The sequence below is a fragment of the Streptomyces sp. NPDC034670 genome, from assembly GCF_055574875.1.
In genome coordinates, this window is the sequence record NZ_JBVITR010000030.1 from 16596 (window position 1) to 71200 (window position 54605).

Annotated in this window: 55 protein-coding genes (1 of these 55 only partly in view); 34 read left to right on the plus strand and 21 right to left on the minus strand. The window is 75.5% G+C overall.

The features are described 5' to 3' along the window. Nucleotides 1-244: 244 nt before the first annotated feature. The 7 genes from ACZ56B_RS20085 to ACZ56B_RS20115 all read left to right on the plus strand — a co-directional run bounded on the left by ACZ56B_RS20085 (nt 245) and on the right by ACZ56B_RS20115 (nt 8689). Complete coding sequence (locus ACZ56B_RS20085) at nt 245-1135, plus strand: STAS domain-containing protein (protein ID WP_468791908.1); 891 nt, start codon at nt 245-247, stop codon at nt 1133-1135. After that, on the plus strand, nt 1132-1551 hold the full coding sequence (locus ACZ56B_RS20090; protein ID WP_468791911.1) for an STAS domain-containing protein: 420 nt from the start codon (nt 1132-1134) through the stop codon (nt 1549-1551). Before ACZ56B_RS20085 ends, ACZ56B_RS20090 begins: the two co-directional genes overlap by 4 nt. Next, nucleotides 1551-1991: an anti-sigma regulatory factor gene (locus ACZ56B_RS20095; RefSeq protein ID WP_468791914.1), complete on the plus strand. Its 441-nt coding sequence runs from the start codon at nt 1551-1553 to the stop codon at nt 1989-1991. The genes ACZ56B_RS20090 and ACZ56B_RS20095 overlap by 1 nt, the downstream gene beginning before the upstream one ends. Next, the gene (locus tag ACZ56B_RS20100; protein ID WP_468791917.1) at nt 1991-3049 is read left to right on the plus strand and encodes an ATP-binding protein; all 1059 of its coding nucleotides are present in this window, start codon (nt 1991-1993) and stop codon (nt 3047-3049) included. The genes ACZ56B_RS20095 and ACZ56B_RS20100 overlap by 1 nt, the downstream gene beginning before the upstream one ends. Beyond that, the gene (locus tag ACZ56B_RS20105) at nt 3046-4791 is read left to right on the plus strand and encodes a PP2C family protein-serine/threonine phosphatase (protein ID WP_468791920.1); all 1746 of its coding nucleotides are present in this window, start codon (nt 3046-3048) and stop codon (nt 4789-4791) included. The genes ACZ56B_RS20100 and ACZ56B_RS20105 overlap by 4 nt, the downstream gene beginning before the upstream one ends. 189 nt (nt 4792-4980) lie before the next feature. Beyond that, nucleotides 4981-6354, plus strand: coding sequence for an NAD(P)/FAD-dependent oxidoreductase (locus tag ACZ56B_RS20110; protein ID WP_468791923.1), 1374 nt, complete (start codon nt 4981-4983; stop codon nt 6352-6354). A 79-nt stretch (nt 6355-6433) separates the two neighbouring features. After that, nucleotides 6434-8689, plus strand: a complete 2256-nt coding sequence (locus ACZ56B_RS20115; RefSeq protein WP_468791926.1) for an FUSC family protein — start codon at nt 6434-6436, stop codon at nt 8687-8689. A 30-nt stretch (nt 8690-8719) separates the two neighbouring features. Here ACZ56B_RS20115 and ACZ56B_RS20120 read toward each other — a convergent pair whose 3' ends face one another. From ACZ56B_RS20120 to ACZ56B_RS20140, 5 genes are all read right to left on the minus strand, one after another. Then, complete coding sequence (locus ACZ56B_RS20120; protein ID WP_468791929.1) at nt 8720-9148, minus strand: hypothetical protein; 429 nt, start codon at nt 9146-9148, stop codon at nt 8720-8722. Between the two features lie 77 nt (nt 9149-9225). Next, nucleotides 9226-10068 carry a DUF1206 domain-containing protein gene (locus tag ACZ56B_RS20125; RefSeq protein ID WP_468791932.1) on the minus strand — a complete coding sequence of 281 codons (843 nt, stop codon included), beginning with the start codon at nt 10066-10068 and terminating at the stop codon, nt 9226-9228. A gap of 145 nt (nt 10069-10213) precedes the next feature. Next, entirely contained in the window at nt 10214-10510 is a 297-nt protein-coding gene (locus ACZ56B_RS20130; RefSeq protein ID WP_468791935.1) for a DUF5133 domain-containing protein, read from the minus strand. A gap of 32 nt (nt 10511-10542) precedes the next feature. Further along, nucleotides 10543-11406: a SigB/SigF/SigG family RNA polymerase sigma factor gene (locus ACZ56B_RS20135; RefSeq protein WP_468791938.1), complete on the minus strand. Its 864-nt coding sequence runs from the start codon at nt 11404-11406 to the stop codon at nt 10543-10545. A gap of 229 nt (nt 11407-11635) precedes the next feature. Then, on the minus strand, nt 11636-12079 hold the full coding sequence (locus ACZ56B_RS20140; RefSeq protein WP_468791941.1) for an ATP-binding protein: 444 nt from the start codon (nt 12077-12079) through the stop codon (nt 11636-11638). A gap of 256 nt (nt 12080-12335) precedes the next feature. On the opposite strand from ACZ56B_RS20140, the gene ACZ56B_RS20145 reads away from it, so the two are divergent. From ACZ56B_RS20145 to ACZ56B_RS20155, 3 genes are all read left to right on the plus strand, one after another. After that, a complete protein-coding gene (locus ACZ56B_RS20145) occupies nt 12336-12557 on the plus strand; it encodes a hypothetical protein (protein WP_468791944.1) in 222 nt (73 codons plus the stop codon). A 63-nt stretch (nt 12558-12620) separates the two neighbouring features. Beyond that, the gene (locus ACZ56B_RS20150) at nt 12621-14117 is read left to right on the plus strand and encodes an aminotransferase class I/II-fold pyridoxal phosphate-dependent enzyme (RefSeq protein WP_468791947.1); all 1497 of its coding nucleotides are present in this window, start codon (nt 12621-12623) and stop codon (nt 14115-14117) included. A gap of 380 nt (nt 14118-14497) precedes the next feature. After that, entirely contained in the window at nt 14498-14953 is a 456-nt protein-coding gene (locus tag ACZ56B_RS20155) for a cyclic nucleotide-binding domain-containing protein (RefSeq protein WP_468791950.1), read from the plus strand. Nucleotides 14954-15517: 564 nt separating this feature from the next. Here ACZ56B_RS20155 and ACZ56B_RS20160 read toward each other — a convergent pair. Then, entirely contained in the window at nt 15518-16135 is a 618-nt protein-coding gene (locus tag ACZ56B_RS20160) for a LysE/ArgO family amino acid transporter (RefSeq protein WP_468791953.1), read from the minus strand. Nucleotides 16136-16205: 70 nt separating this feature from the next. Here ACZ56B_RS20160 and ACZ56B_RS20165 point away from each other — a divergent pair, with 70 nt between their 5' ends. Beyond that, on the plus strand, nt 16206-17129 hold the full coding sequence (locus ACZ56B_RS20165; protein WP_468791956.1) for a LysR family transcriptional regulator ArgP: 924 nt from the start codon (nt 16206-16208) through the stop codon (nt 17127-17129). A gap of 158 nt (nt 17130-17287) precedes the next feature. Here ACZ56B_RS20165 and ACZ56B_RS20170 read toward each other — a convergent pair whose 3' ends face one another. Then, nucleotides 17288-18040 (minus strand): TetR/AcrR family transcriptional regulator, encoded by a 753-nt coding sequence (locus ACZ56B_RS20170; RefSeq protein WP_468791959.1) that lies wholly within the window; start codon nt 18038-18040, stop codon nt 17288-17290. A 178-nt stretch (nt 18041-18218) separates the two neighbouring features. Here ACZ56B_RS20170 and ACZ56B_RS20175 point away from each other — a divergent pair, with 178 nt between their 5' ends. Together ACZ56B_RS20175 and ACZ56B_RS20180 are read left to right on the plus strand one after the other, a co-directional pair. Continuing rightward, nucleotides 18219-19439: a saccharopine dehydrogenase family protein gene (locus ACZ56B_RS20175; RefSeq protein WP_468791962.1), complete on the plus strand. Its 1221-nt coding sequence runs from the start codon at nt 18219-18221 to the stop codon at nt 19437-19439. A gap of 104 nt (nt 19440-19543) precedes the next feature. After that, nucleotides 19544-19798, plus strand: coding sequence for a WhiB family transcriptional regulator (locus ACZ56B_RS20180; protein ID WP_468791965.1), 255 nt, complete (start codon nt 19544-19546; stop codon nt 19796-19798). Nucleotides 19799-19857: 59 nt separating this feature from the next. Here the strand turns inward: ACZ56B_RS20180 and ACZ56B_RS20185 are convergent, their stop codons facing one another. Further along, the gene (locus ACZ56B_RS20185) at nt 19858-20307 is read right to left on the minus strand and encodes a DUF6098 family protein (RefSeq protein WP_468791968.1); all 450 of its coding nucleotides are present in this window, start codon (nt 20305-20307) and stop codon (nt 19858-19860) included. Between the two features lie 142 nt (nt 20308-20449). Between ACZ56B_RS20185 and ACZ56B_RS20190 the strand changes: the two genes are divergently transcribed. Next, nucleotides 20450-20800, plus strand: coding sequence for a DUF488 domain-containing protein (locus ACZ56B_RS20190; protein ID WP_468791971.1), 351 nt, complete (start codon nt 20450-20452; stop codon nt 20798-20800). Nucleotides 20801-20823: 23 nt separating this feature from the next. On the opposite strand, the gene ACZ56B_RS20195 is transcribed toward ACZ56B_RS20190, so the two are convergent. Continuing rightward, nucleotides 20824-22497 (minus strand): FAD-binding dehydrogenase, encoded by a 1674-nt coding sequence (locus ACZ56B_RS20195; RefSeq protein WP_468791974.1) that lies wholly within the window; start codon nt 22495-22497, stop codon nt 20824-20826. Nucleotides 22498-22514: 17 nt separating this feature from the next. After that, the gene (locus ACZ56B_RS20200) at nt 22515-23147 is read right to left on the minus strand and encodes a TetR/AcrR family transcriptional regulator (RefSeq protein WP_468791977.1); all 633 of its coding nucleotides are present in this window, start codon (nt 23145-23147) and stop codon (nt 22515-22517) included. Between the two features lie 175 nt (nt 23148-23322). On the opposite strand from ACZ56B_RS20200, the gene ACZ56B_RS20205 reads away from it, so the two are divergent. Next, a complete protein-coding gene (locus tag ACZ56B_RS20205) occupies nt 23323-24069 on the plus strand; it encodes an MBL fold metallo-hydrolase (RefSeq protein WP_468791980.1) in 747 nt (248 codons plus the stop codon). Between the two features lie 100 nt (nt 24070-24169). Next, nucleotides 24170-25390: a DUF4032 domain-containing protein gene (locus ACZ56B_RS20210; RefSeq protein WP_468791983.1), complete on the plus strand. Its 1221-nt coding sequence runs from the start codon at nt 24170-24172 to the stop codon at nt 25388-25390. A gap of 13 nt (nt 25391-25403) precedes the next feature. Here the strand turns inward: ACZ56B_RS20210 and ACZ56B_RS20215 are convergent, their stop codons facing one another. After that, nucleotides 25404-26276: a universal stress protein gene (locus tag ACZ56B_RS20215; protein ID WP_468791986.1), complete on the minus strand. Its 873-nt coding sequence runs from the start codon at nt 26274-26276 to the stop codon at nt 25404-25406. 244 nt (nt 26277-26520) lie between these two features. Here ACZ56B_RS20215 and ACZ56B_RS20220 point away from each other — a divergent pair, with 244 nt between their 5' ends. From ACZ56B_RS20220 to ACZ56B_RS20260, 9 genes are all read left to right on the plus strand, one after another. Then, the gene (locus ACZ56B_RS20220) at nt 26521-28197 is read left to right on the plus strand and encodes an NAD(P)/FAD-dependent oxidoreductase (protein ID WP_468791989.1); all 1677 of its coding nucleotides are present in this window, start codon (nt 26521-26523) and stop codon (nt 28195-28197) included. Continuing rightward, nucleotides 28194-29666 (plus strand): ATP-binding protein, encoded by a 1473-nt coding sequence (locus ACZ56B_RS20225; protein ID WP_468791992.1) that lies wholly within the window; start codon nt 28194-28196, stop codon nt 29664-29666. The genes ACZ56B_RS20220 and ACZ56B_RS20225 overlap by 4 nt, the downstream gene beginning before the upstream one ends. After that, a complete protein-coding gene (locus ACZ56B_RS20230) occupies nt 29663-30016 on the plus strand; it encodes a UBP-type zinc finger domain-containing protein (protein WP_468791995.1) in 354 nt (117 codons plus the stop codon). Before ACZ56B_RS20225 ends, ACZ56B_RS20230 begins: the two co-directional genes overlap by 4 nt. A 213-nt stretch (nt 30017-30229) precedes the next feature. Then, nucleotides 30230-31576 (plus strand): CAP domain-containing protein, encoded by a 1347-nt coding sequence (locus tag ACZ56B_RS20235; RefSeq protein ID WP_468791998.1) that lies wholly within the window; start codon nt 30230-30232, stop codon nt 31574-31576. A gap of 114 nt (nt 31577-31690) precedes the next feature. Beyond that, nucleotides 31691-32368 carry an AIM24 family protein gene (locus ACZ56B_RS20240; RefSeq protein ID WP_468792001.1) on the plus strand — a complete coding sequence of 226 codons (678 nt, stop codon included), beginning with the start codon at nt 31691-31693 and terminating at the stop codon, nt 32366-32368. A 242-nt stretch (nt 32369-32610) separates the two neighbouring features. Continuing rightward, the gene (locus ACZ56B_RS20245) at nt 32611-33663 is read left to right on the plus strand and encodes a tetratricopeptide repeat protein (protein ID WP_468792004.1); all 1053 of its coding nucleotides are present in this window, start codon (nt 32611-32613) and stop codon (nt 33661-33663) included. Then, complete coding sequence (locus tag ACZ56B_RS20250) at nt 33660-34685, plus strand: polyprenyl synthetase family protein (RefSeq protein WP_468792007.1); 1026 nt, start codon at nt 33660-33662, stop codon at nt 34683-34685. The genes ACZ56B_RS20245 and ACZ56B_RS20250 overlap by 4 nt, the downstream gene beginning before the upstream one ends. Nucleotides 34686-34784: 99 nt before the next feature. Continuing rightward, the gene (locus ACZ56B_RS20255) at nt 34785-35744 is read left to right on the plus strand and encodes a threonine/serine dehydratase (RefSeq protein WP_468792010.1); all 960 of its coding nucleotides are present in this window, start codon (nt 34785-34787) and stop codon (nt 35742-35744) included. Between the two features lie 212 nt (nt 35745-35956). Beyond that, nucleotides 35957-37522, plus strand: coding sequence for a serine/threonine-protein kinase (locus ACZ56B_RS20260; protein ID WP_468792111.1), 1566 nt, complete (start codon nt 35957-35959; stop codon nt 37520-37522). On the opposite strand, the gene ACZ56B_RS20265 is transcribed toward ACZ56B_RS20260, so the two are convergent. Next, nucleotides 37514-38998: a serine hydrolase domain-containing protein gene (locus tag ACZ56B_RS20265; protein WP_468792013.1), complete on the minus strand. Its 1485-nt coding sequence runs from the start codon at nt 38996-38998 to the stop codon at nt 37514-37516. The genes ACZ56B_RS20260 and ACZ56B_RS20265 overlap by 9 nt on opposite strands. A 71-nt stretch (nt 38999-39069) precedes the next feature. Between ACZ56B_RS20265 and ACZ56B_RS20270 the strand changes: the two genes are divergently transcribed. Both ACZ56B_RS20270 and ACZ56B_RS20275 read left to right on the plus strand, forming a co-directional pair. Next, nucleotides 39070-40047 (plus strand): LLM class F420-dependent oxidoreductase, encoded by a 978-nt coding sequence (locus ACZ56B_RS20270; RefSeq protein ID WP_468792016.1) that lies wholly within the window; start codon nt 39070-39072, stop codon nt 40045-40047. A 130-nt stretch (nt 40048-40177) separates the two neighbouring features. Then, entirely contained in the window at nt 40178-40603 is a 426-nt protein-coding gene (locus ACZ56B_RS20275; RefSeq protein ID WP_468792019.1) for an SsgA family sporulation/cell division regulator, read from the plus strand. A 16-nt stretch (nt 40604-40619) separates the two neighbouring features. Here the strand turns inward: ACZ56B_RS20275 and ACZ56B_RS20280 are convergent, their stop codons facing one another. After that, a complete protein-coding gene (locus ACZ56B_RS20280) occupies nt 40620-41045 on the minus strand; it encodes a DUF6328 family protein (RefSeq protein WP_468792114.1) in 426 nt (141 codons plus the stop codon). 240 nt (nt 41046-41285) lie between these two features. Here ACZ56B_RS20280 and ACZ56B_RS20285 point away from each other — a divergent pair, with 240 nt between their 5' ends. Continuing rightward, on the plus strand, nt 41286-41624 hold the full coding sequence (locus ACZ56B_RS20285) for a hypothetical protein (RefSeq protein WP_468792021.1): 339 nt from the start codon (nt 41286-41288) through the stop codon (nt 41622-41624). 18 nt (nt 41625-41642) lie between these two features. Here the strand turns inward: ACZ56B_RS20285 and ACZ56B_RS20290 are convergent, their stop codons facing one another. After that, nucleotides 41643-42626, minus strand: coding sequence for an aldo/keto reductase (locus tag ACZ56B_RS20290; RefSeq protein WP_468792024.1), 984 nt, complete (start codon nt 42624-42626; stop codon nt 41643-41645). A 134-nt stretch (nt 42627-42760) separates the two neighbouring features. After that, nucleotides 42761-43468 carry a ribonuclease H family protein gene (locus tag ACZ56B_RS20295; RefSeq protein WP_468792027.1) on the minus strand — a complete coding sequence of 236 codons (708 nt, stop codon included), beginning with the start codon at nt 43466-43468 and terminating at the stop codon, nt 42761-42763. Nucleotides 43469-43628: 160 nt separating this feature from the next. Between ACZ56B_RS20295 and ACZ56B_RS20300 the strand changes: the two genes are divergently transcribed. Next, nucleotides 43629-44519, plus strand: coding sequence for an aminoglycoside phosphotransferase family protein (locus ACZ56B_RS20300; RefSeq protein ID WP_468792029.1), 891 nt, complete (start codon nt 43629-43631; stop codon nt 44517-44519). A 62-nt stretch (nt 44520-44581) separates the two neighbouring features. Here ACZ56B_RS20300 and ACZ56B_RS20305 read toward each other — a convergent pair whose 3' ends face one another. After that, nucleotides 44582-45064 carry a VOC family protein gene (locus tag ACZ56B_RS20305; RefSeq protein ID WP_468792032.1) on the minus strand — a complete coding sequence of 161 codons (483 nt, stop codon included), beginning with the start codon at nt 45062-45064 and terminating at the stop codon, nt 44582-44584. Between the two features lie 260 nt (nt 45065-45324). Beyond that, nucleotides 45325-45747: a helix-turn-helix domain-containing protein gene (locus ACZ56B_RS20310; RefSeq protein ID WP_468792035.1), complete on the minus strand. Its 423-nt coding sequence runs from the start codon at nt 45745-45747 to the stop codon at nt 45325-45327. 296 nt (nt 45748-46043) lie between these two features. Between ACZ56B_RS20310 and ACZ56B_RS20315 the strand changes: the two genes are divergently transcribed. Further along, nucleotides 46044-46931 carry an RNA polymerase sigma factor SigF gene (locus ACZ56B_RS20315; RefSeq protein ID WP_468792038.1) on the plus strand — a complete coding sequence of 296 codons (888 nt, stop codon included), beginning with the start codon at nt 46044-46046 and terminating at the stop codon, nt 46929-46931. Nucleotides 46932-47038: 107 nt separating this feature from the next. Here the strand turns inward: ACZ56B_RS20315 and ACZ56B_RS20320 are convergent, their stop codons facing one another. Further along, entirely contained in the window at nt 47039-47494 is a 456-nt protein-coding gene (locus ACZ56B_RS20320) for an ATP-binding protein (protein WP_468792041.1), read from the minus strand. 163 nt (nt 47495-47657) lie between these two features. Here ACZ56B_RS20320 and ACZ56B_RS20325 point away from each other — a divergent pair, with 163 nt between their 5' ends. The 3 genes from ACZ56B_RS20325 to ACZ56B_RS20335 all read left to right on the plus strand — a co-directional run bounded on the left by ACZ56B_RS20325 (nt 47658) and on the right by ACZ56B_RS20335 (nt 50033). Next, nucleotides 47658-48245 carry a PRC-barrel domain-containing protein gene (locus tag ACZ56B_RS20325; RefSeq protein ID WP_468792044.1) on the plus strand — a complete coding sequence of 196 codons (588 nt, stop codon included), beginning with the start codon at nt 47658-47660 and terminating at the stop codon, nt 48243-48245. Continuing rightward, on the plus strand, nt 48242-48670 hold the full coding sequence (locus ACZ56B_RS20330; protein WP_468792047.1) for a PRC-barrel domain-containing protein: 429 nt from the start codon (nt 48242-48244) through the stop codon (nt 48668-48670). Before ACZ56B_RS20325 ends, ACZ56B_RS20330 begins: the two co-directional genes overlap by 4 nt. Before the next feature lie 97 nt (nt 48671-48767). Further along, nucleotides 48768-50033: a streptophobe family protein gene (locus ACZ56B_RS20335; protein WP_468792050.1), complete on the plus strand. Its 1266-nt coding sequence runs from the start codon at nt 48768-48770 to the stop codon at nt 50031-50033. Nucleotides 50034-50139: 106 nt separating this feature from the next. Here the strand turns inward: ACZ56B_RS20335 and ACZ56B_RS20340 are convergent, their stop codons facing one another. The 3 genes from ACZ56B_RS20340 to mgrA form a co-directional block, all read right to left on the minus strand. Then, a complete protein-coding gene (locus tag ACZ56B_RS20340; RefSeq protein WP_468792053.1) occupies nt 50140-52461 on the minus strand; it encodes an ABC transporter ATP-binding protein/permease in 2322 nt (773 codons plus the stop codon). Between the two features lie 51 nt (nt 52462-52512). Further along, complete coding sequence (locus ACZ56B_RS20345; protein ID WP_468792056.1) at nt 52513-52923, minus strand: hypothetical protein; 411 nt, start codon at nt 52921-52923, stop codon at nt 52513-52515. A 324-nt stretch (nt 52924-53247) separates the two neighbouring features. Then, complete coding sequence (gene mgrA / locus ACZ56B_RS20350) at nt 53248-54240, minus strand: L-glyceraldehyde 3-phosphate reductase (RefSeq protein WP_468792117.1); 993 nt, start codon at nt 54238-54240, stop codon at nt 53248-53250. Between the two features lie 127 nt (nt 54241-54367). On the opposite strand from mgrA, the gene ACZ56B_RS20355 reads away from it, so the two are divergent. Then, nucleotides 54368-54605: the start of a LysR family transcriptional regulator gene (locus tag ACZ56B_RS20355; RefSeq protein WP_468792059.1), read on the plus strand. It continues 647 nt past the right edge of the window; 238 of the gene's 885 nt are visible here — the first part of the coding sequence; it begins with the start codon at nt 54368-54370; its stop codon lies off the right edge, out of view.

The window sequence follows — 54605 nt, forward strand, 5'->3', positions numbered from 1 at the left end:
GATAGACGACCCGCGGGGGAGGCCCCCCTCCTCCGTTCTGCTCTGCGGTGTGGGGGGCCCCCCCCCCCCCCCCCACCGGCCGTCGCGCTGTCCGCGCGGGCCCCCGCCCGGGGACCGGCCGGGAGTGCGGGAGGCGGTGCCGTACGAGGTGGGGACGTCGTTAGAGTGGTCGTCGAGCAGGGTCCGATCGCCGCCCTGTCACCTCGGACGGGCTCGACACGCAATGACGATGAGGAGAACACAGGTGCCGGAGCACGCAGCGGACGGAACGCCGACGCTCGAGGTCAGGGACTTCCTGCGCCGCCGGCGGGAGCAGATCGCCCAACGGTGGGCCGACGAGCCCCTGTTCCGCACGGTGTTCACCGTCTCGCGCGACGAGGCGGTGGAGGCGGGCAAGGTGATCGTCGACGCGCTGGCCCAGGTCGCCGACTCGCACCGGGTCGAGGATCCGGACGCCGCGGGCTTCACGGAGGTGCGCGAGCAGCTGGCGCGGATGGGGGCGGCCCGCAGCCGCGCGGGGCTGTCCGCCACCCAGGTGTCGAGCGAGCTGGCCGCGCTGCGGCCCCCCGTCGACAACCTCCTGACCGCCGATCTGGACCAGGCGCCGCCCGAGCTGCTGCGGGAGTGCTCCGTCGCGCTCGGCGTCCTCATGGGCACCCTGCGCCTGGTGGCCATGCAGACGGCGCTGAGCGAGGGACAGGCCCTCATCGACCGGCAGCGCCTGCAGCTGCTGGAGGTGGCCACGCCGGTGATCAAGCTCTGGGACGGCATCGTGGCGGTCCCGCTGATCGGGACGCTCGACAGCGCCCGCAGCCAGGTGGTGATGGAGACGCTGCTGAACGCGGTCGTCGACCAGCACGCCCGGTTCGCGATCCTCGACATCACCGGGGTGCAGACCGTCGACACGCTGGTGGCGCAGCACCTGATGAAGACGGTCGCCGCGGCCCGGCTGATGGGCGCGGAGTGCGTCGTGTCCGGCATCCGCCCGGCGATCGCGCAGACCATCGTGCACCTGGGGCTGGACCTCGGCACCGTGAAGACCCGGGCGACGCTCGCCGACGCGCTCGGGTACTGCCTGCACGAGCTGGGGGCGGGCATCGTGAACACGGCGTCCGACGGTGCGGTCCGCCGGTGAACGGGGAGTCCTCCCGCCCGGTCGCGGGACACGTGCCGGTCCTCAGGCTCGGCGACGTTCTGCTGGTCACCCTCCAGGGGGACCTGTACGACAGCACGGCGCAGCAGCTCCAGCAGGACCTGTCCGAGACCATCGCCCGCAGCCGGGTCACGGGGGTGGTCATCGACATCTCCGGAGTGGAGATGGTCGACTCCTTCCTCGGGCGCGTGCTGGCCGAGATCGCGGCCCAGACCGAGCTGCTGGCCGCGCGGACCGTGCTGGCCGGCATGCGGCCCGCGGTGGCCATCACCCTGGTGGAACTGGGGCTGACGCTGCCGGAGCTGCGGACCGCGCTCACCACCGAGGCGGCGATGGAGCTGCTCGCGCAGCCCATCGTGCCGTCCCGCTCCGACAGCCGGCGCCAGGGGAGTCCGTGATGCACACCGCCGCGGGCGTCGAGGCCCGCCTGCCCATCCGGTCGGACATGGACCTGGTGTGGGTGCGCCAGCACGTGCGGCAGGCCGCCGCCCGGCTCGGCTTCGGCCTGGTGGACCAGACGAAGCTGGTGACCGCCGCCAGTGAGCTGGCGCGCAACACCCTGGTGCACGGCGGGGGCGGTCAGCTGGAGGTGTCGCTCGTCGGCGCCGACGGCGTCAGCGGGCTGCGGCTGACCTTCAGCGACTCGGGACCGGGCATCCCCGACCTGGACCGCGCGCTCAGCGACGGCTACACCTCGGGCGACGGGCTGGGGATGGGGCTGGGCGGCGCACGGCGCCTGGTGCACGACTTCGAGGTGGAGAGCGTCCCCGGGGCGGGGACCACGGTGCGGGTGACGTCCTGGGCGGGCCGGCCGCCGCGCCCGCGCGAGGAGGCGTGATGCCCCGCGTCTGGGACGTGCCGGTGCAGGACTCGACCCGGGTGCGCGACGTCCGGGTCGCGGCGGAGGAGGCCGCGGCCTCGGCCGGACTCGACGAGCGGCGCACCGCCGCCGTGTCGCTGGTGGCGACCGAGCTGGCCACCAACCTCCTCAAGCACGCGCAGGCCGGTGAGGTCCTCATCGACGTCGTGGACCCGCCCGCCCTGCGGGAGGGCCGGCCGGGGCGGGCCGTGCAGATCACCTCGCTCGACCACGGGCCGGGGATCGCCGACGTGGCCGGTGCGCTGCGGGACGGGTTCACCACGACGCGTTCGCTCGGCGCGGGCCTCGGCACCTGCCGCCGTCTCGCCGACGACTTCGCCCTGCACAGCGTGCCCGGCCGGGGCACGGTGGCGGTGGCCCGCGTGGGCACCGGGGCGCCGCACGGCGGCGACCTCCCCGAAGCGCCCGGCGTGCGGGCCGGCGGTGTCAACGTCCCGTTCGCCGGTGCGGACTTCTCCGGGGACGCCTGGGCCTGGGTCAGGTCCGGCGACCGCCTGACGCTGCTGCTGGCGGACGGGCTGGGGCACGGCGGCGAGGCCGCCCGTGCCTCGACCGCCGCGACCGACGCCCTGCGCCGCCGGCCCGGTCTGCCGCCCGCCGAGGTCCTGGCGGAGGTCCACACGGCACTGGTCGGCACCCGGGGCGCGGCCGTCGCCGTGGCCCAGCTGGACACCTGGGCCGGCCGGCTGCGCTTCGCGGGCATCGGCAACGTGGGGGCCCGGCTGCGCGAGGGCGACCGGTGGCGGTCGCTGCTGTCCCGGCCCGGCATCGCCGGCGTGCACCGGCCCCGCACCCTGCGCGAGGACGACGTCGCCTGGTCCGGGGAGAGCCTGCTGATCCTGCACACCGACGGCCTGCCCGGCCGCTGGGTCCCGTCCCCGGACACCGGGGTGCCGGCGGCCGACCCGGCCGTGACGGCCGCCGTGACGATCCGGGACGCCCAGAGCCCCGCGCGCCCGGTGCGGGACGACACCGCCGTGGCCGTGCTGGCCCCCGCCCCGGCGGTCCCCTCATGACACGGACATGGCACATCGGTACCGTCACCGACGCGGCACGCGCCCGTATCGCCGTCGCGCGGCTGGCCGCGGAGTGCGGGGTGCCCACCGTCGAACGCGCCCGGCTGGCCGCGGAGCTCAGCGGCCGGCTGCGGCAGTGCCTCACCAAGGGCGGCACCTGGGTGCTCACCCTGGACCCGGCCGGGTCCCCGTGCGGGGACCCGGCCGGAGAGGGGACGCTGCACGTCGCGCTGACGCCCTCGCCCGGCGCGGGGGCGGCCGACCGGGCGCCGTGGACGACGACCGTCCCCTGCCCCGAGCCGGGCCGGGCGTCCGGCGCCGGCGTGGTGCGGGAGGACCCGGCCGACCTGTCCGAGGCCCTGCTGGGCGCCGACGAGGACACCGCCGCCGTGCTGGACAAGCTCGCCGAGCAGGAGGAACTGGTCGCCTTCCACCGGGAGGAGCTGCACCAGACCAACCAGGGCGTGCTGGCGCTGCACGCCGAGCTGGACGCGGCGGGGCGCGCGCAGCGGGAGGCGTTCGCCGCCGAGCGCCGGGCGCGCAACGAGGCGGAGGAGGCCCGGCGCCGACTGACGTTCCTGGCCGACGCGAGCCCGGTGCTGAACGCCTCCCTGAACCACGACGAGATCGTGCGGCGGCTGCCGGAGCTGCTGGTGCCGCGGTACGCCCGCAGCGCCGACGTGTGGCTGTTCGACGACGAGGACGATCCGCACCGGCCCACGCCCCACCCGGCCAGGGTGCCCCACCCGGCCGCGGCGGTCCGCGCGGCCCGCACCGGGCGGCCGCAGTACGCCGCCGACCACCCCGGCGGCCTGCCCGGCGTCGACGACCAGCCGCCGTCGGCCCTGGATCCCGGCCGCCCCATGCTCTGCATCCCGCTGCTGACCCGCCGGGCGCCCCTGGGCGTGCTGACCCTGTCGCCGCCCGGTGAGCGCTGGGACCCGGACGACGCCGTGATGCTGATCGAGCTCACCCGGCGGGCCGGCATCGCCATCGACAACGCGCGCCGCTTCGAGCACAACCGGGACATCGCCGAGACGCTGCAGCGCGCCCTGCTGACGGACCTCCCGGCCCCGCCGGGGCTGCGCCTGGCCGCGCGCTACCTGCCGGCCACGCACGGACTGAACATCGGCGGCGACTGGTACGACGCGTTCCGCCAGCGCGACGGCGCTCTGATCACCGTGGTCGGCGACGTGACCGGGCACGGGCTGCACGCGGCGGTGATGATGAGCCAGCTGCGCACCGCGCTGCGCGCCTACGCGGTCGACGGCGACAGCCCCGGCCGGCTGCTGACCCGGCTGCACGGGTTCCTGCACCATCTGCAGCCCGACCTGTACGCCACCGCCGTCATCGCCCGGTTCCACCCGGACGAGCCCACGCTGACGTGGGCCGCCGCGGGCCATCCGCCGCCGGTGCTGCGGCTGCCCGACGGACGGGTGCGCACGCTGGACGCCAAACCGGGCGCGATGCTCGGCATACCGCTGAAGCAGGAGATCGCCGACCACACCGAGCGGCTGGCGCCGGGGTCGACGCTCGCGCTCTACACCGACGGGCTGGTGGAACGGCGGGCCCGGGGCATCGACCCGGGCATCGAGCGGCTCGCGACGGCCCTCGGTTCGTTCGGCTCCGCGGAGCTGGACGCGGACCTGGAGGGCTCGGCGGACCGGCTCCTGCGGCCCCTGCTGAGCGACTCCGAGCGCGACGACGACGTCTGCCTGCTGCTGTGCCACCTGCACGGCTGACGCCCGGGCGCCGGCCCGGGCCCCGGGCCGGCCGTGCGCCCGGTGACCGCCGGGCGCACGGCCGGCGGTGACGCCGCCCCGCCCCGTCTCCCGGTGCGGTCCTGCGCGTGTACGGGCATCGTGGTGCTGAAGAGGGGCACGCGGAAGGCCCGGGCGTTCGAGGCAGACCGCCTGGAGCCGTAGAAAGGGATGAACACCGTGACACGACCCAGGATCCTGGTGGTGGGCGCAGGCTTCGCCGGCGTGGAGTGCGTGCGCCGGCTGGAACGCCGGCTCTCCCCCGACGAGGCCGACATCACGCTGGTGACACCGTTCTCCTACCAGCTCTACCTGCCGCTGCTCCCCCAGGTCGCCTCCGGGGTGCTGACGCCGCAGTCGATCGCCCTCTCCCTGCGCCGCAGCAGGAGGTACCGCACCCGGATCGTCCCCGGCGGGGCCATCGGGGTGGACCTGAGGTCCAAGGTCTGCGTCGTCCGCACCATCACCGACGAGATCGTCAACCAGCCCTACGACTACATCGTGCTGAGCCCCGGCAGCGTCACCCGCACCTTCGACATCCCGGGGCTGACGGACCACGCGTTCGGGATGAAGACGCTGGCCGAGGCCGCCTACATCCGCGACCACGTCATCTCCCAGCTCGACATCGCCGACGCCAGCCACGATCCGGCCGAGCGGGCCGCGCGGCTGCAGTTCGTGGTGGTCGGCGGCGGCTACGCGGGCACCGAGACCGCGGCCTGCCTGCAACGGCTCACCCACGCCGCCGTCAAGCGCTACCCGCGGCTGGACCCCGGCCTGATCAAGTGGCACCTGATCGACATCGCCCCGAAGCTCATGCCGGAGCTGGGCGAGCGGCTCGGACGCAGCGCGCAGGAGGTCCTGACGCGCCGCGGCATCGAGATCTCCCTGGGCGTGTCCATCGCGAAGGCGGGTCCCGCGGAGGTCACCTTCACCGACGGCCGGGTGGTCCCCACCCACACCCTGATCTGGACCGCCGGGGTCGTCGCCAGCCCGCTCATCGCCACGCTCGGCGCGGAGACCGTCAAGGGCCGGCTCGCGGTGACCTCGAACATGTGCCTGCCGGGCCACGACGGGGTGTTCGCGCTCGGCGACGCCGCCGCGGTGCCCGACGAGGCCAGGGGCGACGGCGCCGTGTGCCCGCCGACCGCGCAGCACGCCCTGCGGCAGGGCAGGCAGGTGGCCGACAACGTCATCGCGACGCTGCGCGACCAGCCGATGCGGCCCTACCACCACAAGGACCTCGGACTCGTGGTGGACCTCGGCGGCACCGACGCGGTCTCCAAGCCGCTCGGCCTGGAGCTGAGCGGCCTGCCCGCCCAGGCGGTGGCCCGCGGCTACCACCTGGCCTCGCTGCGCACCAACGTCGCCAAGACCCGGGTGGCGACCAACTGGCTGCTGAACGCGGTCGCGGGTGACGACTTCGTGCGCACCGGCTTCCAGGCGCGCCAGCCGGCCAAACTGCACGACTTCGAGTACACGAACGCGTACCTGACGCCGGAGCAGGTCCGGGCGCACGTCGAGGAAGCGGGCCTGGCGGTACGGTGACGCTGTCCTTCGGCGGGCGCGCGCCCCGTGCGGCGCCGGTGTCCGGGCCGGCGCCCGCGGCGGGGGAGAGTGCGGCGGCGTGAGGGCGGCGGGACACTCGGTACGGACACGACTGCAGGACCGCCTCGCGGCGTCCGATCCCGGGCTGCTGCGGCTGACCTCCGGACTGCGCACGGTGGGCGCCGTGGCGCTGACCCTGGCCGTGCTCTCCTCGCTGGGCTTCGAGGTCACCCGCCTGGTGGCGGGGGCCATGGGGGCGCTGGTCGCCACCTACTCCGTCCGGGAGAAGCAGCGCTCCGCCCAGGCCGTCACGCTGGCCCTCGGGCTGCCCGTGGCGCTCGCGTCCGTGTCGCTGGGCGCGGTGCTCGGCGAGCGGGTCCTCGTCGGTGACGCCTTCTTCGTCGTCCTCATCTTCTGCGCGGTCTACGGCCGCCGGTTCGGCGAGCGCGGTACCGCGCTCGGCCTGATCGGCTTCCAGCTCTACTTCGTCTCCCTCTTCGTCGGTGCCTCCGCCGCGGAGCTGCCCGGCCTGTGGGCGGTGCTGACCGTCGCGTTCGCGTGCAGCGCCGTGGTGCGGTTCGCCGTCGTCCCCGTGACGCCCGCCGGTCTGCTCGCGCGGCTGCGCCAGGCCTTCCGGGCCCGGCTGGCCCAGCTCGTCTCCGCGCAGCTGGCGCTGCTCGACGCCGGCCCGGAGGAGCCGGAGAAGGTGGACAGGGCGCTGGAGGACGTGCGCACGGGCACCTCCCGGCTGCACGAGACGGCCCTGATGATCCAGACGCGGCTGGAGGAGGGCACCCCGGACGAGTCGACGGCGCGGCTGGTGCAGCGCCGGATCGCGGACGCGGAGATCGCCGCCGAGCGGCTCGGCCTGCTGCTGCTGTCCGCCCGCAGCGCCGAACGGGCGGACACCCTCACCCTGCACCTGCCCGGCGCGCCCGCCCCGGAGGTCGGCCGGCTGCCCGGCCCGCAGGAGGCCACCGCCGTGCTGCGCCGGGACCTGCTCGCGCTCCGCGCGCTCGTGCTGAGCACCGGGACGCCCGGGACGGCCCTGGCCCACGTGCGCAACCGGCTGCTCGCCTACCGGGACGAGGAGGACCTGCCGCCCGCCACGCCGGCCGTGCGGGACGTGTTCCGGGCCGTCGGCGAGGCCGCCCGCGCCGTCATGGGGCTGCGCATCGCCCTGGACGGCCCGCAGGACGAGTCGGACGACACCCCGGCGACGGCCCGGTCCCGGGAGGAGCTGGACGCCGAGGACGCCGCCATCGACGCGGGCGAGGAGGAGGCCGGGCGGGCCGACCGGCCGAAGGGGCTGCAACGGCCCACCACGCGCGCCGCCGTGCAGGTCTCCGTGGGCTCGACGCTGGCCATCGCCGGCGGGGAGCTGCTGTCCACGGACCGCTGGTACTGGGCGGTGCTCACCTGCTGGATCGTGTTCATCAACACCGCCTCGACCGGCGAGATCCTGGTCAAGGGCTACCGGCGGCTGCTGGGCACGGTGTTCGGCGTCGCCGCCGGCATCGTGCTGGCCGGCCTGGTGGGCGGGCACACCTGGCCGGCGTTCGCCCTGGTGCTGCTGCTGGTCTTCGCGATGTTCTACACGGCGGCGCTGTCCTACACGCTGATGTCGTTCTTCGTGACCGCGATGCTCGGGCTGCTCTACACCCTGCTGCACACCTACAGCTGGGAGGTGCTGGTCCTGCGCCTGGAGGAGACGGCGCTGGGGGCGGCCTGCGGGATCGTCGCGGCGGCGCTGGTCCTGCCGGTGCACACCGACCGGCGGACGAACGAGTTGCTGGTCACCACGCTGGAGCGGCTCGCCGAGGTCACCGAGGCAGCCGTCGGGCAGCTCAGCGGCGGTCCCGCGGCCGACCTGCTGGACCGGGCCCGGGAGCTGGACCAGGCGCTGGGCGACCTGCGGGCCGCCACCCAGCCGCTGACCCACCCGGTCACCCCGCTGCGGGCCCGGCGCGCCACCGCCCGGTACGTCGTGGCGCTGCTGGAGACCTGCGCGTACCACGCGCGCGCGCTGGCGGCGACGGCCGAGCTGCTGCCGACCCACCCCTCGATCGCGGCGGACCCCCGGCTGCGCGCGGCCGCGGGGCGCACCGTGCGCAACATCGGGACGATCGCGGACCGCGTCACGGACGGGGAGGTCACCGCGGCGGTCGAGACGGGGCCGAGCATCGCCTCGCTGCTGGGCGGCTCCGGGGGCGACGGGGGCGCGCGCTACGGCCGGATCACCGGCCGGGTGCTGCGGCACCTGGAGCGGCTGGACGAGGCCGTGGTGGGCCTCGCCCGGCCGCTGGGCGTGCCGGTGGCGGCGCCCGAGCGGTGACCGCCGACGCGTCCGGCGGCCGGCGGCGGGTCAGAAGTCGGTGGGCAGTCCGCTGGCCTCGGCGATGCCGCGCAGTTCCTCGTTCTGCCGGTGCCGGTCCCTGATGTAGTCGGCGATCTCGCCGAGGCGGGACGGGTCGGAGGCGGTGTCCGCGTCGGTGACCACCCTGACCGGCCCGGTCTCGTCGACCTCCAGCTCGACCACCTCGTTGTCCAGCCGCCCGGTGACGGCGGTGGCGATGACCAGGGCGGCCTCGTCGCGGATCTCCTGGGGGAGTTCGTCGTCCCCGTTGTCCAGCGCGAGGTCCAGTCCGGACATGCGGTGCTCCTCGATCGCCTGGAGGACCGGCTCCACCACACGGAGCAGAAGCCGGTAGTCCTCGGTGTCCATCCGGACGCGCAGGAGGTCGAGGTAGACGTCCACGGGCCGGCCTTCCGGGGGGATCTCGGATTCGCTCATCCGCTCCGTGTTCCCCGCACGGGGCCGGCCATACGGGGAGCGCCCGGTATTCCTCCGGAGACCGGGCGGGGCGGCGGTCAGACCCGCCGCCAGCGGGCCAGGGCGAAGCAGAACACCCCGAACAGCACCAGCCCCGCGGAGACGCAGACCAGCAGCCACGGACCGAGCGGGGTGCCGGCGAAGCTGCGGAGGGTGTCGTCCATGCCCTTGGCCCGGTCGGGCTCGTAGGCGACCGCCGCGCGGACGGCGAAGCCGCCGGCCGCGGCGAACACCAGGCCGCGGGCCACACCGCCGCCCACGCCGGTCACGTCGACCAGCCGGCGGGCGCCGGCGCCCAGCTCGCCGAGCTTCAGCTCCCCGTGGTACTTGCGGCGGACCGCCCGCACGCCGCCCCACACGCCGATGCCGACGACGACGGCTCCGGCCAGGCCCACCAGCCACTGCCCGGCGGGCACCTCCATGACCCGGGCGGTGAGGTCCCGGGACCGCCGGTCGCTCGACCCGCTCCCGCTCCCGTTGCCGCGGTCCACGGCGAAGGCCAGCACCGAGGAGGCGACGAACGCGTAGAACACGCAGCGCGCGAGCGCCGTGAGCCGCTTGCGCGCGCTGCGGCCGTCCTTGCCGGCCGAACCGAAGAGCGCCTCGGTGAGCCGCCACAGGGTCATGCCGACGAGTCCGGCGCCCAGCGCCCACAGCAGCGCCGCGCCGAACGGCCGGTCGGCGAGTTCGGCCAGGGCTCCGCCGCTGTCCGCCTGCCGTTCGCCGTCGCCGAGGGCGATGCGCACCGCCAGGACACCGACCAGCAGGTAGATCACCCCCTGGGCGGTGAGTCCCGCCCTCGCGGCGCCCTCCCGGACCGAGCCGTTCGCCGCCCGCCGGGCCCCGGCCCGCCCCCTCCATGCCGTCGTACGCGTGTTCATCCGACCTCCCGGGGCTCCGGATGCCCCGGCTCCGTCCGCGCACACGCGGTCGCGGCGGCGGTCGCCGGGGGCCGCCGCCGCGACACGCGACCGGCCGCCCTCGCCCCGGAGGGCGAGGGCGGCCGGTCGCGCCACCGCGGTGGGCCTACACGGGAGCCGGTGCGCCCGCCGCGGCGGTGTCCCGCCGGGGCAGCCCGGGCGACGGGAGGAGCGGGCCCGTCCCGGAGCGGGGGGCGGGGGCCTGCGCCGGGGCGGCCGCCAGCCAGCGGCGCGCGGTCCTCAGGGCGTCCTCCACGTCACGGGTGCCGGTCGACACGCACAGGGTGTACGCCAGGTCGCTCAGGCGCGGGCCGTCGGCGTCCGGTCCGGGCGCGGTCCCGGCCCGCAGGGCCTCGTACTCCTGGACGAGCCGGCGCAGCACGGTCGGGTGGGGCTTCAGCATGTTTCTCGCTCTCTGGTCCGGGGCGGGCGTGCTCACGCCGTCGCCGAGTGTCCGCCGGTGCCGCGGCGGCCGGTGCGCTGTCCCATCGCCTCGGCCCGCACCCGGGCACAGCTGCGGCTGATGAGACGGGAGACGTGCATCTGGGAGATGCCCAGCCGGTCGGCGATGCGGCTCTGGGTCATGTCCTCGAAGAAACGCATGTAGAGAATGGCGCGCTCGCGCTCCGGCAGGCGGCGCAGGCCCTCCTTGGCGGACTCGCGGTCGACCACGATGTCGTAGGAGGTGTCGGAGGCGCCGAGGGTGTCGGCGAGGCTGTAGCCGTCGTCGTCGGCCGACAGTTCGGCGTCCAGCGACAGGGTGCTGAAGCTCTCCAGCGCCTCCATCCCGGCGCCGACCTCCTCCTCGGTCAGCCCGGTGTGGGCGGCGATGTCGGCCACGGAGGGCTCGGGGCTGCCCGGGTTCTGGGTGAGCTCGCGCCGGGCCACCCGCACCTTGTTGCGCAGTTCCTGCACGCGGCGGGGCACGCGCAGGGCCCACATCCGGTCCCTGAAGTGCCGCTTGACCTCTCCGGTGATGGTGGGGACGGCGTAGCTCTCGAAGGCTCCGCGGTCCGGATCGAACCGGTCGATGGCCTTCACCAGCCCCAGGGCGGCCACCTGGCGCAGGTCCTCGATGGACTCGCCGCGGTCGCGGAAGCGGCCGGCGATGCGGTGGGCCATGGGCAGCCACGCGGTGACGAGCTCGTCGCGCACGGCGTCCCGCTCGGGGCCGTCCTCCAGGGAGGCCAGCCGGGTGAAGAGAGCGGTGGTGTCGGGGGCGTCGTCGTGCCGCCGGCGGGGGGCGGCGTGGGTCGTGCGGGGGGTGTCGGCGTGAGCGGTGGACGTGTCAATGAGCATGCGGTTCGCTCCCGAACGGTGGTTTCAGGGATCTACCGCGGGGCGGTTGCCGCCGGGTCACCTGGAGGTTCCGCGGCAGGACATACCACTCCCGCTGGCGCGCCTCCGGTCCGAAGCACGAACTCCGATTGCCCTGGGCCCGGCGGAACAAACTCCGCTTTCCCGCGCGATCCGCGAGGGGACCGGTCGGCGCCCGGGACGGCCCGGGACGTCGGCGCCCGGGGCGGCCTCAGAACAGGGGCACCACGACGGTGATGCACTTGCCGCCCGCCGGGAGGTCGGACACCCGGACGTCGCGGGACAGCCGGCAGACGATGGGCCAGCCGTGGCCGCCGGGCCGACGGCGCCCCTGCGGGTCGGTCCCCGGCAGGGAGACGGGCAGTTCGTCGCTGCGGTCGCTCACCGACAGGCGCACGGCGGGGCCGCTGACGTCGACCTGGAAGTCGGTGACGCCGCCCCCGTGCAGGATCGCGTTGGTGGTGAGCTCGGAGGCGACGAGCAGCGCGTCCGCGAGGGCGTGGGCGTCACAGGCGGTGCGGGTGGCGCGGCAGCGTTCGGCCACGGCCCGCTCGACGGCCTCCCGCACCTCGGCGGGCCGGCACGGACAGGGCGGTCCGCTCCGGTGCGCGCCGGGCGGCTCGACGACGGGTTCGGTCATGCGTTCCTCGTACATCCTGTGACTCCCTGGTCGGTGACGAGACCGGCTGAGGAAAAGGCCGGCCGACGGACACGGCAGCCGGGTCGGCTGCCCGGTCTCCGGCGGGGCACGCGCGTGGCCCCGTACCCCGTCCGCGGTCGCGGGGAGCGGTCCCCGTCCTCGGACACCGCGGGTCTCCTGTTCCGGCTCACCTGTCCAGATACGGACAAACCTCCCGGCCGTTTTTCCGCGGACCTGCCATCCGGACGGCGCACGGGGGTACCCGGTGCCCATGACCGATGTGGTGGACTCCGGCGAACTGCTGCGGCGCATCCAACGGGCGCGGGCCTGCGCCGCCCAGGAGGAACGGGCCTGGCGGGCCAGGAGCGAGGAGGCCGGACGGACGGATCCGGGAGCGGGGCGCGACGCCGAGGTGCGCAGGACGGCCTACGAGGTCGTGCTGCGGGTGCTGGACGAGATCCTGACGCCCGGCAGGCACCCGGCACGGGACTGACCGGGCGGGCGCGGGACGCCGGCCGGGCCGATTGCCGCGGACCGCACCGGGCACCCGGGACGCATGACAGTCGATCACGGCCGGGCACCGGTCCTGGAAGCTCTGGAGGAATATCACCGCAGGGGGCGGCTGGGGTTCTCCCCGCCGGGGCACAAGCAGGCCCGCGGCGCCGATCCCGCGGTACGCGCGGTGCTCGGGGACTCGGTGTTCCTGGGGGACGTCCTGGCCTCCGGCGGCCTGGACGACCGGCTCACCCGGGGTCAGGTGCTGGAGCGGGCCCAGGAGTTGATGGCCGACGCGGTGCACGCGGACCACACCTTCTTCAGCACCTGCGGCAGTTCGCTGTCGGTCAAGGCGGCGATGCTGGCGGTCGCGGGTCCGCACGAGAAGCTGCTGATCGGGCGGGACGCCCACAAGTCGGTGGTGGCCGGGCTGATCCTGTCCGGGATCGAGCCCGTGTGGGTGGAACCGCGCTGGGACGCGGAGCGGCACCTGGCGCACCCGCCGTCGGCCGAGGACTTCGAGCGGGCCTTCGAGGCCCATCCGGAGGCACGCGGCGCGCTCGTCACCAGTCCGACGCCCTACGGCGCCTGCGCGGATCTGCGGTCGATCGCCGAGGTGTGCCACCGGCGTTCGCGTCCGCTGATCGTGGACGAGGCGTGGGGGGCGCACCTGCCCTTCCACCCCGACCTGCCGTCCTGGGCGATGGACGCGGGCGCCGACCTCTGCGTGACCAGCATCCACAAGATGGGCAGCGGTCTGGAGCAGGGGTCCGTGTTCCACCTGCGGGGCGACCTGGTCACGCCGGAGCTGCTGGGGATCCGCGCGGACCTGCTGGACACCACCAGTCCGTCGGTGCTGATCCGCGCGGGAATGGACGGCTGGCGGCGGCAGATGGTCCTGTACGGCAAGGAGCTGCTGGGCGCCACGCTCGATCTCGCGGCCGACGTCCGGGCGGCCGTCGAGGAGATCGACGGGATGCACGTCCACGACCGTCACGACTTCTGCGGGCCCGGGCTGGCGGACGACTTCGACCCGCTGCCCTGCGTCATCGACCTCGACGGCCTGGGGATCACCGGGTACCAGGCGGCCGACTGGCTGCGCGCGCACCGGGGCATCGACATGCACCTCTCCGACCACCGCCGCGTCGGGGCGCAGATCACCCTCGGCGACGACCGGGAGACCGCCGGCGAACTGCTCCCGGCGCTGCGGGACCTGGCACGGGCCGCCCGGGACCTGCCCGAGGCGCCGCGGGTCGCGGTGCCGTCCCCCGGCGAGCTGCGGATGGAGCAGGCCCTGCTGCCGCGGGACGCGTTCTTCGGGCCGGCCGAGAACGTGCCGGCGGACGAGGCCGCCGGACGGGTCGCGGCGGAGATGATCACACCGTATCCGCCCGGCATCCCGGTCGTCCTGCCGGGCGAGCGGCTCACCGAACCGGTGCTGCGCTACCTGCGCACGGGGCTGGCCGGCGGCATGAACCTGCCGGACCCGACGGACCCCGGGCTGGAGACGTTCCGGGTCGTCGAGGAGGACGCCGAACGGCGTCAGGGAGTCCGGTGACACCGAGAGCGCCGGTGACACCGGGCCGGCCGGGGGCGCCGCGGGCCCGGAGCGGCGCCGGAGTGAAACGGGTCACCCGGCCCGGTTCTGGTGTCACGGAACCCCCGAAAATGGTTTATCGTTCATCCATACGTGGTGGCGGAGTCGACGTCGGGTCCTCCGCGCGCCACCGCTTACGGCCCTGGCTGGTTTCCCCCGTCCAGCCAGGGCTTCTTCATGCCCGTTCCCGGTCGGCGCGCGGCGCGGCCGGGGCCGGCGGGACGGCCGGACCGGATCCGGCGGCGAAACCCTCGTCCGCCGAGGTGCCCCGTACGGCGCAGGCGGCTGAAATGGGCGTAGGGAAAGCACCGGAACCGATGCCCGGCGAGGAGCCCCGTCCCATGACCAAAGCGATCAAACTCCTGACCGTCCTCCCTCCCCCGCAGCGGCAGCGGCTGACGGCGCTCGCCCGGGAGGTGTCGTTCCCCGAGGACGCCCGGATCTTCGAGCCGGGAGGCACCGCCGACCGCTTCTGGGTCATCCGCTCCGGCGCGGTGTCCCTGGACCAGCGGATCAATCCCCTGCGCCGGGTGACGGTGGCCGGCCTCGGCTCGGGCGACCTGCTGGGCTGGTCCTGGCTCTTCCCGCCCTACCAGTGGGACTTCGGCGCCGTGGCCTTCAGCCCGGTGCGCGCCTACGAGTTCGACGCGGCGGCCGTGCTCCGGCTGTGCGAGGAGGATCCGCGGCTCGGGCTGGCCCTGGTGCGGGGGATCGCCGAAATCCTCGCCCACCGGCTGGAGATGACCCGGGGTCAGCTGCTGGAGCAGTACACGCTGCCCCGGCGGAGCGCGCTGTAGTCCCGGCCCGCCGGGCCGGTCCCCTGGCCTGCCTCACACCCGGCGGCGGCACAGCGCGGCGGCCGGGGCGAGCGGGCGGCGCACGGCCCCCACCGTGACGCACGGGGCCGGGGCGTCGACGAGGCACGGCCCGGGCAGCCCGGCGACGGGGACGGGCGCGCCGGCGAGCAGCGGCCCGGCCGGGCTCGCGGTGCCGGCCCGGGCGGAGGAGCCGGTGACGCCGTGGATCCGCGTGGATCCGCCGGGACACGGCGACCGCCGGGCCCCGGCTGCCGACCGCGGTGACGGCGGTGGACGCCCGCAGCCGGCGGTGGGCCGGGCGGCGCAGGGGGCGGGTGCCCCTCGCCCGGCGGCGCCGGCCGCGGCGCGGGGGCTCCCGGGGTGCCGGGTCGTCCGCCCGGGGTTCGCCGCTGCTCTCGCCGGCGTCCACGACCGCCCCGGTCGGTGCGCACATCTCCTTGGCCGGGGCCGGTGTCGCAGCCCCGGGATCTCCCGGACCCCCCGTTCGTCCGTCCCCCCTCTCCCCCTTTCCCGCATCTCCCCGACCCCGGGCGCCGGGCCGGCTCAGCTGCCCGCGATGAGGGTGACGCCGAGGACGATCATGGTGGTGGCGACCAGGGCGTCCAGGACGCGCCAGGCGGCCGGCCGGGCCAGGAAGCGGCTCAGCAGGCGGGCGCCGAACCCGAGCGCGGCGAACCAGCAGACGCTGGCCAGCACCGCGCCGAGGCCGAAGGTCCAGCGCAGCGGGCCGTGGTCGGCGGCGACCGAGCCCAGCAGGAACACCGTGTCGAGGTAGACGTGCGGGTTGAGCCAGGTCATCGCGAGGCAGGTGAGCACGGCCCGGCGGCGCGACCGCGCCGGTTCGCCCGCCGTCTCCAGTCCGGTACCGGCCGGCCGGACGACCCGGCGGGCGGCCAGGGCGCCGTAGCAGAGCAGGAACGCGCCGCCGATCCAGCCGACCGCCGTCAGCGCGCCGGGCCACGCCACGACCACCGCGCCGACCCCGCCGACGCCCAGGGCGATGAGCGCCGCGTCGGACAGCGCGCAGATGCCGACGACGGCGAGCACGGCGTCGCGGCGGACGCCCTGGCGCAGGACGAAGGCGTTCTGGGCGCCGATGGCGACGATGAGGGAGAGGCCGGTGCCGAAACCCGCGGCGGCGGTGGTCAGGGTGCTGGTCATGACGGGGACGCTACGGGCCGACCCCCTGTGCAGTACAGCTGAGGATTCTTACGTACCCTTAGCCCCCGTGATGACGGATCTTCCTCTGGACCAGGTGCGGACCCTGCTCGCGGTGGTGGACGAGGGGACGTTCGACGCGGCGGCCGCCGCCCTCCACGTGACGCCCTCGGCGGTGAGCCAGCGGGTGAAGGCGCTGGAGCAGCGCACGGGGCGGGTGCTGCTGCTGCGCACCAAACCGGTGCGGCCGACCGAGTCGGGCGAGGTGCTGGTGCGGCTGGCCCGCCAGGTGGCCCGGCTGGAACGGGACGCCCACGCCGAGCTGGGGCTGAGCGGGGCCGGGGAGCCGACCCGGGTGTCGGTGGCGGTGAACGCGGACTCGCTGGCGACCTGGTTCCTCGGGGCCCTGACCGGCGTGCCGCCCGAGGCGCGGCTCTGCTTCGAGCTGCGCCGGGAGGACGAGTCCCACACGGCGGCCCTGCTGCGGGAGGGGACGGTGATGGCCGCGGTGACCTCGTCGCCGGACCCGGTGCCGGGCTGCTCCGTGCGGCACCTGGGGCGGATGCGCTACCTCCCCGTGGCGAACCCGGAGTTCGCCGCGCGGCACCTCGCCGGACCGCTGCCGGAGGCGCTGCCGCGGGCGCCCGTGGTGGTGTTCGACCGGCGGGACGACTTCCAGGACGGCTTCGTCCGCCGGCTCACGCGCGGACGCGCCGAGGCGAGCCCGCGACGCCACCACGTACCGACGTCGGAGGGCTTCGTGGAGTCCGTCGCCGCGGGCCTGGGCTGGGGCATGGTTCCGGAGGCCCAGGTGGGCCCGTTCCTGCGCGCCGGCCGCCTCACGGTCTTCGCCCCGGACCGCGCGGTCGACACCTCCCTGTACTGGCAGCAGTGGAAGCTGGACTCCCCCGCCCTGGCGACGGTGGCCGACGCGGTCGCGGCGGCGGCGGCGCGGGCCCTGCGGGACCAGGGTCCGTCCGGTGGATCCCCGGCCTAGGGCCTTTCGTCGGGCTCGGGCCGGATCGGGGAGCGGGGTCCGGTGCCGTGCGTCGCACGGCGGAGGAGGGCGGCGGGGCGGAGTCCTGCCGACCGACGACCACGCGGCGAGGTGCGGCGCCGGGCCCCGCGAGCCCGGCCCGAGCCCGACGGAAGGCCCTAAGGGCCCGGGCGGGGCCGTGGGGGCAGAGGAGGGGGTTCCGGGGTCTTCCCCGGGGACGCGAGCCGGGCCTCGGCGCTGTCCAGGAGCATGTCCAGCGCCGTCGGGTAGGCGCTGGTGACCATGCGGGCGGCCAGGAGCGGCGCCGCTTCGGCGATGCGGGGGTGGGTGGCGGCGGGGAGGCGGGCGTAGGTCGAGTGCCACCTGTCCTCGTCGGCCCGTCGCGCGGCGCCGGGCAGGGCCAGGGACGCGGCGTCGAGGGCGGCGAAGGCCAGCGTGGTGTCGATGAAGGCGTGGTAGACGCGGACCGTCTCCGGCAGGGAGAAGCCCGCGCGGCGGAGCACGTCCAGCACCGCCTCGTCGGCGGCCAGTTCGTTCGCGCGGCCGGAGACCCGGTTCGCGGTGAGGACGGCCGCCTGCGGGTGGGACAGGTAGGCGGCGTGGATGCGCAGCCCGACGTCCCGCAGGTCGGCGCGCCACCGCCCCGTCGGGCGCCAGCCGCGCAGCGCCCGTCCGATGAGCGCGTCGCCGAGGGCGAGGGTCAGCTCGTCCATGCCGCGGAAGTAGCGGTACAGGGTGCTCGGGTCGCAGTCCAGGGCGAGCCCCAGTCGGCGGGCGGTCAGCCCCGCGCCGCCGTGCTCGCGCAGCAGCCGCAGCGCGGTCTCGACGATCAGCGCCTCGGACAGGATCCGGCCGCTCTTCGTCGGCCTGCGGCGCCGCCGCCGCTCCTCGGGGACCACGCGTTTCGGCATCGCCGCCTCCTGTCGTCGGGTCCTTATGCCAACGCCATTGACCTTACGTCGGCGCACGGCGTTGTATCTCCTGCCGGGGCCCCTCACCTTCGCCGTCCATGAGGACGGACCGACGGACACAGCACGGATCCGAGACGGAAACCCGAGACGGAACCCGAGACGAAAGGGAGTGCTCGCCATGCGTGTACTGCTCGTGGGAGCGGGCGGGGTGGGGACCGCGATCACCCGGATCGCGGCCCGGCGGCCGTTCCTCGACCGGATGGTCGTGTCCGACCGCGACCCGGCCCGGGCCGAGGCGGCGGTCGCGGCCCTCGGCCCGGACGGCGCCCGTTTCCGCGCCGAGCGGGTGGACGCCGGTGACCGGGCGCAGGTGGCCGCGCTGCTCGAACGGCACGGCTGCGACGTCCTGCTCAACGCCGCCGACCCCCGGTTCGTGATGCCGCTGTTCCGCGCCGCGCGCGACGCCGGCGCCACCTACGTCGACATGGCGATGTCCCTGTCCCGGCCGCATCCCGAGCGGCCGTACGAGGAGTGCGGGGTGAAGCTCGGCGACGAGCAGTTCGCGCAGGCCGACGAGTGGGCCGGGGCGGGCGCGCTGGCACTGGTCGGCATGGGGGTGGAGCCCGGCCTGTCGGACGTCTTCGCCCGGTACGCCGCCGACGAGCTCTTCGACACCGTCGAGGAGATCGGCGTCCGCGACGGCGCGAACCTCACGGTGGACGGCTACGGCTTCGCGCCGTCCTTCAGCATCTGGACCACCATCGAGGAGTGCCTCAACCCGCCCGTGGTCTACGAGGCGGAGCGCGGCTGGTTCACCACCGAGCCCTTCAGCGAGCCGGAGGTCTTCGACTTCCCGGAGGGCATCGGCCCGGTGGAGTGCGTGAACGTCGAGCACGAGGAGGTGCTGCTCGTCCCGCGCTGGGTCGACGCGCGCCGCGTCACCTTCAAGTACGGCCTGGGCCGGGAGTTCATCGACACCCTCAGGACGCTGCACCGGCTGGGGCTGGACCGCACCGCGCCGGTGACCGTCCCGGGGCCCGGAGGGCCGGTGGAGGTCTCCCCCAGGGACGTGGTCGCCGCCTGCCTGCCCGACCCGGCGGCGCTGGGCGACCGGATGCGGGGCAAGACCTGTGCGGGCACCTGGGTGCGGGGGGTGAAGGACGGGGCGCCGCGGGAGGTGTACCTGTACCACGTGGTCGACAACGAGTGGTCCATGGCGGAGTACGGCTGCCAGGCCGTGGTGTGGCAGACCGCCGTCAACCCGGTCGTGGCCCTCGAACTGCTCGCCACGGGCGTCTGGTCCGGCGCGGGCGTCCTCGGCCCGGAGGCGTTCCCCGCCGGGCCGTTCCTGGACCTGCTGACCGCCTACGGCTCTCCCTGGGGCATGCGCGAGCAGTGACGCCCCGCACCCGGTCCGCTGTTTCGCCGTGCGCCGACAGGTGACCCGAAAAGGAGCAAGGCACCCCAAGGGTGCACATCCACTCCGATCGCAGGTGACTTTCGATGGACAACTGGCGAAACCGCGCGGCCTGCAGGACCGAGGACCCGGACCTCTTCTTCCCGATCGGCACCTCCGGACCGGCCCTGCTGCAGACGGAGCAGGCCAAGGCGGTGTGCCGGCGCTGTCCCGTCCGGGAACAGTGCCTCCAGTGGGCGCTGGACACGGGACAGACCATCGGGGTGTGGGGCGGCACGAGCGAGACGGAACGACAGGCGCTCAAGCGGCGCATCGCCGCCGCGCGGCGCGCTTCCGGCTGACCCCGCCCCCGGCCCCCGAGCGGTCCCCGGCATCCTCCGGGACCGTCCGCGGGGCCCGCTCAACCGCCGGTCCGGCGCAGTGGCCCCCAGGGACTGTCCTGGCGGGCCACTTCCGCCCTCGCCTCGTCGATCACCGAGGAGTCGATCCAGCACAGCGGACGGACGTCCGCGACCAGCGGTTCGTTGTCGGGGCCGCGGCCGTTCTCCCGGCCCCTGAGCACCCAGGGCCGCACGCCGGGGCCCTTGTCCCGCGGCAGGTGCGCGTAGTCGTGCAGCCGCCGGGCCACCCACAGCCCCACCGGCCGGTCCTGCCACCACCGCTCCACGTCGAGCGGGTTCGCGGACAGGCCCGGCATGGAGACGCCGGTGAGTTCGTCGGTGCTCGTCACGGCGGGCAGGTCGGTCGCCGGGCCGCGGGACCAGCGGACGTACAGCCCGCGGTCCCGCTCGACCAGGGCGGCGAGTTCGGCGAGGGTCCTGACGACCGGCAGATCCTCCGCTGTGCTCATGGGTGACCTCCCTCCACGACGCGGTACCCGCCGGACGGGAACGGAATCTCCTCTTCCGCCCCGGGCGTCCGCCCGCGCGCCGCCGGGTACACCGCAGTACGCTCGCGAAACACCACCGGACGCCGCGGGAAGGGAGCCGCTCATGAGCGTGCGGGTGCGCCGGGTCCACGAGCCGCCCGAGCCGGACGACGGGGTCCGCGTCCTGGTCGACCGGTTGTGGCCGCGCGGTCTGACCAAGGAGGCGGCGCGGGTGGACGAGTGGCCCAAGGGGCTGACCCCGTCGACCGGGCTGCGCCGCTGGTACCACGCGGGCGGGGGATCGTACGAGGAGTTCCGCGGGCGCTACGAGGCGGAGCTGGCCGCTCCCGGGGCCGCCGCGCTCCTGGACCGGGTGCGCGCACTCGCCGGGAAGGGCACCGTGACCCTGCTGACCGCGTCCAGGACGCCGGAGCGCAGCCACGCCGGAGTGCTGGCCCGCCTCCTCGAGGACTGAGGGACGGGCCGGCACCGCGCGTCCTACGCCGTCTGCCCCGCCGCCGCCCGTCCCGCCGCGCGGCCCGAGAAGAGGCAGCCGCCGAGGAAGGTGCCCTCGAGGGCGTTGTACCCGTGGACGCCGCCCCCGCCGAAGCCGGCGACCTCGCCGGCCGCGTACAGCCCCTCGACCGGCCGGCCGTCGGCGCCGAGCGCCCGGGAGTCGAGGTCGGTCTGGATCCCGCCGAGGGTCTTGCGGGTGAGGACGTGCAGCCTGACCCCGATCAGCGGGCCGGCCGCCGGATCGAGGAGGCGGTGCGGCGCGGCGACGCGGCCGAGGCGGTCGCCGAGGTAGCGGCGGGCGTTGCGGATGCCCTGCACCTGGGCGTCCTTGCTGTACGCGTGGCCCATCTGCAGGTCCCGGGCCTCGATCTGGCGCCGGACGACCGCCGCGTCGAGCAGGGGCTCGTCCGTGAGTTCGTTCATCCTCTCGACCAGCTGCTCCAGGGTGGGGGCGGTGACGAAGTCCGCGCCGTTGCGCAGGAACGCGTCCACCGGCCCGGGGGCGCCCTTGCCCAGGAGCCGCTCCCGCAGGAAGCCGGCCCGGTCCTTGGCGGTGATGTCGGGGTTCTGCTCGGAGCCCGACAGGGCGAACTCCTTCTCGACGATCCGCCGGGTGAGGACGAACCAGGAGTGGTCGTGCTCGGCGATGTCCTCGGTGGTGCGCAGGTGCTTCAGCGTGCCGAGGGTGTCGTAGCCGGGCAGGCAGGGCTCGGGCAGGCGGCGGCCGAGGGCGTCGAACCACATCGAGGACGGTCCGGGCAGGATGCGGATGCCGTGCCCGGGCCAGACCGGGTCCCAGTTGTGCAGGCCCTCGGTGTAGTGCCACATGCGGTCCCGGTTGACCAGCCGCGCGCCCGCGCGGGCGCTGATGTCGAGCATCCGCCCGTCGACGTGGGCCGGGACGCCCGTGACCATCTTCCGGGGCGGGGTGCCGAGCCGTTCGGGCCAGTGGCGGCGGACCAGGTCGTGGTCGGCGCCGATGCCGCCGCTGGTGACGATCACGGCCTGGGCGGTGAGCTCGAACGCGCCGGTCCCCTCGCGGCTGGAGGGGACACCGCGCGGTGCGTCGTCCTCGGCCAGCACGGTGCCGCGCACCCCGCGCACGGCACCGTCCCCGACGACCAGCTCGTCGACCCGGTGGCGGTGGTGGAAGGTGAGCAGTCCGTCGCGCGCGGCCTGCCGGGCGTACCGGACGAAGGGCTCGACGACCCCGGTCCCGGTGCCCCAGGCGATGTGGAAGCGGGGCACGGTGTTGCCGTGGCCGTCCGCGCGGAGGTCGCCGCGCTCGGCCCAGCCGACCGTGGGCAGGAAGCCGATGCCGTGCCCGTCCAGCCAGGACCGCTTCTCCCCCGCCGCCCACTCGACGTAGGCCCGCGCCCAGCGCACTGCCCAGCTGTCCTCGTCGTCCAGCCGGTCGAAGCCCGCGCTGCCGCGCCAGTCGCTCCAGGCGAGTTCGAAGGAGTCCTTGATCCCCAGGCGCCGCTGCTCCGGGGACCCGACGAGGAACAGCCCGCCGAAGGACCAGAAGGCCTGGCCCCCGAGGTTGGCGGCGTTCTCCTGGTCGACCAGGGCGACCCGGCGGCCCCTGCTGGTCAGTTCGTGGGCCGCGACCAGGCCCGCGAGGCCCGCTCCCACGACGATGACGTCGGCGTCCATGACGAGAAGTCCCTCCCTCATCCGCGCCCGTGCGCGGCCGGCTCGGCGCGGCCGTCGGTGAGCAGCGCGGTCAGCAGTTGCCGCAGCCAGGCGCGGGCGCCCGCGACGTCCCGGTCCAGCAGCAGTCGGGTGGTGACGCCGTCGTACGCGGCGACCACGGCGTGCGCGGCGCCGTCCGCGCCGCCGAGGACGGCGGGCAGCGCGGTGCGGCCGCGGGCCCGGGCCAGCCGGTCCGCGACGGCCCGCCGCAGTCGCGCCCGGTGCTCCAGCAGGCAGCGCGCCACCTCCGGGTCGCGGGCGGCGTGCACCAGGAAGTCCGTCTTGACCAGCAGCCAGTCGCGGTCGAGCAGCAGCACCTCGGTGACCCGGTCCACGGCGGCGGGCACGTCGAGGTCGGGTCCGCCCCGGGCGAGGGCCTGCGCCACCTGCTCGGCGATCAGTTCGGCGCGCTCCGCGTACAGGGCGAAGAACAACTCGTCCAGGCCGGTGAAGTTGGAGTAGAAGGCGCCCCGGGTGTAGCCGGCGGCCCCGCAGACCTCCTCGATGGAGACGTGCCCGAAGCCCTTGGCCGCGAACACGGAGAACGCCGCCCGCAGGAGGTTCGCGCGCGTGCGGGCGCGGCGCCCGCCCGCGGCCGTGCCGTCCGCCACCGCCTCCCCCTCCGCCCGTCGCCCCCGCGTTCGATACGGGAACGTATCCGATGCACCGGTGCATCGAAAGCCCCGGGAGCGGCGGAAGTCCGTCCTCCCGGCCGCTCCGCGCCGCTTCTGCTTTCCTGGTGTCCCCCGGTGGCGGGGAGCGGGACGACGGGAGCGTGGGACGGTCATGCGGGCGGACGTGCGGCACGTGGCGGACGGCACCTACCTGGTGCACGGCACCCACACCAACTGGGTGATCCTCACGGAGGGGGACGCCGTCACGCTGATCGACACCGGCTACCCCGGCGACCGCGAGCGGCTTCTCGACTCACTGGCGCAGGTGGGGAGTTCCCCGGAGGCGGTGGCCGCCGTGCTGGTCACCCACGCCCACACCGACCACCTCGGCTCCGCCGAGCACCTGCGGGCCGCGTACGGCACGCCCGTGTACGCCCACGAGGCCGAAGTGCCGCACGTGCGGCGGGACTTCCTCCACCAGGTGACCGTCGGGCGGATCCTGCGCAACGGCTGGCGCCCGGGTGTGCTGCCCTGGGCGCTGCGCGCCCTGCGCTCCGGCGGGACGGCCGACGTGGCGGTCGCCGCGGCCGGGCCCTTCCCGCGGCCGGGCCCGCTCGATCTGCCCGGCCGGCCCGTCCCCGTGCCCACGCCCGGCCACACCGACGGGCACTGCGCCTTCCACCTCCCCCACGCCGGGGCGGTGGTGTCGGGCGACGCCCTGGTGAGCGGTCACCCCACCGCGCGGACGACGGGACCGCAGCTGCTGCCGGACATGTTCCACCACGCACGCGCCGCCGCCGTGGCCTCGCTGGACGTCCTGGCGGCGCTGGAGGGCGACCTGCTGCTGCCCGGGCACGGCCCGGCGCACGGGGGATCCGTCCGGGACGCGGCCCGGCTGGCCCGCGAGCGGGCGCGCTGAGGGCTGCCCCGTGATCCGCGGCGTCGCGCGCCCGCCGGGGATCACGGGGCAGCCCTTAGGGTGAGGAGAGGATCACCCGCGAGACGAGGACACCCGAGGCATGGCCCTGCAGATCAGCGCGACCACTCCGGAGCACCCCGCGCTCCTGCTGGAACTGCCGTGGCACCTTCCCCTGGAGGAGTGGCCGCAGGAGCACCTGGTGCCGCTGCCGCGCGGCATCTCCCGGCACGTGGTGCGCCACGCCCGCGCCGGTGACGAGGTGATCGCGGTCAAGGAGCTCGCCCGGCGTCCCGCGCTGCGCGAGTACGAGCTGCTGCGCGACCTGGACCGGATCGGCATCCCCGCGGTGGACCCGCTCGCCGTGGTCACCGGCCGCACCGGCCCGGCCGGGGAGCCGCTGGAGAGCGTCCTGGTCACCCGGCACCTCGGCGGTTCGATGCCGTACCGGTCGATGTTCGAGACGACGCTGCGGCCGGCGACCGTGCACCGGCTGATGGACGCGCTCGCGGTGCTCCTGGTGCGGCTGCACCTCGCCGGGTTCGTCTGGGGCGACTGCTCGCTGTCCAACACGCTGTTCCGGCGGGACGCGGGCGCCTACGCCGCCTACCTCGTGGACGCCGAGACCGGCGAGCTGCACCCGGAGCTGAGCGCCGGCCGGCGCGAGTACGACCTCGACCTCGCCCGCGTCAACATCAGCGGGGAGCTGCTGGACCTGGAGGCCTCCGGAGCGCTGCACCCGTCGGTCGACCCGCTCGACTTCGGCGCCGAGATCTGCGCCCGCTACCGGGACCTGTGGACCGAGCTGACCCGCACCTCGGTCTACCCGGCGGGCCGGTACCACCACATCGAGCGCCGCATCCGCCGCCTGAACGAGCTCGGTTTCGACGTGGCCGAGATGCAGATCGAGCGCGCCTCCAACGGCGACACGGTCACCTTCGTGCCCAAGGTCGTCGACGCCGGGCACCACCAGCGCCAGCTGCTGCGCCTGACCGGGCTGGACACCGAGGAGAACCAGGCCCGGCGGCTGCTGAGCGACCTGGAGAGCTGGATGGCCGCCCAGGACGACCACGCCCTGGGCGCCCGTCCGGAGGTCCTCGCCCACCGCTGGGTGCGGGAGGTGTTCCGCCCCACCGTGCGGGCCGTCCCGCCCGGGCCGCGCGGCGCGATGGACCCGGCGGAGATCTACCACGAGCTCCTGGAGCACCGCTGGTACCTCTCCGAGCGGGCCCAGCACGACATCGGCATGGACACGGCGGTCGAGGACTACGTCAGGAACGTCCTGCCGGGAAGGCGGGACGTGCCGCGGTCCCCGGCCGGCTGAGCCGGGGACCGGATCAGACCTGCGGCACCACGGCCACCGGGCAGTCGGCGTGGTGCAGCACTCCGTAGGCCACCGAACCGATCCGGGTGCCGACGGCCGTGCGGCGGGCGCGGCGGCCGACGACCATCAGCTGGGCCGTGCCGGCCACCGAGAGCAGCACCTGGCCGGCGCTGCCCATCTCCACGTGCTCGACCACGCGCACGTCCGGGTAGCGCTCCCGCCACGGCGCGAGTGCCGCCGCGAGGGCCTTCTGCTCGTACGGCTCCAGCCCGCCGGCCTCGTCGAGGAGCTGCAGCGAGGCCGGGCTGTAGGCGAACATCGGCGGCAGCGTCCAGGCGCGCACGGCCCGGACGGTGGCCCCGCGCCGGGCGGCGGTCTCGAAGGCGAAACCGAGCGCGGCGGCGCTGTCCTGCGGGTCGCCGTGCTGGCCGACGACGATCTCGCGCCCGGCGACCTCGCCCGAGGGCTGGTCCCCGGCCCGGACGAACACCACCGGCCGCCGGGCCTCGACGATCACCTGCTGGCCGACCGAGCCGACCAGGAAGCCCATGATCCGTCCGTGTCCGCGCGAGCCGAGCACCAGCATCTCCGCGTCCGCCGCGGCGCCGGTCAGGGTCTCGACGGCGTCGCCCTCGAGGACGTCCGTCGTCACGGCGAGGTCCCGGTGCCGCTCGGTGACGGTGCGGGCCGCCTCCCCCACCCCCTCGCGCACCCACCGCTCCTGGGCGGCGGCGTCCCCCGTGTCCACCGCGTCGTGCGCCTGGAACCGCCAGGCGTGCACCACCCGCAGCGGCAGTTCCCGGCGCACGGCCTCGCGCGCCGCCCAGGCCAGTGCGGCGAGGCTCTCCTCGGTTCCGTCGATGCCTGCCGTGATCGGGCGCGTCATGCGGTTTCCTCCCGGTGTCGTGTCCGCTTCGCGCGGTCCAGTCTTCCCTACGGCGCCGCGACGACTCCCGGGCGGCGGCGGGCCGGGCGGCGGCGGGTTCCGCGCGTCCTCCCCGCGCCGCACCGGGAACTCACGCATACCCGGGCGAACCGGCACGATCGCGCCTACGATGGGCGGGGTCGGCGCGACGGCCGCACCCGGGGCCGTCGGGCCGGGAACCCGCCCGCTCCCGTGTGGGGGACGCATGGCACAGGCCACCGACGCAGCGCGGACCGTCATCATGACCGTGGACGACGATCCGGGCGTCTCCCGCGCCGTGGCCCGGGACCTGCGGCGGCACTACGGGGCGTCGTACCGGATCGTGCGCGCGGAGTCCGGCGGGTCCGCGCTCGACGCGCTGCGCGAGCTGAAGCTGCGCGGGGACCTCGTCGCGGTGATCCTCGCCGACTACCGGATGCCGCAGATGAACGGCATCGAGTTCCTCGAGCAGGCCCTGGACGTGTACCCGGGGGCGCGGCGGGTGCTGCTGACCGCGTACGCGGACACCGGCGCGGCGATCGACGCGATCAACGTCGTCGACCTCGACCACTACCTGCTCAAGCCCTGGGACCCGCCGGAGGAGAAGCTCTACCCGGTCCTGGACGACCTGCTCGAGGCGTGGCGGCGCAGCGACCACCGGCCCGTGCCCAGCACCAAGGTGGTCGGCCACCGCTGGTCGGCGCGCTCCTCGGACGTGCGGGAGTTCCTGGCCCGCAACCAGGTCCCCTACCGCTGGTACCCCTTCGACGGGCCGGAGGGCCGGCGGCTGCTGGCGGCCGCCGGCGCGGACGGGACGCGGCTGCCGGTGGTGGTCACGCCGGACGGGACGGCGCTGGTGGAGCCCGAGCCCGTGGAACTCGCCGCGCACGTGGGGCTGGCGACGACACCGGCGGCCGGCTTCTACGACCTGGTGGTGGTCGGCGGCGGGCCGGCCGGGCTGGGCGCGGCGGTGTACGGGGCCTCGGAGGGGCTGCGGACCGTGCTGGTGGAGCGGTCGGCGACCGGCGGCCAGGCCGGGCAGAGCTCGCGGATCGAGAACTACCTGGGCTTCCCCGACGGGGTGTCCGGGGCCCAGCTCACCGGGCGGGCGCGCCGGCAGGCGGCGCGGTTCGGCGCCGAGATCCTCACCGCGCGCGAGGCCACGGGACTGGAGGTCGGCGGATCCGCCCGCGTCGTGCGGTTCTCCGACGGTTCGGCCGTCGCCGCGCACAGCGTGATCCTGGCGACCGGGGTGTCCTACCGGCGGCTGGCGGCGCCCGGCTGCGACGACCTGACCGGCCGCGGCGTGTACTACGGGTCGGCGCTGACGGAGGCGTCCGCCTGCCAGGGGCAGGACGTGTACGTCGTCGGCGGCGCGAACTCCGCCGGCCAGGCGGCGACGTACCTGGCGCGGGGCGCCGCGTCGGTGACGCTGCTGGTGCGCGGGCCCGACCTGGCGGCGACGATGTCGTACTACCTGATCCGGCAGATCGACGAGGCGCCGAACATCTCGGTGCGGGCCGGCACGGTCGTCGAGGCGGCGCACGGCGACGGTCACCTGGAGCACCTGACCCTGCGCGACGTCCGGACCGGGCGCACCGAACCGGTCGACGCGCAGTGGCTGTTCGTGTTCATCGGCGCGGCGCCGCCGACCGGCTGGCTGGACGGCACGGTGCTGCGGGACGAGCGCGGGTTCGTCCTCGCGGGACCCGATCTCACCGTCGACGGACGGCCGCCGGCGGGCTGGGAGCTGGACCGGCCGCCGTACCACCTGGAGACCAGCGTCCCCGGCGTCTTCGCCGCGGGCGACGTGCGCGCGGAGTCCGCCAAGCGGGTGGCGTCCGCCGTCGGAGAGGGAGCCATGGCCGTGATGCTCGTCCACCGGTACCTGGAGCAGTCGTGAACGGGGGGACGACGCCCTGCAGCCCGCAGGAGATCGGTTCGCTGTTCCTGTTCGAGAAGCTCACCCCGCAGCAGCTCGGGCGGCTGTGCCGCGAGGGCCGGGTGGAGAGGTGCGGGCCCGGACCGGTCTACGCGGAGGGCGACCCGGCCACGTGCTTCTACGTGCTGCTGGAGGGCACCGTGGTGCTGTCCCGCAGGATCGGCGGGGAGGACGTCGAGGTCAGCCGGACGTCCCAGCGCGGGGTGTACGCGGGTGCCATGCAGGCGTACCTCGGGGACCGGGTGCCGCAGGTCTACAACAACTCGATGCGGGTGACCGTGCCGACGCGGTTCTTCGTGCTGCCCGCGGACACGTTCGCGAGCATCGTGCAGGAGTGGTTCCCGATGGCGGTCCACCTCCTGGAGGGGCTGTTCCTCGGGTCGAAGACCACCCAGCGGGCCATCGGGCAGCGGGAACGGCTGCTGGCGCTCGGCTCGTTGTCGGCCGGACTGACGCACGAGCTCAACAACCCGGCCGCGGCGGCCGTACGGGCGACCGCGGCCCTGCGGGAGCGCGTGGCCAGGATGCGGCGCAAACTGCGGGTGATCTCGGCGGGCGCGTACGCGCCCGAGACGCTGGCGGGCCTGATCGAGATCCAGGAGCGCACGGCCGAACGGGTCGCCAAGGCACCCGTGCTCAGCCCCCTGGAGGCGGCGGACCGCGAGGACGCCCTCTCCGACTGGCTCGACGACCACGGCATCGCCGAGGGCTGGCGGGCCGCCCCCGTCTTCGTGCAGGCCGGTCTCGACCTCGACTGGCTGGACCAGGTCGCCGCCGCCGTGGACGGGGAACTCCTCCCCGGCGCGATCGGCTGGCTCAGCTACACGGTCGAGACCGAGCTGCTGATGGACGAGATCCAGGACTCCACGGCCCGCATCTCCCACCTGGTCGACGCCGCCAGGCAGTACGCGCAGCTCGACCGCGCTCCCTATCGATCGGTCGACGTGCACGAACTCCTCGACAGCACCCTGCTGATGCTGTCGGCGAAGACCGGCCAGCGGATCGAGGTCGTCAAGGAGTACGACCGCACGCTGCCGAGGGTCCCGGCGTACCCGGCCGAACTCAACCAGGTGTGGACGAACCTGATCGACAACGCGGTCTCCGCCATCGACGCCGCGGAAGGCGACGGCGGCACCCTGACCGTGCGCACCGCGCGGGAGGACGACCGGCTGCTGGTGGAGTTCCGCGACACCGGGACCGGGATCCCGCCGGAGATCCGCGACCGGGTCTTCGACCCCTTCTTCACCACCAAGCCGGTGGGCGAGGGCACCGGGCTCGGCCTGGACATCTCCTGGCGGATCGTGGTCGACAAGCACCACGGCGGCCTGCGGTTCACGTCCGAGCCGGGCGACACCCGCTTCCAGGTGCTGCTCCCGCTCACCGCGCCGTCCCCCGACGACAGTCCCGAGGAACCCGAGGAGCCGTCATGACCGGTGACCACGCCATCGACCCGAGCGTCCCGCCGAGCGGCGCGGGCTGCGCCGACTGCGAGTCCGCCGGGGGCTGGTGGTTCCACCTGCGGCGCTGCGCGCGGTGCGGCCACGTCGGCTGCTGCGACAGCTCGCCGAGCCGGCACGCCACCGCGCACTACGAGGCGACGGGGCATCCCGTGGTCCGCAGCTACGAGCCCGGCGAGGACTGGTTCTGGAACTACGCCACCGGCGAGCTGTACGCGTCCGGCCCCCGTCTGGCGCCCCCGGTCAGCCACCCGGCGGACCAGCCGGTCCCGGGTCCGGCCGGAAGGGTGCCGGTGAACTGGGCCGAGACGCTGCGGGGCTGAGGCCCGGCACCGGGCACAGCACGCCGCGCGGCCCCCGGCGCCCCGCCGGCCGGCGCCTTCGGCACCCCGGCGGCGACGAGCGCGGGGAGGGCGCCGCCTCGACGAGCTCGGGGAGGGCGCCGCCCCCGGCGGGCCCCGCCGGGAACCCGCGCCGCCGGCCGGCCGTTGTCCGGACACCCCCACCGGTCCGGACGACGACAGCAGGGCGGTGCCATGAGCGAGCTGGTCCCCGGCGGCAACCTGCCCCTCCCGGACGGTGCCCTGACCGTCCGGGTGCCCGGCCCCTTCGACGTGTCCGCGCTGATCACGGACGACGGCGGCACGGTCCGGGACGACGGCGACTTCGTGTTCTACAACCAGCCGTCCGCGCCCGGCGCCCGCCTGTCCGGGGACACGCTCACCGTCGAACCGCACGCGCTGCGCCCCGGCGCCACCCGGGTCACGGTGGCCGTCAGCCCCGCCGAACCCGGCACGCCCCTGAGCGGCTTGCCCTCCCCCGCGCTCCGGGTCACCGACTCCCGCGGACGCCCGCTGGCCCGGTTCGCACCGCCGCGCCCCGGCCGGGAGACGGTCCTGCTCCTCGCGGAGATCTACCGGCGCGGCGAGGGGTGGCGGCTGCGCGCGCTGGGCCAGGGGTACGCCGACGGACTGGCCGGGCTGGCCCGGGACTTCGGCGTGGACGTCGCGGACGACGGACCCGGGGCCGGCGCTCCGGCACCCGTCACGGCCCGGGGACCGGCCGCCCGCGCCCGTCCGGCGGACCCGGGGCCCGGTTCCGCCCCCGACCCGGACGGTTTCCTCGGCCTGGTCAACTCCGCCCGGTCGAGGGCCGGTTCCCCTCCGGTGGTCCTCGACGCCCGCCTGGTGTCCGCGGCGCGGGCGCACGCCGCGGCCATGGCCGCGGGAGGGCGCCTCGGCATCGAGAGCCGGGACGGCGTCTCCGTCTACCAGCGCGTCGTCGCCGCCGGATACCCGTACCTCGCCGTCGGCGAGCACCTGGTCTCGGGGCCGCGCACCCCCGCCGAGTTCGTCTCCTCCTGCCTGCGCCACGCACCGCCCCGCCGGACCCTGCACGACCCCGCCTTCACCCATGCCGGTGTCGCCCGCGCCGAGGACGGCCCGTCCGGCGGCACCTACTGGACGGCCCTGTGGGCCAGTCCGCTCACCCCGGAGGGCCTGGACCGGACGGCCGCCGAGGTCGTCGGCCTCACCAACCGGGAGCGCGCCGGAGCCGGGCTGCCGCCCCTGTCCCGCGATCCCCTGCTGACGGCGGCCGCCCAGGCCCACAGCGCCGACATGGTGGCCCGCGACTTCTACTCCCACACCGCCCCCGACGGCAGCGGCCCCGGGGAGCGGGCCGCGGCGGCGGGCTCCGCGCGGCGGACGATCGGCGAGAACATCGCCTGCGGCCAGCGGTCGGCCGCCGAGGTCGTCAGGGGGTGGATGAACAGTCCCGGCCACCGCGCCAACATCCTCGGGCCGGACTTCACCCACGTCGGCGTCGGCTTCGTCGGCGGCGGCCGGGCGGGCACCTACTGGACCCAGCTCCTCGGCGCCTGACGGCGAACCGGCCCCCCGGCACCCGAACCCGCCCCCGGCACCTGAGGACGCCTCACCGGGCGCGCCGCCGACCGGCGGTGGCGGGGGAACGGGGCAGCGGGTGAGGATACCCCCATGAAGGGTGACCTGTTTTCCAGTCGGCACATGGTGCAGCCCGCCACGGCTGCGGGCATGACGGTCGAGAACGCCAAGTGCCTCAGGTACACGGTGAACGGTGAGATGCTCGCCCGGCAGGGCGCGATGGTCGCCTACCGCGGCAGTCTCCAGTTCGAGCGCAGGGGCCAGGGCGTGGGCGGCATGCTCAAGCGCGCGGTGACCGGCGAGGGCCTGCCGTTGATGGCGGTGCGCGGGCAGGGCGAGGCCTGGTTCGCGCACGAGGCGCAGAACTGCTTCGTCGTCGAGGTCGACCCGGGCGACGAGTTCACCGTCAACGGCCGCAACGTCCTGTGCTTCGACGCCACGCTGTCCTACCGCATCGCGACCGTGAAGGGCGCGGGCATCACCGGTGGCGGCCTGTTCAACAGCGTCTTCACCGGACACGGCCGGCTGGGGCTGGTCTGCGAGGGCGATCCGCTGGTCATCCCGGTCTCGCCGCAGCATCCGGTGTACGTGGACACGGACGCGGTCGTCGGCTGGACCGCGGGCCTGGAGACCTCGCTGCACCGTTCGCAGTCGCTCGGTTCGATGCTGCGCGGCGGCTCGGGCGAGGCCGTGCAGCTGGTGCTGCGGGGCGAGGGCCACGTCGTCGTGCGCCCCAGCGAGGCGACGCCCCAGAAGGTGCAGCAGCGCTGAGGGGTCCTCCCGGCCCGCGGATGCCCGCCCGGGCGGGCATCCGCGGTGATCTGCGCCTCACGGGCAACCCGGCCGCCCCCGCCGTCGTCTTGATCGGCAACAGGTGATGCCCCGGCCCCCGGGCCGGAGCATCCGTCCACCCCCCACGGCACGCCGTGTATGCACACCGTGTATACGCGTCATGTATACACATCGCGCATACCTGCGGTGCGTACCGGCGCGCACCGGACCGGAAGGCTTCGATGTACGGCAAGGCATTCGCCCCGGAGTACCAGGGCCCCCTCACCGCCCTGTCGGTGAACTCCTCACTGACCGACGTACTGGCCGCGGGGACCGCGCAGTTGAGAGCGGCCGAGCGCGAGGGCAGGCCCGGCGAGGCGGCGCGCTCCGGGCTCGCGGTGGCCGAGGCGCACCGCCGGCTGGGGCGGGTCGAGGAGGCCGACCGGGCGTGGAAGGCGAGCTACCGCGCGGCCCGTACGGCCGGGGACACGGCGGCGATGGCCTGGGCGCTGTGGAGCGGCGGCACCCTCGCCCGGCAGCGCGGCGCGTTCCCCCTGGCCCGCCGGCTGCTCCGGCTCGCGGCGGAACTCGGCGAGCTCGGCGGGGACGTCGTCGTACGGGGCTACTCCCTCGCCGGACTGGCGGAGACCGGCCGGATCCAGGGCGACTACGAGGAGGTCGGCCGGCTGCACGAGCAGCTGCTGGCCGAGGCCAGGCGGCGCGGCGAGGCCCGGCACACCGTCTGGGCGCTGGAGGGCATCGCGCAGATGCACCGCAACACCGGCGCCCTCGACACCGCGTACGCCCTGTTCGAGGAGGCCGCGGACATCGCCGCCCGGGCCGAGGACCGGCGCGGTCACGCCTGGGCACTGCGCGGACTCGCCGACGTGGTGTCCGCGCGGGACGGCGACACCGGGCGCGCGCTCGGCCTGCTCTCCGAGGCGGAGGCGTCGTGCCGCGCCATGAAGCTCTCCGGCGCCCTGGCCTACAACCACAAGATGCGCGGCAACGTCCTGTACCGCGCCGGACGTCACGCCGAGGCCCGCACGTGGTACGAGCGGGCGCTGGAGGAGTTCCGCGCCATGGGCGAGCCGCGCGGGGAGGCGCTCTCCCGGCTGGGCCTGGCCAAGTCGCTGGCCCGCCTGGGCCGGGACCGCGGCGAGACGGCCGCCGAACTCGCCGATCTGGCCCGGGTGCTGGAGCGGATCGGCCTCAGGCACGCCCGGGACATGGTGGCGCGGGCCCGGCAGGAGCTCGGCGTGGACGCCGACGCGGCGGCGGGGGCCGCCCGGTGACGGCGCCCGGTTCCGCCGCGCCGGTCCTCGCTCCCCGCGTGCTCGACCGCTGCCGGGCCCTGGTCCGGCCCGCGCTGGCCGAGGCCGTGGGGCGGATGCACCCCTGGGTCGGCGAGATGGCGGCGTACGCGTTCGGCTGGTGCGAGGTGGGCGGCGCCCCGGCCTCGGCCTCCGGCGGCAAGGGCGTGCGGCAGGCGCTGGCCGTGCTCGGCGCCGAGGCGGCGGGCGCGCCCGGAAGGGCCGGGGTGGCCGCCGCGGTCGCCGTGGAGCTGGTGCACACCTTCTCCCTGCTGCACGACGACATCATGGACGGCGACGCGGCCAGGCGCCGCCGCCCGGCCGTGTGGAAGGCCTACGGCACCGGACCCGCGGTCCTGGCGGGCGACGCCCTGTTCGCGCTGGCCGTCGAGACGCTCGCCGCCCGGCCGGGCGGCGCCGCGGCCGTGCGGGCGCTGTCGGCGGCGCTGGGCGACCTGGTGCGCGGGCAGGCGGACGACCTGCTGTTCGCCGTCCGGCCCTGGAGGGGCCCGCAGCGGGTGCGGCCGGACGAGTACCGGGTCATGGCCGAGCGCAAGACGGGGGCGCTGCTGGGGTGCGCGGCGTCCCTGGGCGCCGTGCTCGGCGGCGGTGGCGCGGGGACGTCCGCGGCGCTGGACCGTGCGGGACGGCACCTCGGGGTCGCCTTCCAGATCGTCGACGACGTCCTCGGCGTCTGGGGCGACCCGGCGGTCACGGGCAAACCCGTGCACGGCGACCTGCGCGAGCGGAAGAAGACGTTCCCGGTGCTGGTCGCGCTGGGGACGCCGGCGGCCCCGCGCCTCGCCGCGCTCCTGGAGTCGGGCGCGGATCCCGCGGCGGCGGCCGCGCTGATCGAGGAGGCGGGCGGCCGGTCGGCGGCGCTCGCCGAGGCACGCCGCCACCTCACGGCCGTCGAGGCCGCGCTCACCGCCGTCCCGCTGGAGGCGGGGGCGGTCGCCGAGCTGCGGTCGCTGCTCGACTTCCTGGTCCGGCGGGACCTGTGATCCCGCGGCGGCCCGGCGAACGGTGTTGACCTCGGCGGGTCCCGCGGGTGAGGGTTCGGTACGGCGCGGGTCCCGCCCCCCGCGCCGGAGAGGGGAGTCGTGATCGGGATCGCCGACGTCGAGGCCGCGGCCGAGCGGATCGCCGGGCACGTGGTGCGGACCCCGACCGTGCCGAGCCCCGGGCTGTCGGCGCTGCTCGGGGTTCCGGTCACCGCGAAACTGGAACTGCTGCAGCACACCGGCTCGTTCAAGGCACGGGGCGCGGCGGCGAAGCTGCTGTCGCTCGGCGAGGCCGCGCGGGCGGCCGGGGTCGCGGCGGTGAGCGGCGGCAACCACGGGATCGCCCTCGCGGTCATGGCCCGCGCCCTCGAGGTGAAGGCCACGGTGGTGATGCCGCGTTCGGCGCCCGCCCGGTCGGTGGAGATCGTGGAGTCCACCGGCGCGACGGTGCGGCTCACCGACGACATGGAGAGCGCGTTCGCGCTCCTGCCGCGGCTGAGGCGGGAGGGGCTGACCCCGGTGCACCCCTTCGACGATCCCGTGGTGATCGCCGGACAGGGCACCGTCGGGCTGGAGCTGGCCGCGGACGCCGGCGACCTCACCGACGTGCTGGTGAGCATCGGGGGCGGCGGGCTGATCGCCGGCGTGGCGACGGCGCTGCGGGCGCTGCGGCCCGGGGTGCGGGTCTGGGGCGTGGAGACCGAGGGCGCGCAGGCGATGTCCGCGGCGCTGGCGGCGGGCGGCCCGGTGCCGGTCGCCCTGTCGTCGGTCGTCTCCACGCTCAGCGCCCCGGCCGTGTCGCGGCTGACGTACGAGCATGCCGCGCAGCTGGTCACCGAGGTGCTGGTGGTGCCGGACCGGGAGGCCGTGCTCGGCTCGCTCGCCCTCGCGGAGCACGCCAAGGTGTGGGCGGAGCCCGCCACCGGCTGTCTGCTGCCCGCCGCGCGGCGGGTGCGGGAACGGGTCGGCGAGGGGGCCCGGCTCGGGCTGGTGGTGTGCGGGGGCAACGCCACCATCGATGACGTGATCGCCTGGGCGGACCGCTTCGGGCTGCGCTGAGCGTCCCGGCCCGCGCGGACGCCCCCGCCACCGGCCGGGGCGAGGGGCGGGACCGCCGGAGCGGCCCCTTCCCTCCGCACGGCCGTCCGCCTTCCTGGACGAAGGACGGGAGTCCCGCCGGCCGCGTTCCCCGGACCTTCCTTTGAACGGATCCCGTCCGGTCCTCCGTATCCCTGGGGAAGGGGAACCGGCGGTTTCGAAGAGGGATGGCCATGGGCAGGGCGCACGTCTCCGCACACCCGTCGGTCGGCGGGCGGTACCGGCTGGTCGAGGTCACCCACCGCGAGACCAACAGCGTCTGCTGGTACGCCGACGACCTGCACACGGGCCGCCCGTGCCTGGTCACCCGGATCGGGCTGCCCGGGGAACCGGACGGCGCCGCACGCCGTGTCCCGTCCCGCGTCCTGCGGACCGCCGGGCACGTGTCGCGGCTGTGCCCCGGCCGGACCGCCACCGTCGTCGACGTCGTCGACGCCCGCGACGAGGACGGCGCCCTGTGGACCGTCACCGCCTGGATCGACGGCACGCCGCTCGGCGAGGTCCTCGCCGAGCGGGGCGCCCTCACCCACGCGCGGGCCGCCCGCATCGCGCTGGAACTGCTCGACGTGCTGGACGCCGCGCACGCCGGGGGCGTCACCCACGGGGAGCTCAGCCCCGGCCGGGTGTTCGTGCGGGAGGACGGGCCCGTGGTCGTCACCGGCTACGGACTGGCCGGCGCGACGGCCGCGCCCCGGCTCACCGCCCCGTCGTACGCCGCTCCCGAGCAGGCCCGCGGCGAGCCGGCCGGTCCGGCGGCGGACCTGTGGGCGCTGGGCGCGCTCCTCCACACGATGCTCGAGGGGCGTCCGCCGTTCCGTGACCGGGGCCGGCCCGAGGCCACGCTGAAGGGGGTGGACCGGCTGCCGCCGCGCACGCCGGCGCGGGCCGGTCCGCTCACCCCGGTCGTCCAGGGGCTGCTGCGCAAGGACGCGCGGGAGCGGCCGGCCCGGCAGGCGGTCCGCGAGGCGCTCACCCGCGTGCTCGGCGAGGATTCCGGCGCCGCCCCGGAGGAGGCACGGGCCCCCGGGCCGCGGGGCGGGCGCGCCCCCGCCCCGCGGTACGCCGGCCGGGAGCGGGGCAGACGGACGCTGGTCCTCGGCACCGCCCTGACCGTCCTCACCGTGACGGGGGCCGTCCTCGCCGCGACGCGGGGGCTGCCCGGCACCGGTTCCGCCGCCGACGCGCCGGCGGCCCCGCCGGCCTCGGCGTCCGCGCCGGGCGTCCCCCGGACGCCCGCCGCACCCGTCCCGTCGCCGTCGGACACGGCGGGCCTGCCGCCCGGCTACCGGACCCACCGCGCGCCGGAGGGCTTCTCCGTCGCCCTGCCCGAGGGCTGGGAGCGGCTGGACACCTCGCGCGGCGCCGACCGGGCCTACCGCGTCACCTTCGGCGCGGAGGGGGACCCGCGCACGCTCGCCGTCACCTACAGCAGGCGCGTGGGGTCCGACGCCGTGGCCGTGTGGCGGGACGACGTGGAACCGGGCCTGAAGCGGTCCGGCGCCTACGAGCGGGTCGGTCCGATCCGCCCGACGACGTACCAGGGGCGGGAGGCCGCCGACATGGAGTGGCGTGCCGGGACCGGCGGCAGCCGGGTGCGCACCTTCGGCCGCGGGTTCCTCCTGGGCGGCGGGCGCGGCTTCTCCCTGCGCTGGACGACGCCGGCCGCCGCCTGGGAGGACGGCGCGAACCGGGAGGCGCTGCGGACCTTCCTGCGGACGTTCCGCCCGGCCTCAGGCTGAGCCGCGCGGTGGGGGTCCCCCCGGCGCGGGCGGGGCCGGGAACCCGGGAGCGCGCAGCGCGCGCAGGGGGGGCCGGTGCAGCGGGCGGGTGTGCCAGCGCGCCGTGAAGGTCCGGTCCGCGAGGGAGCACGTGATCCCCAGGCGGTGCGGGGTCTCCAGGAAGACCACGTCCACGGCGAGGGTGCCGCCGTCGGTCCAGCCGCCGCTCACGGCGGTCGGGACGGGCTCCTCGGCGGTCGTCCAGCCCGGCCCGCCGAGCCGCACGGCGAACCGGTGGCCGCCGTCGGTGAGGCACAGCGTCCAGCCGCCCCCGGCGTCCGCCGCGACCTCGGCCGCGGTCAGGGTCGGCTGGTCGGCGCAGGCACCGCCGTGCGGGGCGAACACGGCGGCGGACCAGTCCCGCGCCCGCTCCGGCGGTGCGGGGCGTCCCTCGGCCGGCGGCAGGGCGAGCCGTTCGAGGCGCTCGCGCAGGGCGGTGTCCGCGGCCTCCCGGCCGAGGAGCGGTGCGGGACGGAAGGCGGGCAGGAGGTGCCGCCAGACCAGGTCCAGGTAGTCCTGCATCCGCTCGGTCGCCGTGGTGGCGGCGATCACCGCGTCGTGCCCGGGCAGGACCAGGCAGAACTGCCCGTACGCCCCGTCGCCGCGGTACCCGTGCCGGGACGTCCAGAACTGGTAGCCGTAGCCCCGGTCCCAGTCCGGCCGGCCCGCCCCCATCGCCCCGGCGGTCGGGACGCGCGGGCGCGAGGCGCGGGCGGCCCACCCCGCGGGCAGCAGCCGTCCGCCCTGCCACATCCCGTCGTCCAGGTACAGCAGGCCGAGCCGGGCGACGGCGTCGGTGGCGGCGTGCAGGCCGCTGAAGCCGATCTCGCGGCCGGTGCCGTCCCGTGCCCACGACGTCTCGCCGATGCCCAGCGGGTCCAGCAGCCGCGGCCGCAGGTAGGAGGTGAGGGACTGCCCGGTGACGCGCTGCACGATCGCGGCGAGCGTGTAGGTGTTGGGCTGGTTGTAGGCGAAGACCGTGCCCGGTGCGCGGTCCGGGGGCAGCAGCAGGAACCCGCGCACGGGTTCGGCGGGGTCGGCGCCGTACGCGTCGTCGACGGTCTCGCTCTCGTGGCCGCTGGCCATGGACGCCACGTGCCGCACCCGCATCGCCCGGCTGCGCGGGTGGGTGATGTCGGCCTCGAACTCCGGGAAGTACGACAGCACCGGGGCGTCGAAGTCGATCAGCCCCTCGGTCTCGGCGAGGGCCGCCGCGGTCGCGGTGAAGATCTTGCTGAGCGAGTACAGCAGGTGCGGGCGCCCCGCGGTGTACGGCGCCCACCAGCCGGAGGCCACGAGGTGGCCGTGGCGCAGGATCATCAGACTGTGCGGCTCGATGTCCGGGGCCGCTTCGAGGGCGTCGAGGAAGGCGTGGACGCCGGACGCGTCGACACCCCGGGCGGCCGGAGCGGCGGAGGGGATCGGGTGGGCGGTCATGCGGGGATCCTGCCCGGTCGCCGGCGGGTGATCCACCGTTTTCCCGCTCCGCGACCGGGGACCCGGACACCATGGTGCGAATCGGATACACGATGATGACCGAGCAGGCCGGGCCCCGTGAGCTGGTCGGCCACGTGGTGCGGGCCGAGGAGGCGGGCTTCGACTTCTCGGTGACCTCGGACCACTACTTCCCCTGGCTGCGTACGCAGGGCCACTCGCCGTACGCGTGGAGCGTGCTGGGCGCCGCCGCGCAGGCCACCTCGCGCATTCCGCTGATGACGTACGTGACGTGTCCGACGTTCCGCTACCACCCGGCGGTGGTGGCGCAGAAGGCGGCGACGATGCAGTTGCTGTCCGAGGGCCGGTTCCGGCTGGGGCTCGGCTCGGGCGAGAACCTCAACGAGCACGTGGTGGGCGGCGGCTGGCCGTCCGTGGACGTGCGGCACGAGATGCTCGAGGAGGCGGTGGAGATCATCCGCGCCCTCTTCGGGGGCGGTCACGTCACGCACCACGGCACCCACTTCGACGTCGAGTCGGCCCGGCTGTGGGACCTTCCGGACCAGCCGCCGCCGATCGGCGTCGCGGTCTCCGGGAAGCGGTCCTGCGCCCTCGCGGGCCGGCTCGCCGACCTGGTGATCGCCACGGAGCCGGAGGCGGAGCTGCTCGACGCCTTCGACCGGCACGGCGGGGAGGGGAAACCGCGGGTGGGGCAGTTGCCGGTGTGCTACGACCCCGACCGGGACGCGGCCGTCGAGCGCGCCCACGCCCAGTTCCGCTGGTTCGGCAACGGCTGGAAGGTCAACTCCGAGCTGCCCCACCCGGACTCCTTCGCCTCCGCGACCCAGTTCGTCACCCCGGACGACGTCGCCGCGTCGATCCCGTGCGGCAGCGACCCGGAGGACTTCGTCGAAGCCGTCCGCCCCTACGCGGAGGCCGGCTTCACCGAGATCGCCCTGGTGCAGATCGGCGGCGAGTCCCAGCCGCAGTACCTGGACTGGTCGGAGAAGACGCTGCTGCCGGCGCTGCGGGAGGCCTTCGGCGGGCGGTGACGCCGGGGATGCGCGCACCCGTTCCCCTCCCCGGACCGCGGCGGGCGAAGGATTCACCCGGGGGGCGGGCATTTTACGCCGACACGGGGTACTAGGGGGCTCTACGCCCGTACATCCCGGAGGCCCTTTCGTGAACTCGTTCGTGCACAAGACCCTGGTGGTGGAACTCCAGGCGGGCGGCGCGGACCGCTTCGCCGTGCTCGCCCACCTGAGCTACGACCCCCGTGACCCGTTCGCCGTCACCGCCGTCTTCAGCCACGACGGCCGGGTCCTCGCGCGCTGGCAGCTGGACCGGGAGATGGTCACCGACGCCCTCGTCCGCCCGGTGGGGATCGGGGACGTACGGCTGCGCCCGGAGTCCCGGGGCGTGGGGCGGGAGCTGCGGATGGAGTTCCTCGGCGAGGTGCGCGCCGACGGCGGCCGGCACCGCGCGGTGGTGTTCGCCTGGGCCGAGGCGGTCGGCGAGTTCCTGCACGAGACCCACCGGCTGGTCCCCCCGGGGCGCGAGGAGGTCCGCGTCGACGACTTCCTCGCGGACGTGCTCACGGGGCGGTGAGCCGCGGGCGCGCGGCTCACCGCGTCGTGTGCCGGTGCCGGGTCCACAGGGGCAGGCCGAACCAGCACAGCAGGTACCAGCAGACCACTCCGGCGACCAGGTACGGGACGGAGCCGTCGTCCGTCGCCACGCGCAGGATCAGCAGCAGCGCGGCGCTGGTGGTGGCGAGCAGCAGCAACAGGCCGAGCAGGGTCAGCCGGGAGGCCAGCCGCACCGCCTGCGGTTTGATGCGCCGCCCGGCGACGAGGCGGTGCAGGGAGACGGGGCCGATGAGCGCACCGGTGGCGCACGCGCCGAGGACGACGGTGACGATGTAGATGCCCTGGTCCGCGTCGGACAGGTCCTCGTACTTCGAGGTGAACACGACGGTCAGCAGGAAGCCGAAGAGGATCTGGACGCCCGTCTGGGCGACGCGGACCTCCTGGATGAGCTCCTGCCACATCCGGTCCGCTCTCTCGTCCTCGGTCTCGTTGCGCCCCCGGCGCCTCCCCGGCCCCTGCCCCTGTTCCGCGTTCGACACGCTGCGCCTCCCTGGGTCGAGTGACGACGCCCCCTCCCCAAGGGTTCCCCGTCCGCCGCCGCCCTCCCCGGCCGGCCGCGCGGTTTGGGGGTGCGGCGCGCGGTTACACGGACCGCGGCGCCGACGAGGCGCCGGAACCGAGGCCAGGAGGTCGTGGCACGCATGTCCGATACCCAGCTCACCGTGACGCTCAGCGGCGGGGACGCCGACGACGCACGCGTGGTCGTCCGGGCCCTGGAGGGGGCGTTCGGGGCGCCGGAGCAGTCGCCCTCCGACGAGGAGGCCACGGTCCGCGTCGCGACGTTCACCGGAGAAGGGCGTGAGGAGGCACCTCGCACGCAGACCGGCCGGCTGTCGGCTCCGGTGAACGTCACCGTGCAGGGCACCCCGGAGGCGGTGCGCCGGGCGAGCGACACCCTCACGCGGGCCTTCGCGGCACGCGACGAGGGCACCGCCTCCGGTGACCAGGAGCAGGAGAGGCAGCTGCTCCTGGAGCCGTGATCCCCCGCGGGCCCCGGGTCACCAGCGGGATTCGACCCGGTCCCTGATCCGCCGCTCGTAGAGGTCGCGGATGGCCGCGAGCGTCGCGTCGGGCAGCTCCGGCAGCCGGGCGGCGGCCGCGTTGGCGCGTGCCTGCTCGGGCGAGCGGGCACCGGGGATGACGGTGGTGACGCCGGGCTGCTGGATGATCCAGCGCAGTGCCAGCTGGGCCGGCGTGTACCCCTCGGGGGCGAGCGCGGCGAACTCCGCGGCGGCCTCGACACCGGTCGCGTAGTCCACGCCGGAGAAGGTCTCGCCCTGGTCGAAGGACTCGCCGTGCCGGTTGAAGGTGCGGTGGTCGTTCTCGGGGAAGACGGTGTCCCTGGTGTACTTGCCGGACAGCAGCCCGGAGGCGAGCGGGACCCGGGCGATGACGCCGACCCCGGCCTCGCGGGCGGCCGGGAGCACCTCGCGCAGCGGTTTCATGCGGAACGGGTTGAGGATGATCTGCACGCTCGCCACGTTCGGCCGGGCGATCGCGGCCAGTGCCTCGGCGCAGGTCTCCACGCTGACCCCGTAGGCGGCGACCCGCTCCTCCGCCACCAGCGTGTCCAGGGCGTCGAAGACCTCGTCGCGGGAGTAGACGGGGGTGGGCGGGCAGTGCAGCTGCACCAGGTCGATGCGGTCGACGCCGAGGTTGCGCCGCGAACGGTCGTTCCAGGCGCGGAAGTTGTCCAGGACGTAGTTCTCGGGGATCTGCTCGACCCGGCGGCCCATCTTGGTGGCGACCAGCACGTGCAGGTCGGGCCGGCCGGCCAGGAACGACGCGATGGTCTGCTCGCTGCGCCCGTCGCCGTACACGTCGGCGGTGTCGAAGAAGGTGACTCCCGACTCGGCCGCGGTCTCCAGGACCCTCAGGGCTTCCTTGTCGTCGACGTCGCCCCAGTCCGCTCCGAGTTGCCACGTGCCGAGACCGACCACGGAGGCGTGCTGACCCGACCTGTCGAATGTGCGCTCGTCCATGGGGACAGTCTGTCACCCGCCGCGGCGGGCGGCGGCGCCCGGTCCGGCGACGCGGGAGGGGGGCCGGCCGGACGGGCGGGGGACGGGCCGTTCACCGCGTCCGCCGGGGGGCCGGCCGGCTCCCCGGCGCCCGGTCAGGCGCTCGCGGCGGTCCGGCACTCGGGGTGGCCCCAGCCCTTGCCGTTCTTGGCGATGGGTTCACCGGCGGCGTAGGAACGGCCGCACGGACAGCGGCCGGGGAACTTCGCCTTGATCGTGCGGGACGACGAGCCGCCGCGCGGCCGGGACGCCCTGGCCGCGCCGGACCCGCGCTTCGCGGCACCGGTCCGCGGGGTGTCCGGGGACGGCGGCGGTTCGGGCGAGCCCTGCTCGCTGCCGGCGTCCTGCTGGGTGGTGGCCGCCTGGCTGGCGGCGCGGTCGGCGAAGTCGTTGAGCCGGTCGCCGTCGACCTGGTGGGCCGGGACGTAGCGGAAGTCCACCGAGCGGTCCTGCAGGAGGGCGTCGATGCGGACGACGAGTTCCTGGTTGGCGACCGGTTTGCCGGCCGCCGTGCGCCAGCCGTTGCGCTTCCAGCCGGGCAGCCAGGTGGTGACGGCCTTCATGGCGTACTGCGAGTCCATCCGGACCTCGAGCGGCACGGCCGGGTCGGTCGCCGTCAGCAGCCGCTCCAGCGCCGTGAGTTCGGCGACGTTGTTGGTGGCCCTGCCGAGCGCACCCGCCTCCCAGCGGACCGGGGTCTCGGAGGCGTCGGCCACCACCCAGGCCCAGCCGGCGGGCCCGGGATTTCCCTTGCAAGCCCCGTCGCACGCGGCCACAACACGTTCACGCATGCGCCCGATCATGCCACGGCCCGGCGGTGCGCCCGGCACGGCCGGCGCCGCGCGGAGCGGCCCGGGACCCGCCGGGAGGTCGCGCGCGTGATCGGGGAGCACGTCCGCGCGGGCCGGCCGGCGGGGTGAAAACCGTTCGACACGGCGCGCGTCCGCCGCTGGGATGGACGGCATGCGTGCCGTGAGGATGCACCCCGACGAGGTGGACGTCGATGCCGCGCTGGTCGGCCGGCTGGTCGCCGGCCGGTTCCCCCGGTGGGCCGGGCTGCCGGTGGAGCGGCTGCGGTCGTCGGGGACCGAGAACGCCATGTTCCGTCTCGGCCCGGACCTGGTGGTACGGCTCCCCCGGCATCCCGGCGCCGTGGAGGGCGTGGCGCACGAGCAGCGGTGGCTGCCCCGCCTCGGTCCGCTCCTGCCGTTCGCCGTGCCCGAACCGCTCGGGCGGGGCGGGCCCGGTGAGGGTTTCCCGTGGCCCTGGTCGGTGTACCGCTGGCTGGACGGCGCCAACCCGGTCGCGGGGGCGCTCGACGACCCCGAGCCGCTCGCCCGGGACCTGGCCGCGTTCGTCACCGCCCTGCGCGGGCTCGACGCGGCGGACGGGCCGGCGTGCCACCGGGGCGTCCCCCTGGCGAGCCGGGACGCCCCGACGCGCGAGGCGATCGCACGGCTGGCGGGGCGGGTCGACACCGACGCGGTGACGGCGCTGTGGGAGGAGGCCCTGGGGGCTCCGGAGCACACCGGTGCGCCGGTGTGGGCGCACGGTGACCTGTCGCCGGGGAACGTGCTGCTCGACGGCGGACGGCTGGCCGCGGTGATCGACTTCGGCGGCGTGGGGGTGGGCGACCCCGCGGTGGACCTGATCGTCGCCTGGAACCTGCTGCCCGCCGAGGTGCGCGGCGTCTTCCGCGAGGCGGTGGGCGCCGACGGGGCCCAGTGGGCGCGCGGGCGGGGCTGGGCGCTGTCGATCTCGCTCATCCAGCTCCCGTACTACTGGGACACCAATCCGCCGCTCGCGGCGAACTCGCGCCATGTGATCAGGGAGATCCTGGCCGAGCGGGGATGACGGGGATCCCGGGCGGGGGCGGGGCCGGCCGCGCGCCGGCCGGGTCCCGCCCGCCCCGGTCGTCACTCCCCCGCGTGCGCCTTCTCCAGTTCCTCGATGTCGAGTTTGCCCATCGACAGCATGGCCTTCATGGCCCGGTCCGCCTTCTCCCGGTCCGGGTCGCCGATCAGCTCGGTCAGCCGCGCGGGGGTGACCTGCCAGGACACGCCGAACCGGTCCTTGAGCCAGCCGCAGGGGCCGTGCTCGCCACCCCCTTCGACGAGCTTCTCCCAGTAGTGGTCGACCTCCGCCTGGTCGTCGCAGTCGATCTGGAACGAGACCGCCTCGCTGAACGTGAACTCGGGTCCGCCGTTCAGCGCGACGAACCTCTGGCCATTGGCCGTGAACTCCACGGTGAGGACGGAGTCCGTGGCGCCGTACGCGGACTCGGTGTTCCGCAGGACCCGGCCGATGCGCGAGTCCTTGAAGACGGAGACGTAGAAGTCCGCCGCCTCCTCGGCCCGGCCGTCGAACCAGAGACACGTGGTGAATCCGTCGGTGCTCATGAGTACCTCCTGGTGCGGAACGCGGTCATCGGTGTCGACCCCTGCGCGCCGGAGAACTCATCGGCGGACGGCGGACCGGTTCGCGAGCGCCTCCCGGTCCCGTGCTCGCGCGCGCGTGCCGCCGTCACCCGCCCGCCCGGGCCCCTCGCGCGCGGGCGCACACCACCGGCCGCGCGGCTCGCGGCGGCGGAGCCGGGCCCGTCGGCGGGTGGTGCGCGGGCGTCCCCGCGCAAGGGCCGGGCGCCGGCTCGCGCGGGACGTCAGGCCGCCAGGCAGAGCCCGCCGTGCGCGGAGGCCGGCCTTCCCCGGCCCGCCCCGGGCCGGGGGCCGGTGGCACGGACCAGTTCCGCGTGGGCCCGGGCGAGCAGGTCGCCGAGGCCGAGGCCGAGGGCCCGGGCGGCGGCCGCGAGGACCTCCGAGGAGGGTTCCTTGCGGCCCCGCTCCACCTCCGACAGGTACGGCACCGAGATCCGGGCCGCTTCGGCGACGTCCTTCAGCGTCCGCCCCTGGGCGAGCCGCTCCCCGCGCAGCACGTCGCCCACGAGGTGGCGCCACAGCGGTTCCCCGGAAGCGGGGGCGGGCGCGGACGGGGCGGGCGGCGCGGCGGGGCGCGCGGGCCCCGGGGGGACGGCCGCCGGCCGCAGGGGGACGACACGGGCCTGGTTCGGTGTCTGTCGGGTCATCCCCTCAGCCTAGGAACCCCGGCCCCGGGGGGAAGGGAGCGGCGTTCCGCCCTGAGTGAAGGGGGCGGGCGCGGCGTGTGCGGACACGGCCCGGGCCGCCGTGTGCGTTCCTCCCCCCTCCCCCGTACGCTCGGACGTACGAGTGACGAGCGGCCCCGGGGCCGGCGGTCCCGTACGGGTCGCCGGGCCCTCACGACCGCTCGGAACATCGGAGGAATGAGTCCGCACGACCTGGGTACCCGCAAGCCCGGAAGGGCCCTGGCACAGGTCAGCCGTGACATTCGTGGGGAGAGGCAATGGAGGCCGCCGTGATCCGGTCGCAGGCGCAGGTCGTCGACGAGCACACCGAGGCCGGGACGGGCGACGGGAACCTGCCCGGGGTGGCGGATCCGAGAGCCGTCGCCCCGCGCGACGCCAGGGAGCTGTCCCGCCAGTTCTTCCGCCGCCTGGCGGAGCTGGAGGAGGGCACGCACGAGTACCAGTACGCGCGCAACACCCTCATCGAGATGAACATGTCCCTGGTGCGGTTCGCCGCCGGGCGGTTCCGCGGTCGCGGCGACGACATGGACGACATCGTGCAGACCGGCATGATCGGCCTGATCAAGGCCATCGACCGGTTCGAGCTGTCGCGCGAGGTGGAGTTCACCTCCTTCGCGCTGCCGTACATCGTCGGTGAGATCAAGCGTTTCTTCCGCGACACCACCTGGGCCGTGCACGTGCCGCGCCGGCTCCAGGAGCTGCGGGTCGAGCTGGCCAAGGCCCGCGAGGAGCTCGCCAGCCGGCTGGACCGGGAGCCCACCGTCGCCGAGCTCGCCACCCTGATGAACATCACCGAGGACCAGGTCATCGAGGGGCAGATCGCCGCGAACGGGTACAACTCCTCGTCGCTGGACGCCGCCCTCACCGGTGACGGCCCCGAGAACGGCGAGGCCGTCCTCGCCGACTTCATCGGCGTGGAGGAGGAGGGGCTGCGGCTCGTCGAGGACTTCCACGCGCTCGCCCCGCTCATGGCCGAGCTCAGCGAGCGCGACCGGCAGATCATCCACATGCGGTTCGTGGAGGAGGCCACCCAGGCGGAGATCGGCGAACGGCTGGGCTGCTCGCAGATGCACGTGTCCCGCCTGATCAAGCGGATCATCGCCCGGCTGCGCGAAGGCATGCTGGGCGAACTCGGCTGCGCCTGACCGTCGGCGGCCGCCGCCCCCGCCGCACGGACGGGGGCGGCGGCCGCGTCCGTGCGGCGTCGGCCACCGCGTGTCCGGTGGGCGTGGAGAAGGCGGTCCCGCGGTCCTCAGTCGCCGTCGAGGTCGATGACCGCGCGCACCCGCTTGCCGACCGGCACCCGCTCCACGCTGATCTCCCGGGTCAGCGCCCGTACGATCTCCAGACCGTGCCGGCCGACCCGCTGGGGGTCGCGGGGGAAGACCCGGGGCAGTGTGGAGCTGCTGTCGTAGACCGCCACCGTGAGCGAGCTGTCCGTCCCCTCCAGCTCCAGGATGTACGGCCCGTTGCTGTACCGGTCCGCGTTGGTGACCAGCTCGCTCACCACCAGCAGGGCCGCGCCGTCGGTCCGCTCGTCGATCCTGGCGCACCACTCGGTCCTCAGCTGCTCCAGGAAGAGGGCGGTGAAGGCCCGCGCCTCGGCGATGCACCCCGGCTCGCCGGTGAAGTGTGCCGCCCGCCGCAGCGGTTCCACGGGCACGTCGAAACCAGTCGGTATCACTGCCCCGTCCAGGTGATGGATCATGCGTTTCTCTCCGGGAAGCCGGGTGGACCGGATGTCCTGCACCCGTCCTGGTACCCCGGGTCCGGCGGTGCAGTCCCCCTGATCGGTGTTCGCCTCCGGCGGGCGGGGAACCCGGGTCCCGCCGGGTGCGCGGCGGACGCCGGCCCGGCGGGAAGGGCGTGCCATGAACGAGCCGGTGGCGGTGCGGAGCCTGACGACCCTGCCCGTGGTGACACTGGGCGGCGATGCCCTCGCCCACGTCAAGGACACCGTGTTCGACGCCTCGGCCACCCGGATCACGGGCTTCACCCTCACCGGCCGGGACCTGCTGTCGGGACCGCTGCCCCGGGACCTGCCCTGGCCCGCGGTGCACTGCCTGGGCCACCACGCGGTCATGGTCCGCGGACGGGAGGCGCTGCTCGACGTGCCGCCGTCGGTGGCGCGCCGGGACGCCCTGCGCGGGCGGCTGCTCGGGGCGCAGGTGGTGACCGACGCGGGCGACGCGGTCGGCACGGTGCTCGACGTCCTCGTCGAGGGCGGCACCTGCGGCCGGGTCGTCGCCTTCCGGCTCGCCGCGCACCGGGAGCCGGCGCGCGGCTCCCGGCACCACCGGCACCACCGGGACCGCGTGTACGTGCCGCACGGCGAGGCGCTGAGCCTCTCCGGCCGGACGCTGGTGATCCCCGCGCACGCGGCCGCCCACGTCACCGACGGGCCGCCCGGCTCCACGGCCCGCGTCCGCCACGGCTCCGGGAGGGGCGTGCCGCCGTGATGCTGTTCTCCCGGGTGCGCGGGCTGCCCGTCCTGGCTGCGGGCGGCGCGGACCGGCTGGGGACCGTGCGGGCGCTGACGGTCGACGCGGCGTCGCGGACGGTCACGCACGTCCGGGTACGGCGCGGGTGGCTGCGCGGGGAGACCGTGCTCGCCCTGGGCTCGGTGGCCGCCGGCCCGGACGGGCTGACCGTGCGCCCGCCGGACGGCGGGCCGTCCGGGGAGCCGCACCGCGAGCTGCTGGGCAGCAGGGTCCTCACCGAGTGCGGTGAGGAGCGCGGCACCGTGCTCGACGCGGCGTTCGACCCGGCCGACGGCCGGATCGAGGCGGTCCTCACGACGTTCGGCGAGGTGCCGGCCGGCCGTCTGCTGGGGCTCGGCGACCACGCCCTGGTGATACGGACCGGTCACCCGCACCCCTGCTGAGGCGGCCCGGGCGGGCCGGGGCCGAGCACCGGGGGCGGGCCGACGCGGACGGACCTCCCGGCGGGCGGCGCCCGTCTCCCCTGCTTAGCGTGGCAGCGTGAGTCCACCCACCCTCTCCGACCGGGCGGCCGCCCGGCACGGCTGGGCGCAGGCCCTCGCCACGGTGCTCGGCGGACTGGTCGCCATGGGTGCGGCGGCCGCGCTGGGGCTGTGGGCGGCCGGTGCCGCGGACCTGCCGGACGGTGCCTTCCCCCGGGTGGTCGCGGCGACCGTGGTCACGTCCGTCGGGGGCACCGTGGAACTCTCCGGGGACGCCGGCGCGCTGGCCGGCGCGGAGGGCGGCCTGACGGTCGTCCCGCTGTCCGTCACCCTCGCCGGGGCGCTGGTCGTCGGCTGGGGTTTCCTGCGCCCGTTGCGGCACGGGGCGGCCGCCGGGGCGCCCGAGCCGGCCGGGTGGGCCGCGAGGATCGCCGTCCTGTGGCTGCTCGCGCTGCTCGGGCTGGCGCTCGCCGCGCGGCACACGTTCGAGATCCCCCTCGGGGAGGGACTGCTGGGCGACCTCGGTGACCTGTTCGGCATCAGACCCGAGGTCGGTTTCTCCACCGACGTCCCCTCCACCGTCCTCGTCGGCCTGGTCTGGCTGGCCGGGGTGCTGGTGCCGGCCCTGCTGGTGTCGCGCGACGCACCGTTGCCGGGCCGGCTGCCGGACCTGCGGGCGTCGGTGCGGCCCGCGGCGCACGCGACGGTGCAGCTGCTGCTCGCCTGCGTCGTGATCGGCCTCGCCGTCGCGCTGGCCGTCGCCGCCACGCGCGGGCACCCGGCCGAGACGTTCGCGGTGATCCTGCTCGGGCTGCCCAACGTGGCCTGGCCGGCGCTGACCATCGGGTTCGGCGCCACCTGGGACGGCAGGGTGGACGGGCCCCTCGGGCTGCCCATGCCGCACGTCCTGGACGAGGTGCTGCGCGCACCGGACGTCACCGCGCTGAACCTGGGCACCCTCGCCGAGCACGACGGCCGGGTGTGGTGGCTGGTGGTGGCCGACGCGGTGCTGCTGCCGGCCGCGGCCTTCGTCATGGCGGCGCTGTCCCCGGCCCGGGTCCGCCCCTGGCAGCACGCCGTGCGCATGGCGGTGGCCCTGGCGCTCGCCGCGCTGATGATCTGCCTCGTGGCCCGGGTCGACGCGCGGATCGGCCTGTCCGTGCTCGGCATCGGCGACTTGGGCGAAGGGCTCTCCGGGCGGGTGCTGCTGAGACCCCGGCCGTGGAGCACGCTGGGCCTGGCCCTGCTGTGGGGCCTGGTCGCGGGGTTCGTGGGGGCGCTGCTGGAGCGGGGGGTGCGCCGGCGGGGCGGGGGCGACCGCTGACCGGGGCCGCTCCCGCGGGCCGGGCGCCGGGCCGGCTGCCGCCGCCGCGGGGCGGGCGTGGCCGGAGGCGGGTGCCGTCGTCGCCGTCCCCCGTCCGCCCCGTCCGCTACTTCCGCATCACGGCCGGTTCGTGGCGCCGCAGCAGGCGGGCCACCAGCAGACCGTAGAGCAGCGAGAGGGCGAGCAGCATGCCGACGGCGAGCAGCCACGCGTCCGCCGTGTGCGCGAAGAGCGCGTCACGGCTCAGGTCGCCGGGTGAGAGCGCGGTCAGGTCGATGGTGCCGGCCATCGCGGCGAGTCCCCAGCGGGCGGGCACCAGCCAGGCCACCTGCTCCAGCACGAGCACGCCCTCGAGCGGCAGCAGGGCGCCGCAGAAGACGACCTGGACGATGGCGAGCAGCACCAGCAGCGGCATCGTCACCTCCTCCTTGCGCACCAGCGCGGAGACCAGCAGCCCGAGCATCATCGCGGTGAGGGCGAGCAGCGCGACGGCGACGGTGAGCTCGGCGAGGGGCGGCATCAGCACGCCCTCGCCGCCGGGTGCGTTCAGGTCCACTCCGAGCAGCGCGACGAGGGTCAGCACCACGGCCTGCAGCGCGGTGACCGTGCCGAGCACGACCACCTTGGACATCAGGTACGCCGATCTGGACAGGCCCACGGCCCGCTCGCGCTGGTAGATCACCCGTTCCTTGACGAGTTCGCGCACCGCGTTGGCCGCGCCGGTGAGGACCGCGCCGACGCACAGCAGGAGCAGGGTGTTCATGGCGGACCTGCGGGTCAGCTCGTCGCCCGCGAGGGCCCGCGCCATGCCGCCCATCACGAACGGCAGCGCGATCATGACGGTGAGGAAGGTGCGGTCCGCGGCGAGGGCGGCGGTGTAGCGGCGCGCCAGGGTGCGGAGCTGGCCGCCCCAGCCGCGGGCCCGGGGCGGGGGCCCCACGTCGACCGGCTCCCCGCGGGGCCGCCGGGGCTGGGCGGCGGCCCCGGCGACGTAGCGCCGGTGGAAGGGCGAGTCCCGGTACTGCCCCGCCCAGTCCCGGTCCTTCTGCTGCTCGAACGCCTCGAAGGCCTCCGGCCAGTGGGCGAAGCCGAGGAAGGCGAGGGCGTCGCCGGGCGGGCCGTAGTAGGCGACCCTGCCGCCGGGGGCGAGGACGAGGAGGCGGTCGCAGACGTCCAGGCTGAGCACGCTGTGGGTGACGACGATGACGGTCCGGCCGTCGTCGGCCAGGCACCGCAGCATGTGCATCACCGAGCGGTCCATGCCGGGGTCGAGGCCGGAGGTCGGCTCGTCGAGGAAGAGCAGCGACGGCTTGGTCAGCAGCTCCAGCGCGACGCTGACCCGTTTGCGCTGGCCGCCGGAGAGGCTGTGCACGTGCTGGCGGGCCCGCTCCCCGAGGCCGAGCTCACGCATCACCTCGTCGACCCGGGCCCGGCGTTCGGCCGGGGCGGTGTCCTGCGGGAAGCGGAGTTCGGCGGCGTAGGACAGGGCGGCGTGGACGGTCAGCTGGGTGTGCAGGATGTCGTCCTGCGGGACGAGGCCGATGCGCTGGCGCAGTTCGGCGTAGTCGTGGTAGAGGTCGCGGCCGTCGTAGAGGACGGTGCCGTGGTCGGCGGGGCGCTGGCCGGTGAGCGCGTTCATCAGGGTCGACTTGCCGGAGCCGCTCGGGCCGACGACCGCGAGCAGGCACTTCTCCCCCACCGGGAAGGAGACGTGGTCGAGGAGGTGCGTGGCGCCCCGGTCGACGACGACGGTGAGGTCCTGGACGTCGAGGGAGACCTCCCCGGTGTCGACGTACTGCTGGAGCTCGTCGCCGATCAGGCTGAAGTCGGAGTGGCCGACGCCGACGATGTCGCCGTGGCGGATGTCGGCCCGGTCGACCGGTACGCCGTTGAGGTAGGTGCCGGTGTGGCTGCCGAGGTCGACGATCTCGTACGAGCCGTCGGCGTGGACGTGCAGTTCGGCGTGGTAGCGGGAGACGAGCAGGTCGCCGACGACCAGGTCGTTGTCGGGGGCCCGGCCGATGCGGACGGTGCGGGTGGGCAGCGGCCGTACGGCGGCCGGCTGCCGGAAGGTGTGGGTGAGGGCCGGGCGGGAGACGGCCGACGGCCGCTCGCGCGCGGGGGCGGTGAGGACGGCGCGGGGGCCGTCGTCGGGGCTGCCGAAGCGGATGACGCTGCCGGGGCCGACCTCTCCGGTGCGGATGCGCCGGCCGTCGGCGTAGGTGCCGTGGGCGCTCTGCTCGTCCTCGACGGTCCAGTGCCCGTCCTCGGGGTGGAGCACCGCGTGGTGCCAGGAGACCCGGGCGTCGTCGAGGACGATGTCGCTCGACGGGTCACGTCCGACGTGGTAGTCGCGGACCGGAGTCATCCGGGTGGAGCCGGTCTCGGTCTCCAGCACGAGCTCCGGCGCGACCGGCCGCTCCGTCATGTCTGAATTCTACCGACGGGTCCGTTCGGGTGCCCGGCGTGGGGGCGGGGGTCAGGCGACCGGGACGCCCGGTGAACGGGCGGCGCGCTGCATGCGCAGGGCGTCCACGGACTCGGCCAGCAGCTCGTACTCGGTGGTGTCGTCGCCGGTGGCGACGCGCACCAGGCGTCCGGCGGCCAGCGCCTCGGCCACCTCCTCCTGCCGGGCGACGTCGCCGCACCAGGCGCGCAGCACGGCGGGCACGTCGGGCACGCCGTCGGCGACGGGGACGAGCGCGCCCGGCGGTAAGTGCTCGGCGTCGGGCTGCGGGTCGAGGCGCTCGGCGATCCAGGAGGCGCGGTCGCGCAGCCACCACAGGGCGAGGGCCAGGGTGGGCGCCCGGTAGGTGCCCAGCGGTACGCCGATGCGCCGGCCGTCGCAGACACCGTAGGCCGTGACGTGGCACAGGAATTCGTCGTGCACGTTCCCCTCCCCCGCTGCGTTGCCCGCCGCCGGGCGAACGGGTTCGCCGCTCGTCCGTGGCTCGCGTGCTGTGCGTGAGGGCGCCGTCGCGCGGTGTGAAGCGCTCTCGTGTCGAGTATGTTCACCGCTGAAACACTGTCACCACGTGTTTCCGGCCACTCTCCTGGCATATTCACGGCCGTCCGTGGCCGAAACGCCGCGCGTGCCGGCCGGCGGCCGTACGGAGGCGGGACGCGCCGGCGGCCCCGGGGCTCACGAGGCGGTCGGCCCCGCCCCTCGGGGGCGGGGGGTGCGCGGCCGCCGGTCCGCCGGCGCGTGCGGTCCCTACTGCTTGACGACGGCGTCGATGCGGGCCAGTTCCTCCGCGTCGAAGCCGAGGGCGCGGGTGGCCGCGACGCTGTCCTCCAGCTGCCGCGGGCTGCTCGCCCCGACCAGGGCGGAGGTCACCCGGCCGCCGCGCAGCACCCAGGACAGCGCCATCTGCGCCAGGGTCTGGCCGCGGGAGGCGGCGATCTCGTTCAGCGTGCGCAGCCGGCCCACCAGCTCCTCGGTGAGGGCGTCGGTCTTCAAAAACGGGCTGTCGCCCGCCGCCCGGGAGTCCTCGGGGATGCCGTCGAGGTAGCGGGCGGTCAGCAGCCCCTGCTCCAGCGGGGAGTAGGCGATGGAGCCGACCTGCAGTTCGTCCAGGGCGTCCAGGAGGCCCTCGTCCTCCGGGCGGCGGTCGAGCATCGAGTAGCGCGGCTGGTGGATCAGCAGCGGGGTGCCCAGCTCGCCGAGGATGCGGGCGGCCTCGCGGGTCTGCTCCGCGGAGTAGTTGGACACGCCGACGTAGAGCGCCTTGCCCTGCTGGACCGCCGTGTGCAGGGCGCCCATCGTCTCCTCCAGGGGAGTCTCGGGGTCGAAGCGGTGCGAGTAGAAGATGTCGACGTAGTCCAGGCCCATCCGGGCCAGGCTCCGGTCCAGCGAGGACAGCAGGTACTTGCGCGAGCCCCATTCGCCGTACGGGCCGGGCCACATCAGGTAGCCGGCCTTGGTGGAGATCACCAGCTCGTCGCGGTACGGCGCGAAGTCCGCCTTCAGCGCCTCGCCGAACGCGGACTCGGCGGCGCCGGGCGGCGGGCCGTAGTTGTTGGCGAGGTCGAAGTGGGTGACGCCGAGGTCGAAGGCGCGGCGCAGGATGGCGCGCTGGGTCCCGGCCGGGCGGTCCGGCCCGAAGTTGTGCCACAGGCCGAGCGAGAGCGCGGGGAGCTTCAGGCCGCTGCGTCCGGTGCGCCGGTAGGGCATGTCCGCGTAACGGTCGGGGTGTGCGGTGTACAACACGACTCCAGAGGGGTTGGCACATGACTCGGCGGTTCCGTCGAACCGCCGTTCCACTCTGCCGTGACCTGCGGGCAGTGGTCCAACAGGAGAATCCGATGGGATCGTGCGGATACGCTTCTCAATCATGGAACTGCGCCACCTCCGGCACTTCGTCGCCGTCGCCGAGGACCAGCACTTCACCCGGGCGGCGGAACGGCTGATGGTCTCCCAGTCGGGCCTGTCCGCGTCCATCCGCGCCCTGGAGCGCGAACTGCGGACGCCGCTGTTCGTGCGGACGACCCGCAGGGTGACGCTCACCGAGGCGGGGCGGGCGCTGCTGGCGGAGGCCGAGCGGATCCTGGCGCAGGTGCGGGCGGCGCACG

Excerpts from the sequence above, each read along its gene's own strand:
- ACZ56B_RS20230 (WP_468791995.1), top strand. The coding sequence starts at position 29,663 with ATGACCGGTGACCACGCCATCGACCCGAGCGTCCCGCCGAGCGGCGCG.
- ACZ56B_RS20235 (WP_468791998.1), top strand. The coding sequence starts at position 30,230 with ATGAGCGAGCTGGTCCCCGGCGGCAACCTGCCCCTCCCGGACGGTGCC.
- ACZ56B_RS20270 (WP_468792016.1), top strand. The coding sequence starts at position 39,070 with ATGGTGCGAATCGGATACACGATGATGACCGAGCAGGCCGGGCCCCGT.
- ACZ56B_RS20110 (WP_468791923.1), top strand. The coding sequence starts at position 4,981 with ATGAACACCGTGACACGACCCAGGATCCTGGTGGTGGGCGCAGGCTTC.
- ACZ56B_RS20140 (WP_468791941.1), bottom strand. The coding sequence starts at position 12,079 with ATGTACGAGGAACGCATGACCGAACCCGTCGTCGAGCCGCCCGGCGCG.
- ACZ56B_RS20190 (WP_468791971.1), top strand. The coding sequence starts at position 20,450 with ATGAGCGTGCGGGTGCGCCGGGTCCACGAGCCGCCCGAGCCGGACGAC.
- ACZ56B_RS20175 (WP_468791962.1), top strand. The coding sequence starts at position 18,219 with ATGCGTGTACTGCTCGTGGGAGCGGGCGGGGTGGGGACCGCGATCACC.
- ACZ56B_RS20300 (WP_468792029.1), top strand. The coding sequence starts at position 43,629 with ATGCGTGCCGTGAGGATGCACCCCGACGAGGTGGACGTCGATGCCGCG.
- ACZ56B_RS20290 (WP_468792024.1), bottom strand. The coding sequence starts at position 42,626 with ATGGACGAGCGCACATTCGACAGGTCGGGTCAGCACGCCTCCGTGGTC.
- ACZ56B_RS20120 (WP_468791929.1), bottom strand. The coding sequence starts at position 9,148 with ATGAGCGAATCCGAGATCCCCCCGGAAGGCCGGCCCGTGGACGTCTAC.
- ACZ56B_RS20265 (WP_468792013.1), bottom strand. The coding sequence starts at position 38,998 with ATGACCGCCCACCCGATCCCCTCCGCCGCTCCGGCCGCCCGGGGTGTC.
- ACZ56B_RS20150 (WP_468791947.1), top strand. The coding sequence starts at position 12,621 with ATGACAGTCGATCACGGCCGGGCACCGGTCCTGGAAGCTCTGGAGGAA.
- ACZ56B_RS20180 (WP_468791965.1), top strand. The coding sequence starts at position 19,544 with ATGGACAACTGGCGAAACCGCGCGGCCTGCAGGACCGAGGACCCGGAC.
- ACZ56B_RS20160 (WP_468791953.1), bottom strand. The coding sequence starts at position 16,135 with ATGACCAGCACCCTGACCACCGCCGCCGCGGGTTTCGGCACCGGCCTC.
- ACZ56B_RS20260 (WP_468792111.1), top strand. The coding sequence starts at position 35,957 with ATGGGCAGGGCGCACGTCTCCGCACACCCGTCGGTCGGCGGGCGGTAC.
- ACZ56B_RS20285 (WP_468792021.1), top strand. The coding sequence starts at position 41,286 with ATGTCCGATACCCAGCTCACCGTGACGCTCAGCGGCGGGGACGCCGAC.
- ACZ56B_RS20295 (WP_468792027.1), bottom strand. The coding sequence starts at position 43,468 with ATGATCGGGCGCATGCGTGAACGTGTTGTGGCCGCGTGCGACGGGGCT.
- ACZ56B_RS20305 (WP_468792032.1), bottom strand. The coding sequence starts at position 45,064 with ATGAGCACCGACGGATTCACCACGTGTCTCTGGTTCGACGGCCGGGCC.
- ACZ56B_RS20170 (WP_468791959.1), bottom strand. The coding sequence starts at position 18,040 with ATGCCGAAACGCGTGGTCCCCGAGGAGCGGCGGCGGCGCCGCAGGCCG.
- ACZ56B_RS20205 (WP_468791980.1), top strand. The coding sequence starts at position 23,323 with ATGCGGGCGGACGTGCGGCACGTGGCGGACGGCACCTACCTGGTGCAC.
- ACZ56B_RS20320 (WP_468792041.1), bottom strand. The coding sequence starts at position 47,494 with ATGATCCATCACCTGGACGGGGCAGTGATACCGACTGGTTTCGACGTG.
- ACZ56B_RS20325 (WP_468792044.1), top strand. The coding sequence starts at position 47,658 with ATGAACGAGCCGGTGGCGGTGCGGAGCCTGACGACCCTGCCCGTGGTG.
- ACZ56B_RS20155 (WP_468791950.1), top strand. The coding sequence starts at position 14,498 with ATGACCAAAGCGATCAAACTCCTGACCGTCCTCCCTCCCCCGCAGCGG.
- ACZ56B_RS20310 (WP_468792035.1), bottom strand. The coding sequence starts at position 45,747 with ATGACCCGACAGACACCGAACCAGGCCCGTGTCGTCCCCCTGCGGCCG.
- ACZ56B_RS20315 (WP_468792038.1), top strand. The coding sequence starts at position 46,044 with ATGGAGGCCGCCGTGATCCGGTCGCAGGCGCAGGTCGTCGACGAGCAC.
- ACZ56B_RS20220 (WP_468791989.1), top strand. The coding sequence starts at position 26,521 with ATGGCACAGGCCACCGACGCAGCGCGGACCGTCATCATGACCGTGGAC.
- ACZ56B_RS20165 (WP_468791956.1), top strand. The coding sequence starts at position 16,206 with ATGACGGATCTTCCTCTGGACCAGGTGCGGACCCTGCTCGCGGTGGTG.
- ACZ56B_RS20095 (WP_468791914.1), top strand. The coding sequence starts at position 1,551 with ATGCACACCGCCGCGGGCGTCGAGGCCCGCCTGCCCATCCGGTCGGAC.
- ACZ56B_RS20240 (WP_468792001.1), top strand. The coding sequence starts at position 31,691 with ATGAAGGGTGACCTGTTTTCCAGTCGGCACATGGTGCAGCCCGCCACG.
- ACZ56B_RS20100 (WP_468791917.1), top strand. The coding sequence starts at position 1,991 with ATGCCCCGCGTCTGGGACGTGCCGGTGCAGGACTCGACCCGGGTGCGC.
- ACZ56B_RS20195 (WP_468791974.1), bottom strand. The coding sequence starts at position 22,497 with ATGGACGCCGACGTCATCGTCGTGGGAGCGGGCCTCGCGGGCCTGGTC.
- ACZ56B_RS20105 (WP_468791920.1), top strand. The coding sequence starts at position 3,046 with ATGACACGGACATGGCACATCGGTACCGTCACCGACGCGGCACGCGCC.
- ACZ56B_RS20340 (WP_468792053.1), bottom strand. The coding sequence starts at position 52,461 with ATGACGGAGCGGCCGGTCGCGCCGGAGCTCGTGCTGGAGACCGAGACC.
- ACZ56B_RS20135 (WP_468791938.1), bottom strand. The coding sequence starts at position 11,406 with ATGCTCATTGACACGTCCACCGCTCACGCCGACACCCCCCGCACGACC.
- ACZ56B_RS20210 (WP_468791983.1), top strand. The coding sequence starts at position 24,170 with ATGGCCCTGCAGATCAGCGCGACCACTCCGGAGCACCCCGCGCTCCTG.
- ACZ56B_RS20185 (WP_468791968.1), bottom strand. The coding sequence starts at position 20,307 with ATGAGCACAGCGGAGGATCTGCCGGTCGTCAGGACCCTCGCCGAACTC.
- ACZ56B_RS20145 (WP_468791944.1), top strand. The coding sequence starts at position 12,336 with ATGACCGATGTGGTGGACTCCGGCGAACTGCTGCGGCGCATCCAACGG.
- ACZ56B_RS20125 (WP_468791932.1), bottom strand. The coding sequence starts at position 10,068 with ATGAACACGCGTACGACGGCATGGAGGGGGCGGGCCGGGGCCCGGCGG.
- ACZ56B_RS20280 (WP_468792114.1), bottom strand. The coding sequence starts at position 41,045 with ATGTGGCAGGAGCTCATCCAGGAGGTCCGCGTCGCCCAGACGGGCGTC.
- ACZ56B_RS20130 (WP_468791935.1), bottom strand. The coding sequence starts at position 10,510 with ATGCTGAAGCCCCACCCGACCGTGCTGCGCCGGCTCGTCCAGGAGTAC.
- ACZ56B_RS20245 (WP_468792004.1), top strand. The coding sequence starts at position 32,611 with ATGTACGGCAAGGCATTCGCCCCGGAGTACCAGGGCCCCCTCACCGCC.
- ACZ56B_RS20215 (WP_468791986.1), bottom strand. The coding sequence starts at position 26,276 with ATGACGCGCCCGATCACGGCAGGCATCGACGGAACCGAGGAGAGCCTC.